The 57,671-nt window shown below is 40.7% G+C and carries 50 protein-coding genes, 2 pseudogenes and 1 riboswitch (2 of these 53 cut by a window edge); of the genes and pseudogenes, 25 read left to right on the top strand and 27 right to left on the bottom strand.

Features of this window, described 5'->3' with window-relative positions; genetic code table 11:
• A pseudogene (locus NSP_RS24890) lies at positions 1–710 on the top strand (IS630 family transposase); it begins 339 nt to the left of the window's first position.
• A 40-nt stretch (positions 711–750) separates the two neighbouring features.
• Here NSP_RS24890 and NSP_RS21410 read toward each other — a convergent pair.
• Positions 751–1,224, bottom strand: coding sequence for a helix-turn-helix domain-containing protein (locus NSP_RS21410; protein WP_017804407.1), 474 nt, complete (start codon positions 1,222–1,224; stop codon positions 751–753).
• Between the two features lie 237 nt (positions 1,225–1,461).
• On the opposite strand from NSP_RS21410, the gene NSP_RS21405 reads away from it, so the two are divergent.
• On the top strand, positions 1,462–2,844 hold the full coding sequence (locus tag NSP_RS21405; RefSeq protein ID WP_006196116.1) for an aldehyde dehydrogenase: 1,383 nt from the start codon (positions 1,462–1,464) through the stop codon (positions 2,842–2,844).
• On the opposite strand, the pseudogene NSP_RS21400 reads toward NSP_RS21405, so the two are convergent.
• The 4 genes and pseudogenes from NSP_RS21400 to NSP_RS21385 form a co-directional block, all read right to left on the bottom strand.
• Positions 2,841–3,176: pseudogene (locus NSP_RS21400) on the bottom strand (molybdopterin-dependent oxidoreductase); the annotation flags it as partial. The gene NSP_RS21405 and the pseudogene NSP_RS21400 sit on opposite strands and share 4 nt — an antisense overlap.
• A complete protein-coding gene (gene iscB, locus NSP_RS21395) occupies positions 3,157–4,434 on the bottom strand; it encodes an RNA-guided endonuclease IscB (RefSeq protein WP_006194909.1) in 1,278 nt (425 codons plus the stop codon). The pseudogene NSP_RS21400 and the gene iscB, both read right to left, overlap by 20 nt.
• A 479-nt stretch (positions 4,435–4,913) precedes the next feature.
• Positions 4,914–5,087 (bottom strand): 50S ribosomal protein L32, encoded by a 174-nt coding sequence (gene rpmF / locus NSP_RS21390; protein ID WP_006196113.1) that lies wholly within the window; start codon positions 5,085–5,087, stop codon positions 4,914–4,916.
• 155 nt (positions 5,088–5,242) lie between these two features.
• Entirely contained in the window at positions 5,243–5,713 is a 471-nt protein-coding gene (locus NSP_RS21385; protein WP_006196112.1) for a hypothetical protein, read from the bottom strand.
• Between the two features lie 199 nt (positions 5,714–5,912).
• On the opposite strand from NSP_RS21385, the gene NSP_RS21380 reads away from it, so the two are divergent.
• The gene (locus tag NSP_RS21380; RefSeq protein WP_017804406.1) at positions 5,913–7,889 is read left to right on the top strand and encodes a caspase family protein; all 1,977 of its coding nucleotides are present in this window, start codon (positions 5,913–5,915) and stop codon (positions 7,887–7,889) included.
• 153 nt (positions 7,890–8,042) lie between these two features.
• Here the strand turns inward: NSP_RS21380 and NSP_RS21375 are convergent, their stop codons facing one another.
• The 5 genes from NSP_RS21375 to NSP_RS21355 all read right to left on the bottom strand — a co-directional run bounded on the left by NSP_RS21375 (position 8,043) and on the right by NSP_RS21355 (position 14,064).
• Positions 8,043–8,420, bottom strand: a complete 378-nt coding sequence (locus NSP_RS21375; RefSeq protein ID WP_006196107.1) for a Mo-dependent nitrogenase C-terminal domain-containing protein — start codon at positions 8,418–8,420, stop codon at positions 8,043–8,045.
• 529 nt (positions 8,421–8,949) lie between these two features.
• Complete coding sequence (locus NSP_RS21370; protein ID WP_006196104.1) at positions 8,950–9,627, bottom strand: DsbA family oxidoreductase; 678 nt, start codon at positions 9,625–9,627, stop codon at positions 8,950–8,952.
• A 142-nt stretch (positions 9,628–9,769) separates the two neighbouring features.
• Positions 9,770–11,542, bottom strand: coding sequence for a ribonuclease J (locus NSP_RS21365; RefSeq protein ID WP_006196102.1), 1,773 nt, complete (start codon positions 11,540–11,542; stop codon positions 9,770–9,772).
• 307 nt (positions 11,543–11,849) lie between these two features.
• The gene (dapA, locus tag NSP_RS21360; RefSeq protein ID WP_006196101.1) at positions 11,850–12,734 is read right to left on the bottom strand and encodes a 4-hydroxy-tetrahydrodipicolinate synthase; all 885 of its coding nucleotides are present in this window, start codon (positions 12,732–12,734) and stop codon (positions 11,850–11,852) included.
• A gap of 280 nt (positions 12,735–13,014) precedes the next feature.
• Positions 13,015–14,064, bottom strand: a complete 1,050-nt coding sequence (locus NSP_RS21355) for an aspartate-semialdehyde dehydrogenase (protein WP_006196100.1) — start codon at positions 14,062–14,064, stop codon at positions 13,015–13,017.
• Between the two features lie 787 nt (positions 14,065–14,851).
• On the opposite strand from NSP_RS21355, the gene tig reads away from it, so the two are divergent.
• From tig to NSP_RS21335, 4 genes are all read left to right on the top strand, one after another.
• Entirely contained in the window at positions 14,852–16,273 is a 1,422-nt protein-coding gene (gene tig / locus NSP_RS21350; RefSeq protein WP_006196098.1) for a trigger factor, read from the top strand.
• 270 nt (positions 16,274–16,543) lie between these two features.
• Positions 16,544–17,242, top strand: coding sequence for an ATP-dependent Clp endopeptidase proteolytic subunit ClpP (gene clpP / locus NSP_RS21345; RefSeq protein WP_042202090.1), 699 nt, complete (start codon positions 16,544–16,546; stop codon positions 17,240–17,242).
• Between the two features lie 9 nt (positions 17,243–17,251).
• Entirely contained in the window at positions 17,252–18,586 is a 1,335-nt protein-coding gene (gene clpX, locus NSP_RS21340) for an ATP-dependent protease ATP-binding subunit ClpX (RefSeq protein ID WP_006196094.1), read from the top strand.
• A gap of 83 nt (positions 18,587–18,669) precedes the next feature.
• Positions 18,670–19,575, top strand: coding sequence for an alpha/beta fold hydrolase (locus tag NSP_RS21335; RefSeq protein WP_006196093.1), 906 nt, complete (start codon positions 18,670–18,672; stop codon positions 19,573–19,575).
• 76 nt (positions 19,576–19,651) lie between these two features.
• On the opposite strand, the gene NSP_RS21330 is transcribed toward NSP_RS21335, so the two are convergent.
• Entirely contained in the window at positions 19,652–20,638 is a 987-nt protein-coding gene (locus NSP_RS21330; RefSeq protein WP_006196091.1) for a GntR family transcriptional regulator, read from the bottom strand.
• Between the two features lie 614 nt (positions 20,639–21,252).
• Positions 21,253–21,885 (bottom strand): S8/S53 family peptidase, encoded by a 633-nt coding sequence (locus tag NSP_RS21325; RefSeq protein WP_006196090.1) that lies wholly within the window; start codon positions 21,883–21,885, stop codon positions 21,253–21,255.
• A 64-nt stretch (positions 21,886–21,949) separates the two neighbouring features.
• Here NSP_RS21325 and NSP_RS21320 point away from each other — a divergent pair, with 64 nt between their 5' ends.
• Together NSP_RS21320 and NSP_RS21315 are read left to right on the top strand one after the other, a co-directional pair.
• The gene (locus tag NSP_RS21320) at positions 21,950–22,366 is read left to right on the top strand and encodes a XisH family protein (RefSeq protein WP_006196088.1); all 417 of its coding nucleotides are present in this window, start codon (positions 21,950–21,952) and stop codon (positions 22,364–22,366) included.
• Entirely contained in the window at positions 22,354–22,689 is a 336-nt protein-coding gene (locus tag NSP_RS21315) for a XisI protein (protein WP_006196086.1), read from the top strand. Before NSP_RS21320 ends, NSP_RS21315 begins: the two co-directional genes overlap by 13 nt.
• Before the next feature lie 149 nt (positions 22,690–22,838).
• On the opposite strand, the gene NSP_RS21310 is transcribed toward NSP_RS21315, so the two are convergent.
• Positions 22,839–23,504 carry a Uma2 family endonuclease gene (locus NSP_RS21310; protein ID WP_006196085.1) on the bottom strand — a complete coding sequence of 222 codons (666 nt, stop codon included), beginning with the start codon at positions 23,502–23,504 and terminating at the stop codon, positions 22,839–22,841.
• A 232-nt stretch (positions 23,505–23,736) separates the two neighbouring features.
• Positions 23,737–24,009 carry a hypothetical protein gene (locus NSP_RS21305; protein ID WP_006196082.1) on the bottom strand — a complete coding sequence of 91 codons (273 nt, stop codon included), beginning with the start codon at positions 24,007–24,009 and terminating at the stop codon, positions 23,737–23,739.
• A gap of 257 nt (positions 24,010–24,266) precedes the next feature.
• Here NSP_RS21305 and NSP_RS21300 point away from each other — a divergent pair, with 257 nt between their 5' ends.
• The 4 genes from NSP_RS21300 to NSP_RS21285 all read left to right on the top strand — a co-directional run bounded on the left by NSP_RS21300 (position 24,267) and on the right by NSP_RS21285 (position 31,236).
• A complete protein-coding gene (locus NSP_RS21300; RefSeq protein WP_332306395.1) occupies positions 24,267–25,043 on the top strand; it encodes a S8 family serine peptidase in 777 nt (258 codons plus the stop codon).
• 930 nt (positions 25,044–25,973) lie between these two features.
• Positions 25,974–28,526, top strand: coding sequence for a GAF domain-containing protein (locus tag NSP_RS21295; RefSeq protein ID WP_006196080.1), 2,553 nt, complete (start codon positions 25,974–25,976; stop codon positions 28,524–28,526).
• Positions 28,523–28,969 carry a response regulator gene (locus NSP_RS21290; protein WP_006196079.1) on the top strand — a complete coding sequence of 149 codons (447 nt, stop codon included), beginning with the start codon at positions 28,523–28,525 and terminating at the stop codon, positions 28,967–28,969. The genes NSP_RS21295 and NSP_RS21290 overlap by 4 nt, the downstream gene beginning before the upstream one ends.
• Positions 28,970–28,977: 8 nt before the next feature.
• The gene (locus NSP_RS21285; protein ID WP_006196078.1) at positions 28,978–31,236 is read left to right on the top strand and encodes a hybrid sensor histidine kinase/response regulator; all 2,259 of its coding nucleotides are present in this window, start codon (positions 28,978–28,980) and stop codon (positions 31,234–31,236) included.
• A gap of 48 nt (positions 31,237–31,284) precedes the next feature.
• On the opposite strand, the gene NSP_RS21280 is transcribed toward NSP_RS21285, so the two are convergent.
• A complete protein-coding gene (locus tag NSP_RS21280) occupies positions 31,285–31,701 on the bottom strand; it encodes a Fur family transcriptional regulator (protein WP_006196077.1) in 417 nt (138 codons plus the stop codon).
• A gap of 192 nt (positions 31,702–31,893) precedes the next feature.
• Here NSP_RS21280 and NSP_RS21275 point away from each other — a divergent pair, with 192 nt between their 5' ends.
• Together NSP_RS21275 and gor are read left to right on the top strand one after the other, a co-directional pair.
• Complete coding sequence (locus NSP_RS21275) at positions 31,894–32,424, top strand: peroxiredoxin (protein ID WP_006196076.1); 531 nt, start codon at positions 31,894–31,896, stop codon at positions 32,422–32,424.
• A 288-nt stretch (positions 32,425–32,712) separates the two neighbouring features.
• A complete protein-coding gene (gene gor, locus NSP_RS21270) occupies positions 32,713–34,068 on the top strand; it encodes a glutathione-disulfide reductase (RefSeq protein ID WP_006196074.1) in 1,356 nt (451 codons plus the stop codon).
• A gap of 64 nt (positions 34,069–34,132) precedes the next feature.
• Here gor and NSP_RS21265 read toward each other — a convergent pair whose 3' ends face one another.
• The 4 genes from NSP_RS21265 to NSP_RS21250 form a co-directional block, all read right to left on the bottom strand.
• Entirely contained in the window at positions 34,133–34,348 is a 216-nt protein-coding gene (locus NSP_RS21265; protein ID WP_006196073.1) for a toxin-antitoxin system HicB family antitoxin, read from the bottom strand.
• A 102-nt stretch (positions 34,349–34,450) separates the two neighbouring features.
• Complete coding sequence (locus NSP_RS21260; protein WP_006196072.1) at positions 34,451–34,762, bottom strand: PIN domain-containing protein; 312 nt, start codon at positions 34,760–34,762, stop codon at positions 34,451–34,453.
• Complete coding sequence (locus NSP_RS21255) at positions 34,749–35,996, bottom strand: tellurite resistance TerB C-terminal domain-containing protein (RefSeq protein WP_006196071.1); 1,248 nt, start codon at positions 35,994–35,996, stop codon at positions 34,749–34,751. Before NSP_RS21255 ends, NSP_RS21260 begins: the two co-directional genes overlap by 14 nt.
• Before the next feature lie 210 nt (positions 35,997–36,206).
• A complete protein-coding gene (locus NSP_RS21250; RefSeq protein WP_006196070.1) occupies positions 36,207–37,574 on the bottom strand; it encodes an ATP-binding protein in 1,368 nt (455 codons plus the stop codon).
• 30 nt (positions 37,575–37,604) lie between these two features.
• On the opposite strand from NSP_RS21250, the gene NSP_RS21245 reads away from it, so the two are divergent.
• From NSP_RS21245 to NSP_RS21225, 4 genes are all read left to right on the top strand, one after another.
• Positions 37,605–37,982 (top strand): TMEM14 family protein, encoded by a 378-nt coding sequence (locus NSP_RS21245; protein ID WP_006196069.1) that lies wholly within the window; start codon positions 37,605–37,607, stop codon positions 37,980–37,982.
• A 717-nt stretch (positions 37,983–38,699) separates the two neighbouring features.
• Positions 38,700–39,962, top strand: coding sequence for an aminoglycoside phosphotransferase family protein (locus tag NSP_RS21235; RefSeq protein ID WP_006196067.1), 1,263 nt, complete (start codon positions 38,700–38,702; stop codon positions 39,960–39,962).
• 35 nt (positions 39,963–39,997) lie between these two features.
• A complete protein-coding gene (locus tag NSP_RS21230; RefSeq protein WP_006196066.1) occupies positions 39,998–41,086 on the top strand; it encodes a T3SS effector HopA1 family protein in 1,089 nt (362 codons plus the stop codon).
• Between the two features lie 81 nt (positions 41,087–41,167).
• Positions 41,168–41,641: an acyl-CoA thioesterase gene (locus NSP_RS21225; protein WP_006196065.1), complete on the top strand. Its 474-nt coding sequence runs from the start codon at positions 41,168–41,170 to the stop codon at positions 41,639–41,641.
• Here the strand turns inward: NSP_RS21225 and NSP_RS21220 are convergent.
• Genes NSP_RS21220 through menA form a run of 3 tightly spaced genes read right to left on the bottom strand, consistent with a single transcriptional unit; the run spans position 41,624 to position 44,892 of the window.
• Positions 41,624–43,015 carry a 2-succinylbenzoate--CoA ligase gene (locus tag NSP_RS21220; protein WP_006196064.1) on the bottom strand — a complete coding sequence of 464 codons (1,392 nt, stop codon included), beginning with the start codon at positions 43,013–43,015 and terminating at the stop codon, positions 41,624–41,626. The genes NSP_RS21225 and NSP_RS21220 overlap by 18 nt on opposite strands.
• A gap of 14 nt (positions 43,016–43,029) precedes the next feature.
• Positions 43,030–43,944: an o-succinylbenzoate synthase gene (locus NSP_RS21215; RefSeq protein ID WP_017804402.1), complete on the bottom strand. Its 915-nt coding sequence runs from the start codon at positions 43,942–43,944 to the stop codon at positions 43,030–43,032.
• Between the two features lie 42 nt (positions 43,945–43,986).
• The gene (gene menA / locus NSP_RS21210; protein ID WP_006196062.1) at positions 43,987–44,892 is read right to left on the bottom strand and encodes a 2-carboxy-1,4-naphthoquinone phytyltransferase; all 906 of its coding nucleotides are present in this window, start codon (positions 44,890–44,892) and stop codon (positions 43,987–43,989) included.
• 304 nt (positions 44,893–45,196) lie between these two features.
• Here menA and NSP_RS21205 point away from each other — a divergent pair, with 304 nt between their 5' ends.
• Positions 45,197–46,612 carry an isochorismate synthase gene (locus NSP_RS21205; RefSeq protein ID WP_017804401.1) on the top strand — a complete coding sequence of 472 codons (1,416 nt, stop codon included), beginning with the start codon at positions 45,197–45,199 and terminating at the stop codon, positions 46,610–46,612.
• A 42-nt stretch (positions 46,613–46,654) separates the two neighbouring features.
• Here NSP_RS21205 and NSP_RS26405 read toward each other — a convergent pair whose 3' ends face one another.
• The 3 genes from NSP_RS26405 to NSP_RS21190 form a co-directional block, all read right to left on the bottom strand.
• A complete protein-coding gene (locus NSP_RS26405) occupies positions 46,655–46,831 on the bottom strand; it encodes a hypothetical protein (protein WP_006196060.1) in 177 nt (58 codons plus the stop codon).
• A gap of 84 nt (positions 46,832–46,915) precedes the next feature.
• On the bottom strand, positions 46,916–49,867 hold the full coding sequence (gene pgmB / locus NSP_RS21195; protein WP_006196059.1) for a beta-phosphoglucomutase: 2,952 nt from the start codon (positions 49,865–49,867) through the stop codon (positions 46,916–46,918).
• A 42-nt stretch (positions 49,868–49,909) separates the two neighbouring features.
• On the bottom strand, positions 49,910–52,339 hold the full coding sequence (locus NSP_RS21190; RefSeq protein ID WP_006196058.1) for a sucrose synthase: 2,430 nt from the start codon (positions 52,337–52,339) through the stop codon (positions 49,910–49,912).
• A 353-nt stretch (positions 52,340–52,692) separates the two neighbouring features.
• Here NSP_RS21190 and NSP_RS21185 point away from each other — a divergent pair, with 353 nt between their 5' ends.
• Complete coding sequence (locus NSP_RS21185; protein ID WP_006196057.1) at positions 52,693–53,256, top strand: Uma2 family endonuclease; 564 nt, start codon at positions 52,693–52,695, stop codon at positions 53,254–53,256.
• 45 nt (positions 53,257–53,301) lie between these two features.
• Here NSP_RS21185 and NSP_RS21180 read toward each other — a convergent pair whose 3' ends face one another.
• Positions 53,302–54,513, bottom strand: a complete 1,212-nt coding sequence (locus NSP_RS21180; protein WP_017804400.1) for a bifunctional cobalt-precorrin-7 (C(5))-methyltransferase/cobalt-precorrin-6B (C(15))-methyltransferase — start codon at positions 54,511–54,513, stop codon at positions 53,302–53,304.
• Between the two features lie 220 nt (positions 54,514–54,733).
• Here NSP_RS21180 and NSP_RS24570 point away from each other — a divergent pair, with 220 nt between their 5' ends.
• Positions 54,734–54,943 carry a hypothetical protein gene (locus tag NSP_RS24570; protein WP_071839350.1) on the top strand — a complete coding sequence of 70 codons (210 nt, stop codon included), beginning with the start codon at positions 54,734–54,736 and terminating at the stop codon, positions 54,941–54,943.
• A gap of 6 nt (positions 54,944–54,949) precedes the next feature.
• Here NSP_RS24570 and NSP_RS26100 read toward each other — a convergent pair whose 3' ends face one another.
• Positions 54,950–55,093 (bottom strand): hypothetical protein, encoded by a 144-nt coding sequence (locus NSP_RS26100; RefSeq protein WP_157133680.1) that lies wholly within the window; start codon positions 55,091–55,093, stop codon positions 54,950–54,952.
• 9 nt (positions 55,094–55,102) lie between these two features.
• Positions 55,103–55,220: riboswitch (adenosylcobalamin-variant (AdoCbl-variant) riboswitch) on the top strand.
• A gap of 7 nt (positions 55,221–55,227) precedes the next feature.
• Here NSP_RS26100 and cobG point away from each other — a divergent pair.
• The 3 genes from cobG to NSP_RS21165 all read left to right on the top strand — a co-directional run.
• The gene (gene cobG, locus NSP_RS21175) at positions 55,228–56,775 is read left to right on the top strand and encodes a precorrin-3B synthase (RefSeq protein WP_017804398.1); all 1,548 of its coding nucleotides are present in this window, start codon (positions 55,228–55,230) and stop codon (positions 56,773–56,775) included.
• 202 nt (positions 56,776–56,977) lie between these two features.
• Positions 56,978–57,604: a precorrin-8X methylmutase gene (locus NSP_RS21170; RefSeq protein ID WP_006198388.1), complete on the top strand. Its 627-nt coding sequence runs from the start codon at positions 56,978–56,980 to the stop codon at positions 57,602–57,604.
• A gap of 2 nt (positions 57,605–57,606) precedes the next feature.
• Positions 57,607–57,671: the 5' portion of a precorrin-2 C(20)-methyltransferase gene (locus NSP_RS21165; RefSeq protein WP_006198387.1), read on the top strand. Its footprint extends 640 nt past the window's final position; 65 of the gene's 705 nt are visible here — the first part of the coding sequence; its start codon is at positions 57,607–57,609; the stop codon falls past the right edge of the window.

The raw sequence follows: 57,671 nt of genomic DNA, 5'->3' as shown, positions 1-57,671 counted from the left end.
CTGGATAAAGAGCGTGGGATAAAAGTAAGTACCAACACAATCAGACGGGGACTAAAAAAAAAGGGGTGATTTGGAAGCGGATAAGAATAAGTCATCAAGCAAAACAAGATCCAGTGACTCGTGCAAATAAACAAGCAGATATGGATATGTTAGAACTGGCTGCGGCTAGTGGAGAAATAGACCTAAAATATTTGGATGAATCAGGATTTTCAGCTTGGAGTGATTCAGGTTATACATACTATCAAAAAGGAGAACAAAAAAAGCTCGAACAAACAAAAAGACGTGGACGCAGAATCAGTATTATTGGGCTATTTCAGCCATTAATTAGCTTTATTTATGGTCTAGTAATTGGAGGAGTTAAGCGCAGTTCTTACATCAAAATGATGGAACAAGAGGCGCAAGAAGCATCTGAAAGTAAACGAATGAGAGTCATAGTTCAAGATAATGGACCAATACATTGTTGTAAAGAAGTTTAGGCATTATGGACAAAGTGGGAACAAATGGGTTTATATATGTTTTTCCTTCCTAAATATTGCTCGGAAATGAATCCAATTGAATTAGAATGGCAACATCTTAAACGAGATGAAATTGCTGGAAAAATGTTTGAGGATGAATTAGAACTAGCGTATGCAGTTATGGATGGTGTTGAAACCAGAGGTAAAAAAGGAAAACACCGGACAGAACGTACTAAATTTAACAAAGCCAATTAGGTTAACTTTTCTTTACATACCTTTAAATTTTTCTGTTAACCTACTTATTTGCACGAGTCACTGGATCTTGTTTTGCTTGATGACTTATTCTTATCCGCTTCCAAATCACCCCTTTTTTTTTTAGTCCCCGTCTGATTGTGTTGGTACTTACTTTTATCCCACGCTCTTTATCCAGTTTTTCTGCTAATTGCTTACTGTTATAAGTTTGTGCTTCTTCTTTCAAGCATTTTTCTAAATATTCAATGTCAGCTTCCACCAATTTTGGCTTTCTCCCTCGACCTGGTAACTCATGGAGTCCTTCTATTCCTTCTTTTTCCCACTTATTCAACACGACTCTTACTGTTTGCTCTCCCCAATCAAAGTGAGCCGCTATTTTTTCCACATACCAACCATCTGCATTTAATCTGATTACTTCAGCTCTATCTTTTACTTTCTGCGGTACTTTCGCTGTTCTCAGGTCAAACAACTCTCTATCTTGTTTTTTTGTCAGGAATATCCTTAACCTTGACCCCATATTTACATCACCCTAATATATGTTTTTCCGTATTTACTTATCTTTACACACCTTTAATTTTTTTTGTTTACCTACTTAGTAGTAAATCAACATTTAAATATTTTGTTATAGTAATATAGCAGAAGTCAAAAGTCAAAAGTGAAAGACTCGCTGTGACTGGGTTTTAGGCTTTTGCAATGTCCTAACAACCTTGGCGGTTGCTATACTAGGGATAAAAACAATTACAAATTAGAAACTATGATTACTAATGAAAGATCAGATGTAGCTGCAATTATCGCAAAGCAGCGTGAATTTTTTCAGACTGGAAAAACCAAAGATATTACATTTCGCCAAGAACAACTCAAAATTCTCAAACAAGCAATAGTTGAGAATACACAAGCAATCATTGAAGCACTAGAAGCAGATTTACAGAAACCAGTATTTGAGAGTTACGCTACAGAAGTTGGTGTAGTCAATGAAATCGATGACGCTATCAAAAACCTCAAGAATTGGAGTAAGCCCAAAAAAGCCGCAGTTCCCTGGAAGTTTTTTCCATACTCAGCCAAAATTTATCCAGAACCGCTAGGAGTTGTTTTAATTATCGGTCCTTGGAATTATCCTTTGCAGCTAATTATCTCACCTTTAGTCGGTGCGATCGCCGCAGGAAATTGTACAATTCTCAAACCTTCAGAAATTGCACCCCATACTTCCAGTTTAGTAGCGCAAATAATTGGCAAACATTTTAACCCAGATTATATTGCTGTAGTAGAAGGAGGTGTAGAAACCAGTCAACAACTCCTAGCAGAAAAATTTGACCATATCTTTTTTACTGGTGGTACAGCTATTGGTAAAATTGTCATGGAAGCAGCAGCAAAACATCTCACACCAGTTACTTTAGAATTAGGTGGTAAAAGCCCTTGTATTATCGATAGTGAAATTAACTTAGAATACACTGTTAAACGCATTGTTTGGGGCAAATTTATTAATGCTGGACAAACGTGTATTGCGCCTGATTATCTTTTAGTTGATCAAAAAATCAAAAAAGATTTGGTGGATGGGATGAAAAAATGCCTCAAAGAATTTTATGGCGATAATCCCGCAATCAGTCCAGATTATGCTAGGATTGTGAGTAAAAAACAATTTGACAGGTTAGCTAATTTAATTAAAGATGGCGAAATTATTATTGGCGGAGAAACCAACCCTGAAGAACGTTATATTGCGCCTACCTTACTTGATCATGTTTCTTTAACAGATTCCGTCATGGAAGAGGAAATCTTTGGTCCGATTTTACCGATAATTGAATATACAGATATTACAGAAGCGATCGCCTTAATTAACTCTAAACCAAAACCCTTAGCTTTATACATATTTACTCAAAATAAAAACCTGCAAAAACAAGTCTTACAGTCAACCTCATCCGGTGGAGTTTGTATCAACGACACAGTTATGCAAGTTGGTGTTTCATCTTTACCCTTTGGTGGTGTAGGTGATAGTGGAATTGGTAGCTATCACGGTAAAGCCAGTTTTGACACTTTTTCCCATTACAAAAGTGTGTTAAAAAATTACTTCTGGCTAGATTTAAACTGGCGTTATGCGCCCTACAAAGACAAATTATCAGCCTTAAAGAAAATTGTCGGCTAAAGCCCCAAACCACTGCTGTAACGCTCCTGGTTCCAAGGTTCACCACGGCGGTGGTAGCCATTACGCTCCCAAAAACCCAGTTCTTCCTCATTGAGAAACTCCAAACCATTAATCCATTTGGCACTTTTCCAGGCGTAGAGATGAGGTACAACTAGGCGCAATGGTCCACCGTGTTCTGTTGTTAACGGTTCACCAAATAGTTTAATAGCAAAAAAATTTTCTTCTCGTACAAAGTCTTCTATAGAAATATTAGTAGTATACCCACCATAGCAGTCTTTGCATTTAATCTCATAAAATTGTAGTTTTGCGTAGTCAAACGTAGCTATACCCGTCACTACAATGAACCTTAGTAATATCTTTCATTGTTGAAAATTCAACTCTAAAACCATTGATAACAATCTCACATCCGTTTTTTGTGGGAGTTTTAACACGACTTACATACTTTCCAGAAGTTATGTTTTTACGATCTTTGTGCAAAGTAGCCTTAACAAAATCTCCTGTAGAAACATGAGTGAATATTTTTTTAGGCTCAGTGCAAGGAAAACCAAATTTATTGATCCTACAGAATCTTCTGCAACTATGCCCCGTGCTTTTTACTGTTAAAATTTTTGTTGTCAGTATTTTGAGAGTTTCAACTTTTCCTACACAAGCAGCATCAATCCAATGAGTTTTAGGCAATCCTAAACGAGTTCTATTAAACTTAGTTAAACCTCCTGAACCTGTTGTTATAGGTAATCCAGTTTCTTTTAACTTATTAAATAAAGCCCATCTCGTTGAATTTACAGCAGACGCATCTTTTAGTGGACGCTTGGCTTGGGATAAAATTTGCTTCAACAACTCAGGCTTTTTTGCTAAAAACTTCTCAATATCTTGAGTACCTTTTTTGATATTGCATTTCTCACAAGCTAGACACAAATTAGAAATTCTATTAGTTCCTCCTTTGGCTTTTGGTTTAATATGCTCAACTTGTAAAGGGACATTTTCCGCAGTACAGTATGCACATTTTCTATTCCATTTATTCAAAAGATATTCACGGACTTCATACCCTTGTAACTCTCCCTGTTGATACTCAAAGCCTGATATCTCCGGGTTTTCTAGCTGCTGTAGGTCAAACCTAGCAAGCTCTTCAACTATGTCAGTTATTGGGGCAAAATTACATAATCTTTTAACCCAAGTGTTAATAGTTAAAACTCTATGGCTTAAAGAAGGTGCTAACCAACCTTGAGGTTTAGTGCGGTTAAGAAATCTAGCTTGACGATAACGAGTATGTCTAGAACGTCTTCCTCGCCTTACTCCTTTTCGAGTTTCTAGGCTTTCTTTAATAGCTAAACCTCTGTGTTGTAATTCCATACCCCAGATGACTTTATTATTTTGAACTAACGCAAAACCTGTAGTTTTACTCCCTGGATCTATTTTTAATTCAATCGGTTGAGTTGGAACTTCAGATTTAGGTTCTTTCAAAATTATGGTAAATGGAAATCTTCTAAATACAGCAGCTTTTTGTTGATTTAATAAAAAACGTGCATCTCCTGGATGAATTGGAGTAAGTGGTTTTTTGTTGGTATCAAGAACTAGAACAAAATTAGACATTTAAATTTCACCTTTTCAGGGTAATGTTTGCTTCAACCTTGTTATCTGAGCTTGTTATGCTAAATACACTATCCTTGCGGATTGTTTAATAAGTAGCAACATGGCAGGGGACTAGCGAATCCCAAGGTGTTATGACCTAGATAACGTTTACTCATGTTTTGAGTGGTTTGGTTCACATAAACTACAGATTACTCCGTTTATTTATGCTCTCTCTATTTGATCACGGGTGAAGGAGATTTTTTGACAGCGATTAAAATCGCCTACGCCTTACCCCCATACATGAATGTAGGGGCTTCCACGGCGCGAGGTGTCTGGTGAGTAATGGGTAACGGGTTTCCCCAATTACTCATTACCCATTTTCTATCAACCCGATGAGCTTTTGCGGACTATCGATGATTGATAATGCAATCAGAAAACCACAGAAAAAGCTCTCATACAGTCTTGATAAATCTGAAAACTGGCTTTTCCTGACTAGGGAATTATGATTCTGCTTCCTCTTCTTCAGTGGTGGGATAGACAAAGGTAGAACGTCCAGTCAAAATTGATTTGCCCAGAGAAAGAGCCTTTTGAGCTTCAACAGCAGCTTTATGTCTCCAGGTGGCTCGACGTTTATCTCGTTTGGACTTGGATGTTTTCTTCTTAGGGACAGCCATAGTAGCGGATATCGCAGTTCTTGACAACCTTCCTATTCTAAGCCATCAGTTCGACTTTATAGATTGTCCGTGGGGATTGAGAAATAAATTCCCTATTCCCTACTCCCCACTCCCTATTCGCTACTCCCTACTCCCTACTCCCCACTCCCTATTCCCTACTTGGCATTGGGAATTGCAGGTTTTGTGTCAAACAAGAGGAGCGATCGCGCTGTTTTGAAGTAAGTTGCCCAACGTTGGGGGTCGGGGCGTGTGCGCCATTGCTGGCGACTAACTTCTAAGGCCAAAATAGGTGCGATCGCACCATAACTTTCCACCGTGACGATTACTGAAACATCTGTAGTTAATATGTCTTTGTCAAAGCTCCGTTGAGCAGCTGCCCTGGAAACCGCTTCTGCTCGTTGGAGTATGGTTTCATAGCTTTCATCTGCCATGCGCTCAATCTTCAGGTCAACTCTAGCGGTATAAGCGCGAACTATTTGGGGGGCGATCGCTTCTGTTAATACCCACACAGAAATAGGCGAAAAAAGTAAAACAATTAACGGAAAGCTCCGGATCTTTTTGGCAATTTGGCCAATAAATGGAAAGGGAATGATCAATGATCGTTGATGAGCAATATTCCTGGTCATAACCTGATAACTCCTTATTGATGATTTGTAATTTGAATTTTACTCAGCATGATTATCTAAGTTTACTGTCATAAAAACTGCTTATAACTCAGTAACTCGATCATATTCTCCGAAGACTATAAGACATAGGTTAGCTTTGTTTTTTCAGCAAAGCCAACCGCAATTTTAGGCAATCAAACAACAACCTACAAAGAGCGGGATGGCAAATTACTGGGCGATCACAATCGGCATCAATCAATATCAGTTATTTCAACCCTTACGTTGCGCTCAAGCAGATGCCGAGGTACTAAATAATTTTTTGGTTCAAGAAGGAGGCTTGGCACAGCAACGGTGTCTGTTGATGACAGCTGCTTCCCCACCCATTGGGGATAGATCCACCTATCCCACTAAGCAAAATATTCTGGTGTTACTGGAGGATTTGACGGCAGCTTGTTGGCAACCACAAGACCATCTCTGGTTATTTTTTAGCGGTTATGGAGTCAGTTACAAAGGCCAAGATTACTTAATGCCAGTGGAAGGAAATCCAGAATTGGTAGAAGAAACTGGCATAGAAGTGCGATCGCTCATGCAAAGTCTGCAACTGACTGGAATTAATACACTGATGCTGCTTGATATCAACCGTGCTTTTGGCACTCAAGCAAATAGTCCCGTGGGGCTAGAAACCATAGAACTTGCTAAAGAACTACAAATTGCCACAATTCTTTCTTGCCAATCGGATCAATTCTCTCATGAAAGTAGCGAACTAGGTCACGGATTCTTCACAGCTGCACTATTAGAGGCTTTGCGTTCTGGTAATGCCAGTAGCTTGACTGATCTAGAAAGCTATTTAAGTGTTCTTACCCCAGAATTATGTCAACACTACTGGCGACCTACACAAAACCCTGCAACGATCTTTCCATCTCACCAACCACCAATATTACCGGAGTGTGAGGAGGAAAACCACAACCTAGTACTTTCCAGCACCATACAACCCAGTGGAGCCGAAGCAGTTATTTTTCCAGAGGAAAGCTTTGCTGTTGCACTTACAGCGTCTTCTCTGGGCGCAACAATCCCTAAAAATTTAGCCAAGACGCAAAACGCCAATATCTGGGAGTCAGCCCAAGGTGTGGAAACTACTCTAGGTGCTAAATCCCAATCGGTAAATTTTTCCAACTTCATCCCAGCCATTAGCCAGTTGGAAGAACAAAAACTTTCTAGCTTGGCTCAACAAGAGTACCTCAACCAACAAAACACGCTCAATAGGCACATGGCTACAGGGGGAAGGTTCATCCCCAATGCGCCTCAACCTTATGTTTCTCCCTTACCTGAGAATAAGGCAGATGCCCCATTATGGAAACAGTTTTTAGTTTGGGGTGGCGGCACTATGTTGGTAGTAGCTTTAATTTCTGTAGTTATTCTCCGCAATCAGGCGAGATTGTTGCAAATTAAAGAAATATCACCCATAGCACCCATTACTGCTACCCCTGAGCCAAATGTTGACGCTAATGCTGACTCGGAATCAAATACATCACCAATAACTCCTCCCACGAATAACCAATCTAGCGCCCAAATCGCCGCTAATTCTCAGTCTCAAAAGCGGAGTCAAGCAGTCTTAGACTTAGCGAAAATGTCTCTGAGGGAAACTCAAGCTAGTGATCTGAGTCAGGCGATCGCCACTGCTAGTAAAATTCAACCAGGTGAACCACTCTACGAACAAGCTCAGGATAATATTAAAATTTGGAGTCGCATGATTCTAGATTTAGCAGAAGGTCGTGCCAAGCAAAAACAATATACAAATGCCATTGCTGCGGCTCAATTAGTTTCCCCAAATCAAGCCCTTTATCCTCAAGCACAAGCAGCAATTAGCCAATGGCAGTTAGAAGCTCAACAATATGTGGGTAATCAAACTGTTTTAGATGCAGCTCAGTCCTTAATTAGACCCGGACAAGCATCAACATATAATCGTGCCATTGAAGTCGCTAGAAGAGTACCACCCGGTCAACCAGGATTTGATAGCGCCGAAAAATCTATTAATGAATGGAGTGCAAAAATTTTGGAACTGGCTAAAAGTCGAGCTGACCAAGGTAATATCGCCGCAGCAATTGAAACGGCTACTTTAGTCCCACAGGTGACAGATGTTTACGAAGACGCTCAAGAAGCCATCCAACAATGGCAAGCCAGAAACATGACAAATTAATTAGACCACAGTGTAGAGACCTTTCATGCAAGGTCTCTACAGGGTTTTAACTTCCGTTGTGTGTTTCATTTACCAGCAAAATTGCTGTAAAAAAAGCTAGGAGTTAATTATTAACTCCTAACTCTTCTGTGTGTTTTGACTCAACAGATTTTCTTAGCAGTATTGAGATATATCTTCACCACATTCGTCTGCAAGATAGCACAGCGCTCGGAAGCGTAAACCAACCACTTCTTCAAAAAAGGGATTGAGTTTACACATAGGCGGAATGTGAAACAGTTTTTTCCCGAATAATTTGACATCGCGCTCAAAGGGACATTGAGCCGGAATCAGTTTGCACAAGCGGTGAGCTAGTTTAGGATTATTAATTTGAATATTTTCTATCCTCTGCCGCAGGGGTTGCAGAAGATCACCGTTAGACTGAGGAGCCGAAGGGTGTAGCTGAGTTACAGGAGCTTGATTAGTCTCTGTTTGATTAATCGATACCCAGCTTGCCAAAAAAAACCTTTTCGTGGTATTATCAAATACCTTCATGATTAAGCCTCTGTATTAATGAGGGTATTCATCTTGCTGATGAATGTATACAACGTGGCAATTACCTTTACCGGAAAATCGTTTCCTGACTGAGTTACAATAGGTATAACAGTAGCCACTTATGCCAGAATCGAATTTATTACTACATCAAGTTAATCGCAATTTTCGCAGTATCGGTAGTGTAATAATCTAATCTTATTGATAAGTTCACATACTTTACATTTTAGTAAAGTCATCTGTCCTTGGACAGGTTCCAAGGTATTCGTTACACAATTTAATATAACAAAATTCTATATAAATTTTCAGTAGGTATAAATATCATAAATGCAAATATTCGTTGTAGTGGCTGAATATTGGAGGATTTCAGCGCCCTGTGTTCAGATATTGGGTTTCGCAATGGCTGGGAAAAGAATGTGATCATCCAGCAAGTTGCAATTTATTGAGTCTTGGAGCTAACTTACCTGGGTTTGGCTTTAGATTATGTCCCTGGGTTACGGATGAACCGAGCCACTATTGCGGCCCAAAATTCCTAACACCAAGATTGTTCTCCGTCAGGATTGTGTAGTAACTCACGAATATTGGCTTCCATAACTCGGTAGCCCACATTACCATTGAGTCTCTGCCGTCCTTCATTAAAAATTAGGGTAGGGCTGACCGTAACCATAAGCTCTTTGACCAATTCAAAATCCTTAGATAGTTGAGCATAAGCCTCACCACTATCAATCTCAGCTTGGATCGCAGCAATTGGGAGTTTTAACTCCTCCGCAATTTCAAATTGCACCTTACGCTCAGAAACGTTTGCCAGTTGGGTAAAAAACGCTGCTCGAAATGCCTTAGTTGCTTTTTCAAATACCTGTTGATCTGGCTCAACCAAACCCTTTGCTTCTAATAATTGAATCGCATGGAGAAACAAATGACAAGATGTAGATGAAGCTGGTGTCACCTTAGTCCAAATATCAGGATGAAGGCTGATATGGTCAAATTTTTTGGCAACCCCCTGAACATGATCACTGTATCCTTGCAATCCCCCCCGCTCTCGCCATCGATTCTCCAGCTTTTCACGAGCAGCACCAAAAACGGGGACAAAGTGGTGTTCTATAGCAATCTTGTCTTGAAAAGTTGTTTTCAATTCATCTAGCCGAATTTGAGCAATATAAGCCCAAATGCAGAGAATATCAGAAAAGTAAAAAATACGAATCGGTTCCATATAGCAAAACTCACAAATAAATCATTGATAAAAGCCAAAAAACCCGATTTATTCAAGAAACCAGGGTGATAAATTCTATTCTCAGTAGGGTGGATTAGGAAGGTAGTCCGTAACCCACCACAAATTTAACTCAGCAGCTTGATTAAGATGCTACCTGCGCTGTAGTGCGAGTCCGTCGTCTTCTACCATCGGAAACTTTCGCAGGTGGTTCTTCAGCAATTTGCATCAATAAAGTTACAGTGGGTTGACATTGCAATTCTCGACGAATGGAGCGTTGTAATTCGCGCTCTAACATCCCTTGCAGTCCACCCCAGTCTACTTCTGGTTTTTCGCCTTCACGAATCTGGGCAAATTCTGACCAACGCACAGTGAGCATTTCTTCAATGCGCTGTTGTACCCATTTTTGTACCAGCGATCGCTCTACACTAGTCACAACACCCCGTAGATGAGTTTCTGGTTTAGCAAGCAGTTTGCCATTCCAATCGATAGCGGCGGCGATGGTAACAATGCCTTCTTCTGACATTTTTTGTCGTTCTTGCAAGACTGTATCACTGACCATACCAGCGCTGGTGGTATCCACAAGTTCGATACCAGATGCGACTTTACCAGCAACACGGATAGAGTCTTCTGTTAATTCAACGATGTTGCCATTTTCGATAATTACCATATTTTCGGGAACAATGCCCATGCTCTGAGCCGTTTGGGAGTGCTTCACTAGCATTCGATGTTCACCGTGAAATGGCACAAAGAACTTGGGACGAGTTAAGGCTATCATCAATTTTTGTTCTTCTTGACAGCCGTGACCAGAGACGTGAATGCCTTTGTCCCTTCCATAGACCACTTTTGCCCCTTGAATCATCAATTTATCGATGGTGTTGACCACAGCGATAGTATTGCCAGGAATCGGGTTAGCAGAGAATAGTACCGTATCTCCTGGGCGAATTTTGATTTGGGAGTGTTCTTTGTTGGCAATGCGGGTCATGGCTGCCATTGTTTCACCCTGAGAGCCAGTAGTCAAAATCAAGACTTTCTCATCTGGCATATTCCGGACTGCGTGCAATGGATGGAAGATACTATCATCACACTTGATGTAACCCAGATTGCGGGCGTGGGCAATCAAATTCAACATTGAACGACCCACAACCGACACCACACGGTTATGCTTCTGCGCCAACTGCAAAATCATGTTGATGCGATGCACACTGGATGAAAAGGTGGTGACAAATAAGCGCCCGGTAGCTTGACCAAATTCTCGGTCTAGGTTGGGGTAAACTGAACGTTCCGAAGGGGTAAATCCTGGTACTTCGGCGTTAGTTGAATCACTCAATAAGCAAAGTACACCTCGTTCACCGTGTTCGGCTAATCTTTGTAAGTCAAAGTGTTCGCCATCTACAGGTGTATGGTCAATTTTAAAGTCTCCTGTATGGATGACTACACCTAGAGGCGTATGAATAGCCACTGTAAAACTATCGGCAATGGAGTGGGTATTGCGGATATATTCTACAAAGAAATGTTGACCAATCCGTACCACATCACGGGGTTTAACTGATCTTAACTCAGTGCGATCGCGTACTCCTGCTTCTTCCAATTTACCCTCTAGCATTGCCATTGCTAATCTAGGGCCATGAATGATCGGGATGTCAAATTGCTTGAGGTGAAAAGCGATACCTCCGATATGGTCTTCATGACCGTGGGTAACGATCATGCCTTTAATCTTATGGCGATTTTCCCGTAGATAGGTTGTATCTGGCAGGACAATATTTACCCCTAGCATTCCTTTTGTCGGAAAGGCTAATCCGGCATCGAGAAGAACAATTTCGTCTTCGTACTCAAAAACACAGGTATTTTTGCCAATTTCATGCAACCCGCCCAAGGGAATAATTTTGAGGGCAGATTTAGTTTCGTTATTTACCATGTTGTCCTTGGATGGTTGTTGGTTTTTCAGCTTTAATAAATTCACAATTATCAATCTGGTTATGTATGAAAGAAAATACTAGCTTTCTATGTAAAAAAAGCAGCTAAATGATGTTGGAGATGTTCAGTTATGCCTTGAATAAAACGATTTCACATATATAACTCTTCTGATATTCATCAAATACAGAATTATCTTATCTATGGTTCTTTAAATGCCATACTTTACTCAACTACAAAACCAGATATCGCCAACAGTCTCAGCATAAAAATGTCAAGTGATAACTGGTAGATATTCCAGAAATTGGCATCTAAATTAAATCGAGTTTATCTAACACCACCTTTAACTTATCAGTAACATCTGAGTCTACTTCGCATAGCGGTAGACGAGTTGAACCGACCTCCCAACCTTGAAGTTTCAGCGCTTGTTTAACTGGAATGGGATTTGTAGTTAAAAATAAAGCTTTAAACAACGGAAATAGTTGTAGATGAATTTCGGTAGCCGTAGCGATTTCTCCCGCATTAAAAGCTTGAATCATCTGCTGTAGTTGATTACCTACCAGATGAGAAGCGACACTCACAACTCCTGTTGCCCCAATTGCTAACAAGGGCAAGGTTAAGGAATCATCTCCAGAGTAAATCTGAAATTCTTTTGGTGTCAAGCGGCGAATTTCACTCGCCTGGTCTAAATTTCCAGTTGCTTCTTTGATGCCAACAATATTGTCAATTTCCGCTAGCCGGGCAACAGTTTCTGGACTGAGGTTTTGTCCGGTACGTCCAGGGACATTATATAACAGTAATGGTAGTTCTGGACAAGCTTGGCCGATCGCTTGAAAGTGCTGGTAAAGACCTGCTTGTGGCGGTTTGTTGTAATAGGGTACAACTTGTAATGAACCATGTACTCCTATTCTAGCAGCTTTTTGCGTAGCTGCGATCGCTTCTTTGGTAGAATTAGAACCACATCCTGCAATCACCTTGGCTTTACCGCCCACTGCCTGCAATACTTCCACAAACAACTGGTATTCCTCATCCCAACTTAAGGTAGGGGATTCACCTGTTGTGCCACATACTACTAATGTATCTGTTCCATTGTTAGCTAGATGTGCTGCTAGTTCTGCCGCTACATCATAGTTAACACTACCGTCTGCTTTAAACGGCGTAATCATAGCGGTTAAAACTCTGCCAAATTCTCCCACCCTGTTTTTACTCCTAATTTGCCTCTTGGTTTTTCACAGTTATCAGTTATCAGTTATCAGTTATCAGTTATCAGTTAACAGACATAATGGGGTTTAATTCCCTCGCTACATCGGTGTTAACTGTAAACTCATTACTGTTCACTGTTCACTGTTCACTGATTTCATCTCTCGGTGGTTTTCTATTTTAATAACCTATTGGACAATTTGTTTCAAGGGTATTTCACACATATCGATTTTTATATATCTTCTTAGTGTAAAATACCTGAAATCTAATTGGTTATTATTTCTCACTAGAAACGTATGTTTTTGCTGGTTGGAGGAGATTTTTCTCTACCAATAACTCGGCAATTTGGACTGCATTCAGTGCCGCACCTTTACGGATTTGGTCTCCAGAAAGCCAAAGTTCCAAGCCGCATGGGTGAGAAATATCTTGACGAATTCTACCTAATAAAACGTCATCTTGACCTGTGGCTTCCATCGGCATGGGAAAGTAATTCTTTTCCCAATCTTCGATTAATTTTACTCCAGGAGAGTGACTTAAAATTTCTCTAGCTGCATCTGCACTAAAGGGATTGGCAAATTCTAGATTAATGGCTTCGGAATGGGCGCGAAGTACGGGAACCCGTATACAGGTAGCTGTAATTCTAATTTGTTGGTCGTCAAAAATTTTCCGGGTTTCGTTGACCATTTTCATTTCTTCTTCACAGTAACCCAAATCGTTCAAGGGAGAGTTATGTGGGAATAAATTAAACGCCAAGGGGTAAGGTAAAACTTCAGCTACTGGTTGCTGTCCTTGTAAGATAGCACTGGCTTGGGTTTGCACTTCTGTCATTGCTTTTGCACCTGCGCCACTGGCTGATTGATAGGTGGAAACTACAATGCGTTTAATGGGGCTGATTTGATGCAGAGGCCAAATTGCCACGCTCATCAAGATTGTGGTGCAATTAGGGTTAGCGATAATACCTTGGTGGTTAGCAGCAGCTAAGGGATTTACCTCTGGTACGACTAAGGGAACTTCGGGATTCATCCGAAAGGCGCTGGAATTATCTATGACTACAGCACCTTTTTCTACTGCCACACTTGCCCAAGTCTTGGATGTGGAACCACCTGCACTCGCTAGAACTAGGTCTACATTTTCTAGGGTGCGATCGCTCACTAATTCTACTGGTATATCTTCCCCTTTAAACCGGAGCGATCGCCCCACACTCCGCTCCGATGCTAATAGCTTCAATTCCGCCACCGGGAAATTCCGGCTTGCTAGTAATTCCAGCAACTCTGTGCCAACAGCACCAGTGGCTCCCAAAATAGCTACACGATAGGATTTCGACAAACTGGCTTTCTCCTTTAAGAGGTAATGTGTATTTTTTTAAACTAACGCTGGACAATTTATACTTACTTGTCTCAATAGTGATCGCTGATTTTTAATAATTTTTTTTAATTCTATGGGAGTTTTCTGAATATAGTGCGTTTACTTTCCAGATGACATTAACATTAACTTAAACCATGTTGAAATTTACTAGGATTGCTGCTAAAATATCAAACCTATTTATAATAGTATATAATACTATTATACAACAACCTCATGTCCAGTAGAAAAAAAGGAGTATCTACACTTAAGCATGGTGTAATTCTGAAAGTTTTAAAATAAACAAATATCAATCTGGTAAAGTGGGTTGCCAATAACGGTGGATGTACTATGATCCAGAGGGACTGCAACCAGTACATTTACAAAGTGTAGCTTCGTTGTTCGGGTAACAGTCATTCTGAGTCCCACAAGGCAGACAGACCCCCAACAGCAAAACAATTTATAGCAGAAGATGCTCGTTGAGAACCAGGATATCACGGTGTTAGACCTTTGAATTTAGAAAGGAACAACTGCTTAAGTTATTGTAATAACTGCGAGTTTCCATAGGTAAACTTATTGCGGTAAATTGTCAAGTCCTTTGCCATTGGCGGTAAACTGGATATCTACTCAAGGCACTCATCCATATAATATGGGATTTTGACAGATCACCTCCCACTCCTAAACCAAGAGAAATCAACCCACAGAAGCGGTAAATCGCGTCTTGTGCGTACTTGGAGCCAAAAAAACCAGAAATAAATATTAGAGACGAAGCATGAAAGTTACCCAGGAAAAACTTCCCGCCAGCCAAATCGGGCTGGAAATCGAGATTACGCCAGAAATTACCCAGAAAACTTACGAACAGGTAATTAAAAACTTAGCTAGTACTACAACTATTCCTGGGTTTCGTAAAGGCAAGGTACCGCGGCCGATATTACTACAGCGCCTTGGTGTAGCTCGAATCAAAGCAGCAGCGCTGGAGGAAATAGTTCAAGATGGCGTAGAAAAAGCCCTCAAACAAGAAGAAATTCCCGCAATTGGACAACCACAACTGCGGACTTCCTTTGAGGAATTGATTAGTAATTATGAACCAGGAAAACCCCTGACTTTTTTAGCGGCTGTAGATGTACAACCAGAAGTAAATTTGGTACAGTACACAGGTTTATCAGCCAAAGCCGAGGAAATAAAACACGACACTAATCGAGTTGATGAAGTCCTAAAAAAGGAAAGGGAAGAATTAGCAACGCTGATTCCTGTAGAAGGACGTGCAGCCCAAATTGGTGATGTGGCTGTAGTTGATTTTAAAGGTGTACTGGCAAAAGGTGAAGGGGAAGACGAAACAGCCGAGCCAACACCAATTCCGGGAGCCGAAGCCACAGACTTTAAACTAGAATTGGAAGAAGACAAGTTTATTCCTGGCTTTGTATCGGGCATGGTGGGGATGAATCCTGAAGAAACTAGAGAAATTCCGGCTCAGTTTCCAGATCCTTATGCCAATGAAGAGTTAGCTGGAAAAGCTGCCGTTTTCACAGTTACACTCAAAGAACTCAAGGAAAAAGAACTGCCGGAATTGAACGATGATTTCGCCCAGGAAGTTAGCGACTTTGACACCTTGGAGGAACTGCGGGCTTCTTTAGCAGAAAGCCATCAGAAAGAGGCTGAGGAAAAAACCAAATCGAACCAGCAGGAAGCTTTGCTAGCAGAACTGCTGAAGTACATAGAAGTTGATTTACCAGAAACCTTGATCGACAGAGAAATAGACGCGATGCTGAACCAAACAGCGATGCGGCTTTCTCAGCAAGGTTTGGACGTGAGAAAGCTGTTTACTGAAGATATTATTCCTCAATTGCGGGAGCGATCGCGCGATGAGGCCATTGAACGCCTCAAACGCTCTTTGGGATTACTGGAAGTCAGTAAACGTGAGTCCATCGAGGTAACACCGGAAGAAGTTGCAGCCAGAGTTGCAGAATTGATGGAACAGTACGCAGACCAAGACATTGATGCTGATAGAATGCGCTCAGTTGTCGAAAACGAAATGTTAACTGAAAAAATCGTTGATTGGCTGCTAGAACATTCATCAGTCGAACTTGTCCCCGAAGGTTCTCTGAGTCCCGCAGAAGAAACAGCAGGCGAGTCAGAGACAACTGAACCTCAGAGCGAGGCAGAAAGTGCCGCCGCTAGTACAGAATCAATATAATGTGGCTGAGTGCTGAGTAAAAATTTTTCGACTCGGCACTTTCTTGTAGAGACGTGATTTATCGCGTTTCTACACCAAATTCAGGTGAAATATTTAAGAAATCTTGAATAAATAGGGCATCTGTGATCGTTTTAGCTTGATCTGCTTTACCCAGAGCTATAGAGATAAGGCATAATGGTTAACAAATAGCTCAAATAAAATTGCATCCGCGAAAAAAGCAGCAATAACTGCTAGCAAACCTGTCCTAACTTAATTCTCAATTGTTCTTATATGCTTCTATCGCAGTCGGGAAATGACCCCATCAATAGTTTAAGTAGAATCAAATTTAGTTCCCACATGAGCGCACCTACCAACATTGTACCGATGGTAGTTGAGCAGTCTGGCATGGGAGAAAGGGCTTTTGATATTTACTCACGCCTGCTGCGAGAGCGAATTATCTTCTTGGGTACTCCCATCGATGATACTGTTGCCAATTCAATTGTGGCTCAATTGCTGTTCCTAGACGCGGAAGACTCAGAAAAAGATATTCAAATATATATCAATTCTCCTGGCGGTTCCGTCTACGCAGGGATGGCAATTTATGATACAATGCAACAAATCCGTCCCGATGTTGTTACTATATGCTTTGGATTAGCCGCAAGCATGGGGGCATTTTTATTAGCAGCAGGTTCTGCTGGTAAACGAATGTCTCTCCCTGACTCTCGCATCATGATTCACCAACCACTGGGTGGCGCTCAAGGTCAAGCCATTGATATTGAGATTCAAGCCAGAGAAATTCTGTATGTGAAGGCTAAGTTGAATCAGTTACTAGGCCATCACACTGGTCAACCACTGGAAAGACTTGAGGCAGATACTGAACGTGACTTTTTCATGTCCGCAGAAGAGGCAAAAAATTACGGTTTGATTGATCAAGTCATTTCCAGACAAAATATTCCCACCGCCGGGGAAAACGTCACCATTCTGAAATAAGAGGCTGGTATGTCTAAGTACGACTCCCATTTAAAATGTTCCTTTTGTGGCAAGTCTCAAGAGCAGGTGCGTAAATTAATCGCAGGGCCGGGAGTCTACATCTGCGATGAATGCGTTGACTTGTGTAATGAAATCCTAGATGAAGAGCTACTGGACACGAATACGGCAGCGTCACAACCAGCACCAAGATCAGAACCACCGCAAAAACGGCGTGCGCGCTCTTCTAATCTCTCATTTAACCAAATTCCCAAGCCGAGAGAGATTAAAAATTATCTAGATGAACACGTTATTGGTCAAGACGAAGCCAAAAAAGTATTGTCAGTGGCGGTTTATAACCACTACAAACGACTAGCAGTCATTCAGTCGAAAGGCAAAAATGAGGCAGATGATGCTGTCGAACTGCAAAAGTCCAATATTTTGTTAATTGGCCCGACTGGTTGCGGTAAAACCCTCTTGGCGCAAACCTTGGCGACAATCTTGGATGTACCCTTTGCTGTGGCTGATGCCACTACACTCACAGAAGCAGGGTATGTCGGTGAAGATGTGGAAAATATCCTGCTGCGACTGTTACAAGTGGCAGATTTGGATGTCGAGGAAGCCCAGCGCGGAATTATCTACATTGACGAAATAGATAAAGTAGCTCGCAAGAGTGAAAACCCTTCGATTACACGCGATGTTTCCGGCGAAGGCGTGCAGCAAGCTTTGCTGAAAATGTTAGAAGGGACAATCGCTAATGTGCCACCTCAAGGAGGGCGTAAGCATCCTTACCAAGACTGTATCCAAATTGATACTAGTAATATTCTGTTTGTCTGTGGCGGTGCTTTCGTAGGTTTAGATAAGGTAGTAGATCAGAGATCAGGTAAAAAGTCAATGGGTTTTGTCCAGCCCGGAGACCTTCAGTCTAAAGAGAAGCGGACTGCTGATACTCTCCGTTATCTAGAACCGGATGACCTAGTGAAGTTTGGCATGATTCCCGAATTTATTGGACGTGTTCCAATGGTAGCCGTGGTTGATCCGTTGGATGAAGAAGCGCTAATGGCGATTTTGACCCAACCACGCAGTGCTTTGGTGAAACAGTACCAAAAGCTGCTAAATATGGATAATGTCCAATTAGATTTTAAACAGGATGCTTTGCGGGCGATCGCTCAAGAAGCCTACCGCCGGAAAACAGGCGCTAGAGCCTTGCGGGGTATCGTGGAAGAATTGATGCTTGATGTCATGTACGAATTACCATCCCGTAAGGATGTTAGTCGCTGCATGGTTACCAAGGAAATGGTAGAGAAGCGCTCAACAGCTGAATTGATTGTGCATCCGTCTTCTCTACCTAAGCCAGAATCAGCTTAGTAGTCATTAGTCATTGGTCATTGGTCATTGGTCATTGGCTTTTGGCTTTTGACTTTTGATTTTTCACTTTTGACTTTTGAAAGATGCCTTATATTTGTGTTCGTGGTGTTGAGCATTATTATGAATGGGTGAAAAAACCATCTGGTTCTTTGGTAAAGCCAGTAATGGTTTTTATTCATGGTTGGGCTGGTTCGGCTAGGTACTGGAAAAGTACGGCTGATGCTTTAGTAGACCAATTTGATTGTTTACTCTACGATTTGCGGGGTTTTGGGCGTTCTCGTGGAAAACCTACCATAGCCGAAACCAGTGAATCTGTTATGGAGTCCCAATCAACCCCAGAAACATCAGCAGCAATCAAAGAGTTAACCTATGAATTAGAAGAGTATGCTGAGGATTTAGCAGGTTTGCTAGATGAATTGCAACTCCAGCGCATTTATATTAACGCTCATTCAATGGGTGCATCTATTGCTACATTGTTTATCAACAGCTATCCCCAACGAGTAGAACGAGGAATTTTAACCTGTAGTGGTATTTTTGAGTACGATGAAAAAGCCTTTACTGCTTTTCATAAATTTGGGGGCTACGTAGTTAAATTTCGTCCCAAGTGGTTAGGTAAAATACCGTTAGCTGACAGAATATTTATGGCTAGATTCTTGCATAGCCCCATTCCCAATTCCGAGCGTCAGGCTTTTTTACAAGATTTTCTCGAAGCAGATTATGATGCAGCATTGGGGACAATTTATACCTCAGTCAGTAAAGCACAAGCGGAATTAATGCCCCAGGAGTTTGCCAAGGTGACAGTACCGATTTTGCTGGTGGCTGGTGAGTATGACCAGATTATTCCTGCCGAGATGGGTCGTCAAGCGGCAGCACAGAGCGATAAAATTGAGTTTGCCATGATTGCCAATACATCCCATTTCCCGATGTTGGAAGATGCGCCAACTTACTTAATGCGGGTGCAGGAGTTTTTGCAGGTCAAACAATTTTAGATTTTAGATTTTAGATTTTAGATTTCGGTCAAAGCACTCGAAGCACAAGCAGGTTAATTTTATTTATGCGAAATACTTAGCCCAAACCCAGTTCGCGTTTTAACAAATTAATCGAATTAGCCCCAATGTAATTTTCCACCTTAATCAGTTTAGGTGGACGAATAATGTCTTCAAGTGATGCTTGTACTGCTGCGTGTACAGTGGGAAAACTAGCTTGATCGCTGATAATTACTTCTGCCCGCTTGACGATCGCTCTGATTTTGTACGCATCTTTTGGTTGTGAAGTCATGATCAATAGCTCATCTCCTCGTAAACCGTGAAGAATCACTTCTGCGGCACGAGCAATTCCGGAACTGAGACTGACTATACCTACACAATTTTGCTTTGGCAGAGTTTTTAACAGGTCGAGTTCTTTGCTGTAGTCGTAGATATCTAGAGGAATCACACGTACAGCTTTGGGAGCGGCGATCGCTTCCACATCGCTAATGAAATAACGACTTGTTACCACCGTTGCTGAGTTAGTTTTATTTAGCACGGCTGTTAATTCTTCCATTGCTACCAACTGTACAGGTATGTTTAGAGACATTTCTAGCTCATACACCATCAATTCACCAGCACCCATGTCATGAGAGGGAACTGCAACCAGAACTTGGGCGCTACAACGTAAGCGCCAATCAATTTCACCTAAAAATAGCTCCCGCGCTTGATTGAGTGAATAGCCTTGAGAAAGCATCTCATCTAGTGCTTTTTGCACCAGTTTATATGCATCTTCGGTTTGTTTTTTGACGACAGGGGATTGCAGCCTGCTACCGCCTTCATGACCTTGGGTACGCACATAAATTCCCGAACCAGCTAGACTTTCGACAAACCCGTCTTCTTCCAACTGGCGGTAAACTTTGCTAATGGTGTTGCGGTGTAACCCAGTTTGCATGGCTAACGCCCGTGTGCTTGGCAGTTTGTATCCAGGCGGATATTGCCGGGAGGCGATCGCAAACCGAATTTGATTAAATAGCTGGTTGGAAGCGGGAATTTCACTGTCTGGCTGAATACGGAATTGAATCATTACCAAACCTGTTGATATTGTTAGGGGCAAGTAACTAGGTGCATTTATTACATATTAGATATATTATATACACATTTAATTTTTTAGATGAAAATTTTCCATCCGCTCAGTTTTGCTAATTGATAACTTTGATGGGAAATAGCTGGAGTTACTGGCATAGTTATATCAAATAATCACATACCAATTATCAGTAAACCCGTTGGTAAAATTTATAGCGGTATGCACTTGAATGAAGTACATGATAGCCCCCTCCTCGGTTGCCTAAGGTGTACACACATCCTGGCTCAAAGAGAGTTTCAAGTCCTAAAAACAAGATTTCCGCTTAAATCTTGTTCCCCTCCTCGCTTGCACCGGAGGGGTTAGGGGTGGGGTTCTTATATCTCACTTAACTCAATACCTTAGCCAAAATAAGAGCCTTGATAATTTTTGGCAAAAACGGCAAAAACAAGCATACATAAGCGTTTCGAGAAAAAGGTTGTTTAGAATCTAAAACCCTTATCCTACCGTCAATACATTAAAAAACCCTTGTGGGAAACCTTCAAGGAATTTTTAGGACTGATTGTTTTTGCCAAGCCTAGCAAGAAACGGGAGTTCATGGTTGAAGCATTATTATCTCACCCTCGTAATTTGGCTAAGGTATTGAACTGAGAACCGCTTTCTTGGCATTGTTTGACAGCACGGGCAAATAAATCTGGTGCTACTCCGGTTTGGGTGGGGTGACAAGCGGCGATATGGATGATGTTTGCCCCCCATTGCAAAGCAGTATTAATCGCGTGGGTGAGGTTAATAGGGGAAATAAAATCATCACCAGCAAAAGAAATGGGAATATTTAATGCTGTACATAAAGGGGCAATGCCTGGGGCTGGTGTGCCGTGTTGCCCTAAAATGGTGCTAGAAATATGAGTAGCATGACTTGATAAATCTATCCGTTGTCTAATAGCTGGAGGAAAGGGGGCAAAAAATGCTTCTTGTTCTTTTTTCGCTTCTTCTTTATCGTGGTCTGGGTCGTCTTTTTTATCTTTTTGTTGTTGGTTAAATTCTAAATATAAATTGAGATAATAAAAGTATTCTTCGTTCAGTTCAATATCTTCTGACCAGTAGGGTTGAAATTGGCTAAAATTCGCGCCTTGAAAACAACTGCGTTCTAAGTCTGCTGCACCATCAAGGATAGCAATTTTAATCCGGGGGTCGCCTTTTGTGCGTGTCCAAATTTGAGAAATTCCGGGGATGTCGGTAAGGTCTGGCATGGTTTTGATTGTGTGTAATTGATGTTATAATTATGGGTGAAAAGTCTAATCTTTTATAAAGTTAATGCCAGCTAAAGATATTTTTCATGATGCTGTTAGGATAGGGTTAGAAAAAGAAGGTTGGGTGATTACAGATGATCCTTTAAGAATAGAAGTTGGTGATGTGGAAATGTATATTGATCTCGGTGCGGAGCAAGTTTTAGCTGCTGAAAGAGAAGGAGAAAAAATAGCGGTGGAAATTAAGAGTTTTATTGGTACATCTAATATTTCTCAATTTCATCAAGCCATTGGACAATTTTTTAATTATCATTTGGCATTAGAAGAACAACAACCAGAACGAGTTTTATATTTAGCTGTTCCTTCAGGAATTTATTACTCTTTCTTTCAATTGCAGTTTATTAAAACAGTTGTTGAGCGTTCCCAACTTAAAATCATGATTTATGATCCAGTTCAGGAGGTAATTGTAGCATGGAAAAACTAGAACAATATCGCAATTATGTCAAACAAGTGATCACAGAATATGCTCAATTAGGTTCAGCTAAAGATGAAATTGAACAACAATTGATTTTTGATACTTTTGGTGATCATTATCAATTGATGTATGTGGGTTGGAAAAATAGAAAACGGCAGCATGGTTGTGTTTTGCATTTGGATATTAAAGATCAGAAAATTTGGATACAACATGATGGAACTGAGATTGGCATAGCAGATGAGTTAGTTAAGTTAGGAGTGCCAAAATCAGATATTGTTTTAGCATTTCATGAACCTTTGGTGAGACAATATACAGGTTTTGCTGTTGGTTGATTTTCACATAGATTTTACATCATTCTTGGAAATATTTACATTATGTCATACAGTGATTTTACCCTCAGAAAAGTGAAGCAAACCTTTGGTATAAACACCATAAAAATCCTGGATATCCTGATATGGCCACGCCACGCTACGCTATCGGACTAACTAGATAATCTACTAATAAAATCCTCATGTTCTGGACTTGCTAAACCCTGCTGGACAATGGTTAACACTTTTCCTAAATCTCCTCCTAATAATGCTGTTTTATCTAACCATAAACCGGGGAATATTTGGGAACAAATTATATTATCTGCATTGGGTTGAAGTTGAATATACTCCCCTTGTTGTAGCCTAAACCAATCAAATTGATGGTCATAAACTCGCCATATTAAATATTCTTGGACTTGATTACGACGATAAACTTTGAGTTTTTCATGTAAATCATAGGAAGCACTAGAAGCAGCAATTTCTACTATTAATTCTGGCGCACCTTCTACATAATCATCTTTATTTATTCTTGATTGTCCTCCTATTTCAATTCTTAATAAAGCATCCGGTTGTGGTTCGTTATCTGTATCAAGAAGGACGGTAGTATTATCCAGTGCTTCCAGTCCTGGGGTAGCTGCTTCATAAGTTCCTAACCAAGTCATAATGCGAGCATGGGGTTTACCATGTTGTTTTGCTCTAACGGGTGATGCCACGTAAACTACTCCTTCAATTAATTCGGCTTTTTTCAAATTCGGCATGGCATGATAACGCCGTTCAAATTCATGACGGGTTAATTTGTCGCCGTTTTCTAGGGGAGGAATAGTTAAGATGGGAGACATGGCGTTAGGAGATATCATAATTTCCTCAAATTTTGCAGAAAATGAAATTGTCACCAATCAGGATGTCCAGGATTTCAGGATTTTCAGGATGTTGTATGAGGAATTTTGGTTATGGTAATAAAGGAGTTTTTATTCCCCGTTTAACAGCTTCGGCTAAACCTTCAGATTTTCTTAATTGTCCGATTTGATAAAGGGACATTAAAATTAATAATTCATAACGTTCTCCTGCTGTTCAACCTGTATTTTTTCCTTTAGCTTGTAGTTCTCCCAAGCGTTGATTTTGCACTACATCCATTTTTAAATTAGCTAATTCTAGAAGTTCCTGATCGGAAATATCAGGAATGCTTGAATTAATGCTAATTTCTGAGAGATTATCTAAGGTAGGTAATACTATTTCTAGGGTGTCAAGCAAAACGTCTGATATCTCTCGCGCTGTTGCTTCTCCAAGACGCTGGACAGAAGCAGCTAAACTTTCGGGTAAGTTAATAGTTGTGGGAATTGTCATAAAAATAAAATTCTTTATTACAATTATAGTTTAGATAATGAAATTGTCAGAATCAGGATTTCCAGGATTTAAGGATTTACAGGATGTTATTTAAATTGTGTCGGTTGGGTTGAGGGATGTTACCCAACATTTTGGTGATTTTGTGTGTGATTTAATTTTGTTGGGTTGCCAATTGCTGAGAGATTAGTTGAAGGATTTATAATAGTAAAGTCTAACATTTTCGATTCTTGTTTTTTCTAACTCTTTTTGGACAGTAAATATGGAAGTTAACACAGGGTGATTCACAAATATGTGTAGCGGTACTGGATGGATTAGTTGATCAATCCGATTCCTGCTTTAATGCAGCCAATTTAACTAGGGTGCAAACTCTTGTACAGGGAGAAGCTACCAGTGAAAGTATGTCCAATCACGGTACTCATGTAGCCAGTATTATATTTGGTCAACCGGAATCACCCGTTGAAGGAATTGCCCCCCGGTGTCGGGGTTTAATCGTGCCTATTTTTAGTGATAATAATAGGAAATCTTCTCAATTAGATTTATCTCGCGCCATTGAACAAGCGGTTAATGCCGGGGCGCATATTATCAACATCAGCGCCGGACAACTCACCGATAATGGTGAAGCTGAAGGTTGGTTAGATAAGGCTGTGCAACTATGCAAAGACAACAATGTTTTAATTGTGTCTGCTGCGGGTAACGATGGTTGCCAATGTTTGCACGTCCCCGCATCCTTACCCACTGTATTAGCAGTAGGGGCGATGGATGACCAAGGTAAACCCATAGACTTTAGCAACTGGGGGGAAATTTACCAAAATCAAGGCATCCTAGCACCAGGGTCAAACATCTTAGGTGCAGAACCGGGAGGAGGGACACAAAAACTCAGTGGTACTAGCTTTGCTACCCCCATTGTTTCAGCAGTGGCTGCTTTACTGCTAAGTCTGCAAATTCAACGCGGTGAAAAACCCGACCCTGCTAAGGTCAGAACCGCTTTATTAGAAACTGCTCCGTCGTGGTCGTATTTGGTGTTAGTTATTTAAATCTCCAATTTCTTGCATAACCAAAGTTGCTATAGCGATTATCAGTTAAGTGAGATACAACAACCCCACCCCCAACCCCCTCCCCGCAAGCCTAAGGTGTACACACAAGTAATATCTACAAGGGTTTCAAGCCTTTTAAACCCTTTAAATTGTCATTACGAGTGGAGCGATAGCGGAACGAAGTAATCGCATTGTCCCCTGGTCGTTGGGATTGCTGAGTCGCAAGGCGACACGCTACGCGAACGTCGTTCCTCCTCTCTGCGAGACGCTACGCGTTAGCGGAGCTTTCGCCTTAGCGATACGCAATGACAGGTTTTTCGGCGCAATCCTAGAACATAACTAGACAACAAAACCAAGCGTTAGGTAGAATTTTCAGACTTGTGTGTACACGGTAGCCCCGCAAGCGAGGAGGGGGCTATGATGTACTTCATTGAAGTTGCATACCGCTATAGTTATAGTGAAGAGCGATCGCTCTGGTTTTCGCAGGGCTTTGACCCAGATTTATGACCAAGAAATCAAAAAAAGGGTAAAGCCCGCTTTCGTTTCACCGCAAAAATGCTCCCCATCGCCTGAGCAACCCTTCCAGGGGTCATTTTGTCTAATAACTTAGTATGTCAAACAATTTTAGATTTTAGATTTTAGATTTTAGATTGACCCCACAGATGAATCTAGGGGCTTGAGGATTTTAGATTTGGGATTTTCGATTGATTGATTCCACAGATAAATCTGGGGGCTTGTACCATTAAGGAACTATTGGTCAAAAAAAGTGCTACCCTCAACTAAATAGTATTGAATTATACATCAAATTTTGACTGATGTACCTTTAAACTTCCAATATATACAGAAATACCATCACTTTTAATCTTGTTACACTAGAAATATGCGGTGAAACTTGATTTTTTTAATTTTTTAATTTTTTTATAAAACCGGATGAATGCTAAATCGAATAATGATGAAGCGGTGAGGCTGGAAGTTCTCCGCCAGTATCAAATTTTGGATACGGAACCGGAAGAAGTTTATGATAATTTAGCTCAATTAGCTGCTTTTATCTGTGGTACACCCATAGCTTTAGTCAATTTTATCGATGAAAATCGTCAGTGGTTTAAAGCAAAACTCGGTTTGGATGTGCCGGAAATGCCCCGTAATGTCGGGTTATCTTACCTTTGCCAAGAAAAACGGGATGTTGTCATAGTACCCGATGCTTTAGCTGATGCGAAGTTAGCAACAAATCCGGTGGTGACTGATTATCCCTATGTGAGGTTTTATGCTGGTGTCCCTTTGATTACTCCGAAGGGTTATATGTTGGGAACTCTGTGTGTAATTGACAAAGTACCACGGCAACTGAGCCAACAACAAGTAGACGCGCTGGTGGCTTTGAGTCGCTTGGTAATTAACCAACTAGAACTCAGACGTAATGTATCGGAAGTCTCTCGCATTAGTGAGGAATTTATCACTCATGAGCAAGCTGCTAAAACCCAGATTACAAATATACTCGAAAGTATCACTGATGCTTTTTTTGCGTTAGATCAAGATTGGCGATTTACATATATTAATAGTCAACCAGAACGACTGTTGCAGAAAAGCAAAAATGATTTATTGGGTAAAAATATCTGGGAAGTTTTCCCAGCACTGGTAGAGACAAAATTTTATCATGAGTATCACAGAGCGATCGCTCAACAAGTTAGTGTGGAATTTGAAGAATTCTATCCACCCCTCAAAGGTTGGTTTAGCGTTCACGCCTATCCCTCGCGTGATGGTTTGTCTGTGTATTTCCAAGATATTACCGAAAAGCAGCAAACAGCCGTAGCCCTGCGACAAAGTGAAGAACGTTGGCAATTAGCCTTACAGGGTAATAATGATGGTATTTGGGATTGGAATGTCAAAACCAATGAGGTGTTTTTCTCCACTCGCTGGAAGGAAATGCTGGGATATGAAGACCAGGAAATTGCTAATCATTTGGATGAATGGGAAAAACTAGTCCATCCTGATGATTTAAATTATGTCCTGCAAGCCTTGGAAAATCACTTTACCAAGAAAACACCTTTCTATGTTACCGAACATCGACTTTTATGTAAAGATGGTAGTTATAAATGGATTCTAGATCGCGGACAGGCTCTTTGGGATAAAACTGGTGATGTGGTGCGGATGCTAGGTTCCCATACTGATATTGCTGAACGCAAACAAGCTGAAGAGGAATTAAAACGTCAGAATTTGCGCTCGCAACTTTTCGCAGAAATCACCCTCAAAATTCGCGAAAGTCTCGAAATAGAGGAAATTCTCCAAACTACGGTCAAAGAAGTCCAAAAACTTCTGGAAGCTGACCGAGTTGTGATGTTTCAAGTTTGGGCTGATGGTTCGGGAACGGTGGTACAAGAAGCTGTACTACCTGGTTGGCCTGTGGTTTTAGGACAAGACATTCTCGACCCCTGTTTTCAAGAACAAGGCTATGTGGAACAATATCGTCTAGGCAGAGTCGCTGCAATTGTAGACGTTGAACAAGCTGATATTAAAGACTGCTATGGGGAATTTCTGCAAAGTTTAGGTGTAAAAGCTAACCTTGTAGTCCCGATTATGGTCAGGGAAAATCTTTGGGGTTTGTTGATTGCTCATCAATGTGCTACACCTCGCCAGTGGAACAGCTTTGAGTTAGATTTGTTACAACAGATAGCTAACCAGATTGGAATTGCTTTGGCTCAAGCAAAGTTATTAGAACAAGAAACCCGCCATACTCAGGAATTGGCTCGCTCTAATGCTGAATTAGAACAGTTTGCTTATGTCGCATCCCATGATTTGCAGGAACCGTTGCGGATGGTGACAAGTTATTTACAACTGTTAGAACGCAAATATAAACATCAATTAGATGCTAATGCGGAACAGTTTATCACCTACGCTGTCGATGGGGCGCGGCGGATGCAGAGTCTGATTAATGATTTGTTGGATTATTCCCGTGTTACCAGCCGAGGACAGCCCATTGTCGAAGTTGATTTTAACATGATTTTTGAGCGGGCGATCGCCAATCTCAAATTTACCATAGAAGAGAGTAGCGCAATCATTACCCATGACCTGTTACCTATAGTCATGGCTGATCCTACTCAACTCACCCAAGTGTTACAAAACTTAATTGGTAACGCCATCAAATTCCGGGGAGAATCACCACTAAAAATTCACCTGGGAGCAGTGAAAGCAGAACAAACACAAGAACAACTCCCCATTCCCCATTCCCCACTCCCCACTCCCCCAAATGAATGGCTATTCTCCGTGAGTGATAATGGAATTGGTATAGAATCCCAATATGCTGAACGTATTTTTGTGATATTTCAACGCTTACACGGTAGAAGTAAATACCCAGGGACTGGAATTGGGTTGGCAATTTGTAAAAAGATTATAGAACGCCACGGCGGCAGGATCTGGGTTGAGTCGAAACCGGGTCAAGGCTCGACTTTTTACTTCACAATTCCAGAAAAGGTTGGTAAACAATCGTGAATAATACCACAGCGATTATGCCCATTGAGGTTTTGTTAGTAGAAGACAATCCCGGCGATGCTGAACTAACCAGAATCGCCCTCGAAGATAGCAAAATCTCAGTTAACCTGAATGTGGTGGAAGATGGCGTAGAAGCAATGGCATTCTTGCAAAAACAGGGAAACTATGCTAATGCACCTCATCCAGATATTGTCCTGCTTGATTTAAACTTACCCAAAAAAGACGGGCGGGAAGTCCTCGCAGAAATCAAAGCTGATAAAAAACTCAGGCGGATTCCTGTCGTTGTTTTGACAACTTCTCAATCTGAGGAAGATATTCTCAAAGCTTATAACCTCTCGGCTAATTGTTTTATCACTAAGCCGGTTGACTTTGATCAATTCGTTAAAATTGTACAATCTATAGAAAATTTCTGGTTTGCAATTGTCAAACTGCCACCGGAGTGAAATAATTAATGGCAGGAAATTCTATTAAAGTCTTGTTAGTCGAAGATAACCCTGGTGATGTTTTTTTACTACAAGAGTTATTACAGGAAGTAACTACAGCTAAAGTGGAGTTGCAACCAGCCGAGCAGCTCTGTGAAGCATTAGAATGTATAGCGAGAGATAGCTTTGATGTCATATTGTTAGACCTTTCGTTACCTGATAGCCAAGGACTAGACACCTTTATCAGTACGGCTCGTCAGACTAAAGCTACTCCAATTATTGTGTTAACGGGTTTAAATGATGAAACCCTCGCACTACGAGCGATGCAGTCAGGCGCACAAGATTATTTAGTCAAGGGTCAAGTGACTGGCGATTTGCTGGTACGTTCTATGCGTTATGCTATTGAGCGTCAACGTTCCGAAAATGCCCTGCGCCAAAGTGAAGAACGCTTTCGGGTGGCTTTAAAAAATTCCCCAATCTTTGTTTTCAACCAAGATATAAATTTATCTTACACCTGGGTTTATAATCCCATGTCTGGATGGACAAGTCAGGATATGTTGGGTAAACATGACTGTGATTTGATTCCAGACAAAGATGCTCAAGGTTTGACGGCGATTAAACATAGTGTACTGACTAACGGCATCGGGATACGAGAGGAAGTATCAATCACTACGCCCCTGGGGACTCGATATTACGACTTGACTGTGGAACCATTACGGAATGAATCGCAAGAAATTGTCGGTATAACTTGTGCTGGTATTGATATCAGCGAACGCAAGCTTTCAGAAGCCAAAATTCGTGAACAAGCGGCTTTACTAGATATCACCACTGATGCAATTTGTGTGTGTGATTTAGAAAATCAGATTCAGTTTTGGAACAAAGGTGCAGAAACTCTCTATGGTTGGCAAGTTCAAGAGGCTGTAGGCAGAAATTTTGGTGATATTTTGGATAATGAAGCCGCGCAAGAAAACCACGAGGCTTTATTGTCTGTCATGACTAAAGGTAAGTGGGAAGGCGAGTTAACTCAAATCACTAAAACTGGTAAAGAAATTCTGGTAGCGAGTCGTTGGAGTTTGGTACGCGACGCACAGGGAAGGCCTAAGTCAATTCTGATTGTAGATACAGATATTACAGAGAAGAAGCGTTTAGAATCACAATTATTTCGCACCCAACGTCTGGAAAGTATCGGTACACTGGCTAGTGGTATTGCTCACGATTTGAATAATATTTTAACACCAATTTTGGCAGGAGCGCAATTACTACCGCTTAAATTCCCCGATGCTGATGAACGGACTAAACGGTTGTTGGAAATTTTGGAAATCAACGCCAAAAGAGGAGCAGATTTAGTTAAGCAGGTGCTATCCTTTGCTAGAGGTGTAGAAGGAAAGCGGATTACTTTGCAGATTAGGCATTTGATTGTGGAAATTGCCAAAATTCTCAAAGAAACATTTCCCAAATCTATCGAAATTCATACCAATATCCCTAATGAGTTGTGGCTGGTTTCTGGAGATAGTACCCAACTCCATCAGGTAGTAATGAATTTGTGTGTCAATGCCCGCGATGCTATGCCTCATCGGGGTATTTTAAGTATATCTGCTGAGAATTTTGTGGTTGATGAAAATTATGCGCGGATGAATTTGGAAGCAGAAGCCGGATTATATGTGGTAATTACGGTTACTGATACTGGAGTTGGTATACCGCAAGAAACTTTAGATAGAATTTTTGAGCCATTTTTTACTACTAAACCAGTGGGACAAGGTACAGGTTTAGGACTTTCTACTGTGATTGGAATTGTTAAAAGCCACGGTGGTTTTATCAATGTCTATAGTGAGGTAGGTAATGGTACTAGCTTTAAGGTGTATTTACCAGCTGTGGGGGGAACGGAAACCCTCGCTGTTGAAGATGTAGCAATACCCACAGGACATGGGGAATTAATTCTGATTGTGGATGATGAACCTTCGATACAGGATGTCACCAGAAATTCGCTCGAAAGTCACCAATATCAGACGTTAATTGCTAGTGACGGCATTGAGGCGATCGCACTATATGCTAAATATGCAGACAAAATTAGTGCTGTCCTCATGGATATGATGTTACCTTCCTTAGATGGAGTCACAGCTATTCGGACTTTGCAAAAAATCAACCCCCAAGTGAAAATTATTGCTACCAGTGGTCTGATGTCCAAAACTAAATTAGGAGAAGTTATGGACACTGGTACACAGACATTTTTGCCAAAACCTTACACTGTCAATGAATTATTACTGTCTTTACAGCAAATACTTAAGTAGTTATTTCACTTTGACACAAGGGCGGGCAGGATGACCACCCCACAACATTCACGGACAACTATCGCACCAACCCCGAACAGTCACTTCATAACTTTCACCACGCATACCAGGGCGTAGACTTTTCATATCTATACACTGGAAAGTTTCCCACGCAATATCTTCAATTGCACCACATCGGCGACAACAAAAATGGTGATGAGGTTCCACATTGGCATCATAGCGACAAACCCCCTCTTCCAGTAAAACCTCCTGGACAAGTCCCACTTCTCTGAGAGCTTGTAGAGAACTGTAAATAGTCGCCTGAGACGACACTGGAAAATCCTTATTGAGATCCGCCAGGATGGTTTCAACTGTGGGGTGATCTGACCGAGATAACAAATTTGCATAAACTGCGAACCTCTGAGGAGTCACCCTCAAACCCTTAGATTTTAAGGTTTGAATAATTGTGTGTGCCTCTTGCTGCATATCTGCTGCTACATTTTACATTTTAACGATTCCCCTATTATAATCGCCTCCAGTCATAAATTAGTATTATATGTGAACAAAACCAATTATTAAGTATTTATAACTATTGAATTTTTCGCATATCAGAATTATTCTGATATAAGTGAGCAGAACGCAATCACAAATTAAAACTACACTGACCACAAGATTAATATGGCTGTTATCGAAAAAGTTCCCAACGTTGTATTCAAAACCCGTGTGCGCGACGAGTCCATTGGTGGTCCTAACCCCTTCCGTTGGGAAGACCGCACCACACAAGATGTTTTCGCTGGTAAGCGTATAGTAGTATTTTCACTACCAGGAGCTTTTACCCCCACTTGTTCTACCTCCCACCTTCCCCGCTACGAAGAACTCTACGACCAATTCAAAGCCTTGGGAGTTGATGATGTAGTTTGTGTATCTGTAAATGATGCCTTTGTGATGTTCCAATGGGGCAAGCAACAAGGCGCTACAAATGTTAAGCTGCTCCCTGATGGTAATGGTGAATTTACCCGCAAGATGGGGATGTTAGTTGATAAATCTAACCTGGGCTTTGGTCTGCGCTCTTGGCGTTACTCAATGGTCGTGAATGACGGCAAAATTGAAAAGATTTTCATTGAAGCTGGTTATGAAGATAACTGTCCTACCGATCCATTTGAAGTTTCGGATGCAGACACCATGCTAAATTACCTAAAACAAGCTTAAACTCCTGCTGCTGTGTAATATGTTAAGGGACTGAGCATTGGTCGTTGGATATTGGGACATTGAGGATAAAAAAATTATTTCCCAATCCCTAGAACAAGAGGGGGAGCATGGAAGCGGGGATAAAGAAGCAGGGGAGAAAGAAGCAGGGGAGCGGGGGTGAGTTGGGAATTACTTTACACTCCCGACTGCTTAACAACCTATTCTCTTCTCCCCTGCACCCTGCCCCCTGCCCCTCTGCCTCTTCCTCAGTCCCCATATTGAAAATTTAAAAATTGAGGGACACAACACATGAGTTACGATTTCGACTTATTTGTAATTGGTGCAGGATCTGGTGGTATTGCAACCGCTAGAAGGGCTGCGGAATATGGAGCTAAAGTAGGGGTGGCTGAGTTTGACAGACTAGGCGGAACCTGCGTAAATCGTGGCTGTGTCCCTAAAAAGTTAATGGTTTATGCTTCCCATTTTCCTGAGTTGTTGGCAGATTCCCAAGGATATGGCTGGAGTGCAGTCAAGAGTAGTCTAGATTGGGAAAAAATGATTACGGCGGTCAATAATGAAGTGACTCGCCTGAATGGCATTTATAAAGGGATGCTGGATAAATCCAAGGTTGAAATCTTGGAGGGATATGGTACATTTATTGATGCTCATACGGTTAAAGTAGGCGATCGCCAAGTCACCGCAGACAAGATTTTAATAGCTGTGGGTGGGTATCCCGTGAAGCCAAATATTCCCGGAATTGAATATGCGATTACCTCCGATGATATCTTCCACCTCAAAGAACAGCCCCAGCGCCTCGTAATTTTGGGGGGAGGTTATATTGGTTCAGAATTTGCCTGTATCCTGAATGGACTAGGAAGCGATGTCACCCAGATAATCCGCAATGACAAAATTTTGCGTGGTTTCGATGAAGACTTGCAAACTGAAATTCAGCAAGCAATGGGTAATCACGGCATCAAAATTCTCAATAATAGCGAAATAACTGGTATAGAGAAGACTGACTCAGGACTAAAGGTGACTGTTCGCAACAATGATGATGCTGAGGAGACAGTAATTGTTGATGCTGTTAGTTTAGCAGCTACAGGGCGCAAACCCAATACACAAAAATTGGGCTTGGAAAATACTAAAGTTCAGCTTGATAAGAATGGCGCAGTTATAGTTGATAAATACAGTCAAACCAGTGAAGAAAATATCTATGCACTGGGAGATTGTACAGATAATATTAATTTAACTCCGGTGGCGATTAATGAAGGTAGAGCCTTGGCTGATACTGTATTTGGTAACAAGTCTCGCACCATGAGTTACGAAAATATACCGACAGCTATCTTTACGACACCAGAAGCTGCAACTGTTGGTATGACTGAAGCAGAAGCCAGAGCCGAATATGGTGATGCGGTGAAAGTTTATCGCAGTCGTTTTCGACCGATGTATTATACCTTAGCTGGTAAAGATGAAAAAACCATGATGAAATTAGTGGTTGATCAAAATACCGATAAGGTAGTGGGGGCGCACATGGTAGGAACCAGCGCTGCTGAGATTATACAAGGAGTGGCGATCGCAGTTAAAATGGGTGCTACTAAAGCTAACTTTGATGCCACAGTAGGAATCCATCCTAGTTCTGCCGAAGAGTTTGTCACTATGCGATAAAGCTAATTAGCTGATAAACTTGGAAATGCCCTGGATTTACTAAAATCTGAGGGCATTTTTGGCGCTATAGTAGAGCGTCAAGTTTATCTAGTATTCTTAAGCCTTCTTCTGAGTTACCCATTGCGGCCATTGCTTTAAATCTTGTATTAGCATCAAATTCGGCTAGAGCGATAGTAGAAAGTTCTTCAATCAACTTATTGATACTGATACCTTTGACTTGAGCAAGTTCTTTTAATCTGTTGTGCTTGTCGTCTGGGAAACGAATAGTTAAAGTTGCCATTTTCGTTTAACTCCTAATAACTGCTTCGACGAGCTAGCCTAAGCGTACCAAAGATTCATAAGTTTTGTAAAGGCGATCGCACTCCTGAAATCAGAGAAATATTCAAATAAATGGATTCAGTGTAGATATACCACAACCCTCAAAATCCTTAATATTTCTAATAACAAGAGTCATGGAATGTATTTTAGCTGTTGCGGCAATAAGTATATCAGCTTGCGATCGCGGTTTACCTTGAGTCTTCAAAATACCTCTCAATTCACCCGCAGACTTGGCAATTTCTGAAGTAATAGGGAAAATTTTACAGTGCGTTGTTAGAAAGATTTCAAACCAATTCTGGATTCTAGAATTAGGCTTTGCTGTTAAACCATAATAAATTTCCTCAATTGTAATAACACTTAAATTAATAGATGTCACAAGCCAGCATTTTCCTCACGTTGACTATATGCTCTGGATACACTTGAGGATTTTCCAAATTAGTTTCAATGATTAATTCTCCAATAGTATCATTGGCGTGTTCATTGATAGAATCAATTAATAGATTGGGCATGGTAATATTGGCTTCGGCAATTTGTTTAATGATTACCTGGGGATTATCTTGTTCTACTATGGCTTTTAACACATGAATTTCCGCATTTGGGAGGACTCCTAAAAAGTTATTCCATTCTTCAGGTAAAATTTCATATTTATCTATTGAATCTAAGGAATCAATTAATTCAGCAAAGGGAAATACATCATTTGCATCTTGATTTAAATTTACCGGTGATGCTTCTGGATTTAATGTTTCTGTTTGTTGGAGTAATTCCCAAACTTGGCTTTGTAACAAGTCTCGTTCTGATTGCAATAAGGAAACTTGTGCTTCTATTTGCTGTAATTCTGAATGCTTTTCTGTGATTTTATTTTCTAGGTAATTGAGATTTTCGGCTAAATTTTCCCTTTCAGTTTTTGTAGATACTAAAAATTCTTTTTGCTGGTTAGTCTCGGCTTCTAGTTCTTGGGTTTCAATTCGCAGTTCATACATTTTTGACTCTAGTTGGGGTTTGAGTCTACCTAGCAGACTGACGTTACTCTCAAGTTCTTGTTTTTCTTGCTGGAGTTCGCCAATTTTATTTTGCAACTGCATAATTTCAGCACGAGATGTATTACAGTTCAACTCCAGGCGACGTTTTTCTGTTGTGAGTTGCGAAAAAGCATGATGCAGTTCTGCTTGATTTTGTTCGAGAGTTGCTATTTCAGCAGTTAGGTTAATGCTTTCGGTTTCTAACTGCTTTTTTTGTCCCGCAAATATTCCTAAATCTCGATGTAAACTATCTCTTTGATTACGACAATCTAATATTTGTTTTTCTAGTTTTTGGGACTCTGCATATAATAATTTACGATGCTCTTCTATTTGGTTAATTTCTTTGACTATCCGCAGTTTAAGTCCCTCCATTTCTTTAATGCGCTTGCGGTGGGAAGTTAAAATCAGCATTTCATATTTGCTGCGGCGCTTATCTGTAAATAACGCTGCTGCATAGGTAGCAAGGATAGTAATTACACCTGTAATCAAGGCTTGATTCAAATCCCAGTTGGGGACGAGACTAATGCCAAAACTCACACTAAAGGCAACTATGCCTAGTATATATCGATTGCTGATCATTGCTGATTGCATATTGGTTTTTTTTAGCGTCGTTGAGTTGTTAGAATAGGTCGTTGTTAATGCCATTACAAATCATTACTATTATTTTAAAATGTTTATTTTTAAGTATTTGTGCAATTGACAAGAGCATAAAACCTATCACAAACCAATTAATTTTATAACTATTATTGCTAGGCATAAGTCACAATTAAAAAAGGTTAGATAACAGGCTTGTCATGGATTTTAAATGTTTGTTTTATTGATATCTGGCTGTACTAGGTTGGGTTGAGATAATGCTAAATCTGCTTTGATAAAATCAATAAACTGCCGGGCTGTGCGTCCAGAACGACCATTGTGGCGCGTTGCCCATTGTAATGCTTGATATTCTAAATCTTCTGGGGTAATATTAATTTTGGCTTGGGCTGCTAGATGTTGGACAATTTTTACATAAGTTTTCTGATCGGCTGGTTCAAAGGTGAGAGTAAGACCAAAGCGATCGCTAAATGATAGCTTTTCCTGCATTGTATCCCAAGCATGGATTTCATTGTTATCTTTAGGCGTTGGTCGATCTGCAAAATACTCACGAATTAAATGACGGCGATTAGAAGTAGCATAAACAACAACATTTTGGGGACGTGCGGTTAAATTTCCTTCTAAAACTACCTTAAGTGCTTTAAAAGCATCATCATCTTCTTCAAAGGAAAGGTCATCAACAAAGATAATAAATTTTTGTGGTACTCCCCGCAACTGTTCGACAATTTTTGGTAAATCATGTAAATCAGATTTGGCGACTTCCAGCAAGCGGAGATTGTTCTGTCCATATTCATTTAACAAAGCTTTTACCAAAGAAGATTTTCCCGAACCCCGACTACCGTAAAGTAGTATGTGCAGCGCTACCTCTCCTGATAATAAAAATTCTGTATTTTTAATTAAAGTTGCTTGTTGAGACTCGTAACCCACGAGAGTATTCAGCTGAATGGGATCAGGATGCTTAATGCCAACAAATTTACTTTCTTGCCAGCGCAAAGCATGATATTCTGCAAATAAGCCTGTACCGAACTGGCGATAATAAGCTGCTAATTCTTGTACAGCATCAGCCCAATTATCTAACTTTTGTAGGAACACGATTAATTTTGTCTCTATGCTGACATTTTGTTCTCTGTACCAAACAATAGGTGAAATTGGCAAATGAGCTACAGTTTGTACCCACTCGCTCAAAGAAGCGCTGCTACATTCATAAAGATTCTGCAACACCTGTAAATCATGCTCAACTGCGGCTACTAAAGCACGGGGTAAATCTTCAAAATCTTGCTGTTGAGCCAGCCTACTAAAAGGATTATCAGAGGTGAGAATTTGAGTAATGATGTAGTCCTCCCAATTTTGATATCTAGTAGTTAAGGCATAAAAATAACTGCCATAGGCTTTCAGACAACTCCGTGCATCGGCATCAGTGTAGCGTATAGCTTGCAACAGGTCAAGGAATGCGATCCCCACTTCGCTTGACATCACAGATTGGTAGAGTAAAAGTGATGCTGCTTGACATTGGAGGAATTGAACGTGGCTATGGCTATAGGATGAACTAGTTACTTTTGGCATTCCTGGATTATCCATCAATTAACGGGGTAAGGTAGCTAAAGGACTATGGTATATTGTCAGCCGACTTTGGCAGCAAAATCCAAATCTACAGAGGTTTTAACCATGAATTTAAGTATAATTGCTGCACTTGCCTATGGCATTTTAGCGGTGATTGGTGGCATCATCGGCTACATTCAGGCTAATAGTCAAGTTTCGCTTTTCAGTGGTATGATTAGTGGTTTATTACTAATTTTGGCTGCTTATTTGCAAATCCAAGGTCTAGCCTGGGCTTCGATTTTAGCAGTTTTAGTTACCTTAATTTTGGTAATTTTCTTTGCATTGAGATTAGCTAAAACACGCAAGTTTATGCCTGCGGGATTGATGGTGATTTTGGGTATGTTGGCATTGACGTTAATGGTGAATCAATTGGTTATCGGTAGGTAATCATTATCCTCTTACAGTTTTTACGCAGATATTTATCCTCTGTTTCGTTATTTTTTACAATACATTTCTACTATATTAAATTAGTTTTGTCACAATATTAAGCATGAGAGCAGCCAGTTTTTCAGTATGGTCGCCTTCATTGCACTTTTTCGCCTCATTAGATTTGGGGTAATAAATGTGACATTAAACTGATTTTTCCTCTATTTATTATTATTTAAACAAAAAATAATGAGAAAATGCCGAAAACATCCGGTTTTTTTGAGTTGGTGATGATAAATAAAAATAAGGCTGTATATAATTTTCCAGGTGTTGAAGATTTCTATGATTCTACTCTAACTGTTGAGAATACTAATTAGTGAATGGTTAGACGCATTGAAAATGAGATTAATTTTTGCTCTGACTAGATTATTTGGCAGCATTATATCAGTAAAAGTAAAATACTCAATAAAAAATAAATGCTTAGATCGAATAATATCCATCTCCAGGTAGTTGTTTATTGGCTGTTTATCGGCAGATAAATTTATAGATTTTATAGGGTTTGGCAGCGTAATTTCCAGTAAAAATTTAAGTAATCTTGCCATTATGGCAGGTTTTAATCTGACAGATGAGATATTAATATATGGGAGCAATTGTTGCTGTCTACCGAAACTGCTAAAGCTAAATTCATTTCAATTAATGGTAATTTTATCAGCACTTTTACGAAGTAGGACATAATATATGTTATTATCAATGTCTTCTCAAAATGTTATCCAGTATCTGCAAGAAGCAGGTCTATGTTGCTCAGAAGATGGAGCATCAAACAAATATGAGTTGCTGAACAGTAGCCAGCATAATTTAAATTTACTTGTGACTTTAGCAGGTAATCAAAAACTGCTGGTTAAACAAAAACGTCATATTGAAGAACATGATGGAACTCCCCATGAGTTTTTTAATGAGTGGTTGTTTCATCAATTGCTGCAACAGTTTCCGGTTTTAGGAAATACTTCGGCGATGGCTTTGCCCGCCGCAGGCATCGCACCATTAATACTACATTTTGACGAGTCAAATTCGCTCATTGTTCGTAATTATTTCAGTGAATATTCCGAACTAGGTGGATTTTATCGCCAAAATGATATTTTTCCGCCAGAAATTGCTACGGCCATTGGTACGACATTAGCAGAACTACATCGTGCTACCTTTGAACAGCGAGAATATCGTAACTTTATGGCGACTGCGCCTGAAGGACAGTTTCGCTATAGCTTTTACAATCCGGCGCAAGGGGTAGATTCAATTAGCCCAGAAATATTTGGTACAGTTCCCACTGAGGCGTTAAAATTTTACCGTCTCTATCAAGGTTATGAGAGTTTAGAATCAGCGATCGCAGATTTGGCTTATGAATGGCAACCTTGCTGCTTAACTCACAACGACTTGAACTTAAATAATATCTTAATTCATTCTCGTTGGGATCAGCTAGACAATTGCCTAATTAAATTGATTGATTGGGAAGCTTGTGGTTGGGGAGATCCAGCTTTTGATTTGGGTACTCTCATCGCCAGCTATTTAGGAATTTGGCTTTCCAGTTTAGTGGTAGATCCTACCATTAAATTAGAAGAATCGCTACATTTAGCCATGACACCTTTAGAGGTGCTGCAACCTTCATTACTGGCATTAATTCGGGCTTATCTGAATGCTTTCCCCATGATTTTGGACTACCGGAGTGATTTTATTGTCCGAATCATCCAGTTTACAGGACTGGCGCTAATTAATCAAATTCAAGAAACCATTAAGGTTCGTAAATACTTTGGCAATCATGACATTTGTATGCTTCAGATTGCGAAAAATCTCCTCACCATCCCCGAACAATCTGTATTGAGTATTTTCGGGGTTTCTGAGGATAAAATTGTCAACCCTTTGGCAAACATTCATAAATTCCCCCAACCTAAAAAAGAGCAGCAATTGGTTCCTCTTTATTACGAAAAGACTCGCCTGCGGGGTTGTTAATTAAACTTTTTTTTGAATTTATCCTGAGTTAATTAATGCTAGATTATTCTATGAATCCATTGCTAACTTCTCTACTTGATATTGCTAGTAATATCGAGATTAAGCCCAATTTCTGTATTTACCATCCCAATTATCAACCGTTTGCTTTACCAGCGAAAGTCGCAGATAGATTTAAACAAAATCCGGCGGCTTTACAGCATAAATATCTGAATCTATTACTGCGAAATTTTCTGTACGGTATCTATTACAATGGTTCTCTACAAAGTACTTTAGCAGTTAATATCGAAACGGCTCATTGCTTACGATACCAAACTTTAGAAGCTAATTCGATTTTGGATGTTGATTGGGAATTTTACGAACAACTACAAACTAGCAATCACGGTAAAGGTTATTTTGACCCCAGTTGGCAGGTTTTGAGTCTGGAACCGGATGGTAGTATGGCTGTAACTAAAGGCGGTTTGACAGTATATATTGAGCCAGACTGTCATTTTAAACCGAGTAAAAAATCTGCTAAAGTGGGGGAATCAGTGGCGATTTGGATGCCTAAAAATCGAGTTCAAAAGGGCTGTTATTTAGCAGTTAGCAATGTTGGACAGGAAAAACAAGGTAATCCAGATGTGGATTTGGGTATAGGCAGAATCTATTTTAATTTTACCTCATCTGGTGCGATCGCCTGCATGGATGGACTGACGCAGCGACTCAACACCGCTAATATTCCTTTCACCTTTCAGGTTCTCCATAATCCGGCTGCATACGGACGCTATGATTCAGGTATACTTTATTTTGAACGCCAGGATTATCCCGCAATTCGCAAAGTTCTTCAGGTTGTTTATACAGAATATCAATCTCATTTTCAGCCGGAAATACCTTTGTTTACCAAATTTTTAGCCCCAGGATTGAGTTTAGCTGAAGAACCCACCCAAAAATTTGCCGCACAGGAAAGTTTTGGGATGAACCGTTGTCAAATTGTCGCTAATGCTTTGTTGGAAGCTTGGGAAAAGGGTAAAAATGCAATGGAGGAACGCATGAGGGTGATTGATCAACATTTTTCCCAACATTTGATTGATTTACAGCGTCCTTATCTCAACCCTAGTTCTGAGGATATATACCAACCTTTGAAGTAATTCGTAATTCGTAATTTATTTGATGTTAATCTGTGTTTTATTATTATCAAGTGGGCTTTGCTAATTACGAACTAATAAATAATGTCTTTTACTTATAACCGGACTATTCACCTTCAAGATACAGATGCTGCTGGAGTAGTTTATTTTGCTAATGTTTTGTCTATTTGTCATGAAGCTTATGAAGCATCTCTAGAAGCATCTAATATCCATCTCAAAGCGTTTTTTACTCATCCACCTGTGGCTTTTCCTGTTGTTCACGCTAATGTGGATTTTTTTCGCCCGATGTTCTGCGGGGATAAGTTGGAAGTGAATTTATTTCCTCACAAGTTAGGTGTGAATAAGTTTGAAGTTACTTATGAAATAATGGTTGAAAATGTGCTAGTTTCTAAGGCTGTTACTAGACACGTTTGTATTGATGCGGTTAGTAGAAGTAAGCAGGATTTATCGGCTGAGATGATTCAGTGGTTAGAAACGAACCGCCTTCGCGCAGCGTATGCCCCCAGGGCTTTAGACGCAGAGGGCGCGGAGAGAAGAAAATCAAGAGAGATTTTGTAAATATTCGGTGGCGATTTTTTGCAGGTGTTGACGGTTGATTTTTCCTTGGGGATTTCGGGGTAAGGTGGTTACGGAAATCCAGTGTTTGGGAATTTTGAATTTGCTGAGTTTTTGAGTGAGTTCTGTTTGCAGTTTTAGGGGGGAAATCTGGGGATGTTTGGGAATATAAATGGCTGTTACTGCTTCTCCCCAGTGTTTATCAGGTAAGCCGATTATACAAACATCAGTTACCATTTGAGTTGATTTGATTGCGGCTTCAATTTCGGCTGGGTAAATGTTTTCTCCACCTGTGATAATTTTGTCGCTGCTACGTCCGATAATATTTAAATAACCTTCTGAATCTAAATATCCTAAGTCGTCTACTTGTAAATAATGCTGATTTTCCCAGGTTTGCGGATAGTAGCCCAGGGCTAATGATTGCGCCTGAATGGTAATATTTCCGGTTTGATTGGGATTTAAAATTTTACCTTGTTGATTGCGAATCTTTACCTGTGCATGAGGGAGAATTTGACCACTGTTAATTTTACCATTTAAAAAGTCATCGGGTTTAAGAGTGGCAACTTGAGAGGCTGTTTCTGTCATTCCATAAGTTGGTGCTAAACGGATACGGTGAAATCTCGCTTTTTCTAACAGTTCTTCCCATGCTGGCGCACCTCCTAAAAGTACAGTTTGGAATTGGGATAGCCATTCTGTTAATTGAGGTTTTTCGAGTAAGCGTTGTAATTGTGTGGGTACTAAAGATATAAAGAAATCTTCTGGTTTAATCTGATATTCTGGACTTGATGCTAAAGTTTTAAATTGTGCGATAGCTACGCTAGCCGAAGGCATCGCTAATTTACCTCCAGTGGTAAAAGAACGCATAAATTGCATTAAACCACTAACATGATATAGCGGTAACACACAAAAAGAATTGACTTGGGTTAGCTGAAAATATTCGGTAAATCCTTGTACAGATGCTATCAGAGTCTCCCATGTATGAATAGCAAATTTAATCTTTCCCGATGAACCACCTGTGGGAATCATGATGTATGGGAAATGGTTAGAAATGTTATGAGGAGATATTTTTATTTCTAGTCCCCAAATTATATCAGGTTGTACTAATTCTAAAACTTGTTGCCATTCTTGTTTTCCCCAGTCGGGGTTACACAGGAAAACTGGAAAACCAGCAGCACAAGCAGCAATAAAACCTGCAAGAAATCGCATTGGTTCCCGTTCTGCTAAGATAATTTTTGGAGTATTTCCAGAAACCAATAATTGCTGTAGTTCTAAATATAATTCTGAGGCTATTTGCTGAAATTGATGATTATTGTCACCAATGATAAAATCACTTTCAACCACTTGTTTTAAATAAAATATAGGTGATTGTATAGACATTTAAATTAGGTTTTTTATCCTGGTTCTAAAAAATGATTTATCCCAAAACCAACAGCCCGATTTGTCAGAGATAATTCTGCTGCTAGTTGGAGTGCTGCTTGTCTACCAATTTCTGTTTCAAATACTGACGAAAACACGGCATCAATTTGATGTTTTTGGCAAAATTGCCGCAGACGAGAAGGTGAACCTGCTATCCCTGGTTTAATCACAAAAATTCCTCGCCAACCTTGTTGAAAACAGTTCTCAAGTTGTTGGAGTGTGGCGACAGATTCATCTAAGGCGATCGCAGTCTGAAAATTAGCGCTCAATTCCAACATCGCCGAAAATTGTGACACAGGCAAGGGTTGTTCAAGAAACTCAATATTTGCTGAAATATCGTCACAAATCCCCAGCCATACCTTAGCTTCCTCATAACTCAGTCCACCATTGGCATCTAAACGCAACTTAGCAGCAGGTGGTAAACTCCGAGTCAATAACTCAAAAATTTCCAACTCATTAGAAATTGCATCCACCCCTATCTTCCATTTAAACGTGCGATATCCCTGCTTCCACAGCCTTTCCCATTGACTTAAAGCCCCCTCCCCAGACTGTAGTAAACCACTATAAGTCAGAAATTGGGTATATTCCTTGTTTTCCCCATTCCCTATTCCTCCCAAAGCCGACTGAAAACCAAATTGACAAGCAGGTAAACTATCAGGGATAGAGAAAATCATCTCCTCTGTAACTTCTGGGGGTAATTGGCGACAAAAATCCAAAGCCTGTTCTAGAGTTTCCGAACCAAACCAACTAATAGGGGCAATTTCCCCATAACCACAGCCACCCAGACAAACAATTATCCCCTCACGAGTATGCCAAATCCCATGATTAGTCACCAATGGCCGTAAAAACCGCCGCCGATAACAACGAAAATCAAACCGATAACCTCTCACCTCTCCCTCTCCGCGCCTCTGCGCCTCTGCGTGAAACAAATCTTATCCATTCCCCAACATAAACCCCAAACCCAACAGCAAACAACAGCAAAAATGTAAATTAACCGCAATAAACTTGCAATTACTCACCTTTTCCGGGAGATGATGATTTTCTTGAACATGGCGACATAACTGAAAACCAAAAGGTAAACTCAGCCAACTCAGCAAAGTCCACACAGGGAACATACCCAATAAAACAAACAGCAAAATCAGAGGATAAATACCCCCGGTAAACCAAGAAAGGAGTTTTGCAGCTTTTGCCGTACCTAGACGCACAACAGGCGATCGCTTACCTGCGGCTATGTCATCCTTAACTTGGTGAAAGTGTGAGCAAAATAAAACTAAGCTCGTAGCGATGCCTACAATCACTGAGGCTGCTAAACTGTTTATTGACCAACTTGCCGTTTGACTATAATAAGCGGCGGCGATCGCCAAAGGGCCAAAAGCAAAAAAGCAAAGAATTTCGCCCAAACCCTGATATCCTAAGCGAAAGGGCGGCCCTTGGTATGTGTAGCCCAAAGCGCAGCACAGCAGAATTAAGCCGATAACAGTAAAATCTTTTTGCCAAATTGCGATCGCAATTATTCCCAACAACCCAGAAACTAAACACAAGTTTCCTAACCAAAATATTAATAGCTTATTACCAGTTAAGTTTACTAAAGAATGATGTTTATTTTCGTCAATACCTGTTTCTGAATCAAACACATCATTACTGATATTTTCCCAAGCTAATATTAAAATTGCCGCCGCTATAAAAGTAGAAAATACTACTAAATTCAAACTTTTGGTTTCCGCAAAAGCCACTGCTGTTCCTACCCAAATCGGCATGATAGCAACGCTGTACATCGGCGGTTTAATAGCCGCCATCCATAATTTAATTTGAGGATTTGCAATCTGTCTTGTAGTCATCAGTCGTGTTTAATGAGATTATAGTAACCTTACTTATACATAAACAGGATTTACGCCGGAGTCTGGAAAAACCAACCACAGAGGACACAGAGTACACCGAGTTATGAGAGTTTGAGAGTTTTTTTGCGTAAGTCTTCAGAAAATTTTACAATTTTGAGAGACACTTAAGCGTCTGGGAACACCATAAATAAGGCAAACTATACTCTGGTGAAATGGCAACTGAATATGTTACCTGTAGAAATACGACCACGTTTAATTACAATTTAGGAAGTTAACTTAAAAAAAGTTTACTATTGCTAGATCCATGACAGTTTTACCATGTCGCAGCAACTTCTTTGTCAAAAACAAAGACCTATACCATTTTCTGTTAAACGTTCAGGAAAATTGCCGAAATCATAATTGTCGGCAAATTGTGAGTATTTCGCTGGATATTGACTGGGTAGATCCCTTAGTTGTATTAGATAAACTTACGCAAGCAAATGACATAAATTTTTACTTTGAGAATCAAGCTCAAGGAGAAGCGATCGCCGCCATTGATAGTGTGACAAAATTAGAAATTGATGGCAAAGATCGTTTTCATCAAGCTGAATATTTTATCAAATCTTGTCTAAAAAATATTATAAATTTTGGTAACAATCAGCCGACTTTTGCGGAACCTCACTTTTTTTGTTATTTCAGCTTTTTTGATTATAATTCTCAAATAGATTATCCATTTCCATCGGCTACAGTTTTTCTCCCCCGTTGGCAAATCTCAGTTAAAAATAAACGCTGCATATTAGTTAATAATATAATTATCAAAGCCAGCACCAATGTAGAAAATATATTGCAGAATTTGCAGGATAAAATCGTTCAAATTCAGTCTTTAGAATATACTTCTGCAAATTTGGAGCAATTACCCACTAAATTTAGCAAACAATCTGTAACGAATGCTCAAGATTTTAAACGCGCCGTGGGTTCAGCCGTAGAAAAAATTCGGTCTAGCCATTTAAGTAAAATTGTCCTAGCAAATGCCTTAGATGTCAAATCCAACCATAATTTTAATTTATTCAAATCATTAAACAATCTTCGGCAAATACATCCTAATTGTTATATTTTTTCTACCAGCAATGGGAAAGGACAAAACTTTATTGGTGCGAGTCCAGAAAGATTAATTAGTATTAATAATCAAGAGTTAATTTCTGATGCTTTAGCAGGTTCTGCACCCAGAGGTAAAACGCCTGCTGAAGATGCTGCTAATGCCAATCGCTTATTAAATAGTATTAAAGAAAGACATGAACATTCTCTAGTAATTGATTTCATTACTCAACGCCTCACCCAGCTAGGTTTGTTACCCCAAGTATTAGCACCGCGCCTGAGACAATTATCTAATATCCAGCATTTATGGACACCAATTACAGCCACCGTTCCGGCTAACGTCCACCCGTTAAAAATAGTCTCCCAATTGCATCCTACCCCAGCCGTGGCGGGTGCAACGAGAGATTTTGCTTGTGCAGAAATTCGTCGTTATGAAAGTTTTGAGCGGGGTTTATATGCTGCGCCTCTGGGTTGGGTAGATGCTAGGGGTAACTGTGAGTTTATTGTGGGGATTCGTTCGGCTTTAATTGATGGCGATCGCGCGAGGTTGTATGCTGGTGCTGGGATTGTGGCTGGTTCTGATCCTGAGAAGGAGTTTGCTGAGGTACAGTTGAAACTTCAGGCTTTGCTGAAGGCTTTGGTTTAAACGCAGAGGTACGCTAAGTTAGCGCAAAGGTACGCGGAGGTTTTAGTCGTTTTTTTTGTCAGGGGGATCGCCTTCAAAGGGTTGAACTCCTGTGGCTGGATAGTTGTCATCTCTGGGGCTGAAAATTCTGCTGACTGCTTCTGAGATATAATTGATTACTTGCTGAGGAATATTTCTCATTGATTGCAGTATTTCCTGTTTTTTTCCTGATTTAGACATAAAATCGTCTCCCTTAATCTGTATTTATCTGTGTTCATCTGTGTAGCCTACGGCAAGCCGTTAACGCGTCTACATCTGTGTTCGTTAATTCTTCTGTGCCACAGCTTCCCTCAATTTGTCTTGCAACTCCGCCCACTTCACACCTGCTAAACTAGGCAAAACAACATGAGCCATACCGACGCGTTCTGAGGGACCCAGACCTACAGCCCACATCCCCGCCGCTAAAGCAGCTTCTACACCCGCCGCCGCATCTTCAAAAACCAGACATTGCTCTGGTGGAACTGCTAATTGCTGGGCTGCATGGAGAAACAGGTCGGGGGCTGGCTTCGGTTGTTGTACACTATAACCATCTGCGATCGCATCTACATGATTAGCAATTCCCAAACGTTCTACAACCACCTGGGCATTTTTACTGGCTGAACCAATGGCGATTTTTATACCCTGTTGTCGCAATTCATCCAACAAGGCGATCGCACCAGGTAACACATCTTTTGGTGTAATATTTACAATCAGATCCACATAGTAGCGATTTTTACGCTCCAACATTTCCTGAATCTGTGACTCTGAAAATTTCCGATTCTTAATCATCAGCATCAGAGAAGCCCCACGGGATATCCCTCGCAACGCTTCATTATCCTGCCGATTAAATTCTATACCCTCCTCATCTGCTAATTTCTGCCAAGCTTGATAGTGATATTCTGCTGTATCAGTTAACACCCCATCTAAATCAAATATCACCCCTTGAATCTTAGAAGTGTGGTCAGATGAAGGAGCAAATAAAATAAATCCTTTGTTACTTTCCTCCTGGGTAATTTGGGGACGTAAATCAAACTCGTGCCATTTACCGCGCCATTGCAGTTTAAACTTCAGACGTGTCCAACCTTGGGGTAAATGAGGGTTGGCCAGAGGGCGACTGTCCCTGAGTTTAATCCCACCAAAACCAAACACCACAGCTTGCCAAATTCCCCCCGCATTCGCCCCGTGAATCCCATCGGCAGCGTTACCTCGGACATCTTCGAGATCCACCATTGCTGCTTGCATAAACCGTTCGTAAGCCTCAGCCGACTTGCCTAAATCTGAGGCTAAAATCGCATGGATAGCAGGGCCAAGTGATGAACCATAAGTAATATCAGTGCGGGGTGCGTAGTAATCCCAATTTGCTTGTAATGATTTTTGATTGTAGGGAAAATCCCCTAATTCCCGCATCAAATACAACAGCATCAATACATCTGGCTGTTTGAGTACCTGCAACTTATTGGTTTTTTCAATACCCAAAATGCCTTGCATCGATTGAGTGCGTGGTTCATAGTCGTTCAAGTTAACATCTTCCAACTGGAAAAACCCCTCAAACTGCTCAATTAATCCCGTTTCAGCGTCGTAAGGAATCCAAATTTTAGCGATAATATCTGACCACTGAGTTTTAATCTCAGCCGTGAGTTGTAATTTCTGCTCTAATTCCTGAGCTTGTTCTGGGAAATTTTGATGCAGCCAATCATCGACTATCAAAGCTTTTTCTAAATGCCATTGTACTATCCGATTAGTAAAGGTATTATTGTGAACAAACTCGTGATATTCATCTGCTCCAATTACCCCCCGAATTTCATAGCGGTCTTGTTCAGAATTAAACTCAACTCTACTATTCCAAAAAATAGCTGTATCTAAAATAATTTCAGCACCACACTTTTGCATCCATTCATCATCGCCTGTTGCTTGCCAGTAATACCACACAGTATAAGAAATATCTGAACTAATGTGAATTTCATGGTCACGACACCAAATGCGGATATCTTCACCGTAAAAATCGCTAGGAAGTGACCAACGTGGTGTAACTTCATCCCCTGTAACCGCACTTTCCCAAGCATACATCGCCCCTTTATAACCATAATGGGATGCCTTGCGTCGCGCACCATTTAAAGTGTGGTAACGATAACTTAATAAATTCCGGGCTAAAACTGGTTGGGTGAAAGTAAAGAATGGCAGAATGAAAATTTCTGTATCCCAAAAAATATGACCACGATAGCCAAAACCCGACAAAGTTTTAGCGGGAATGCTGACTTTTTCATCATCTTTCGGGGCAGCAATTAGCAGTTGAAAAAGATTGTAACGCACAGCAAAAGCCGCTTTACTATCTCCCTCAATGAGGATATCGCTATAGTGCCAAACCTGATTCCATGCTTGGGCGTTGGCTTGCAGCAAAGTGATATAGTCTGGTAATTGCGCGAGTTTTTCTTGCGCTGCTGAGACTGGTTGGGAAACCTCCCGTGAGGTAAAAACTGTCACAGTCTTCTCTACTGTCACCGTCTGCTGTGATGTCGCCAGAAAAGTTGCAGTTATAGTAGGGTAGCCAGGAGCAGTATGCACTTCTAAAGCTGCTTCAGTTCCCGATATTGCCATCCTCGCTGCCATACCAATCTCAATCCGGGAACCGCGAGTTCGGCTGTGTAACCAAATTCCTGCTGCGGTTTTACCCTGGTCGATTGCTTCCCAGTGATTAAAACCCTGATTCTCTGGGTAGCCGTTAATACTAGCCTGAATTTCAATCATCCCATCAAAATCTACAGGCGTTACTTGGCAGCGTTGCCCTAATACGTGCTGGTCAGCTAAACTGGCAAAGCGTTCAAAGTGAATATCTATGGTTTTCCCACTGGGACTGCGCCAACGTAAGGAACGGCTGAAAATGCCTTGACGTAAATCAAGTTGTCGATCATATCTTAATATTTCACCCTGATCCAAACGGAAGCGTTCGCGTAGCGTCTCCGTAGGAGATTCGCCATTTATACTGATTACTAATGGCAGCCAGTCGGGACAATTGGCAAGTTCTGTATAAACTACAGGAACATCATCATAGACACCGTGGATAAAAGTAGCTGGTAATGCACGAATATAACCTTCCTCAAAACTGCCCCGTGTTCCCAAGTATCCGTTGCCGATTGTAAAGACAGTTTCTCTTGAATGCAACTCGTCAGGGTCAAATTGAGTTTCAATTAATATCCAATCTGTATAGATAAAACGGTTATTAGGACTTTTTTTATTCATCGTGCATCCCTTAGCTAAATTCAAAATTAGCCATCAAAAGTTTTAATGGTTCATGATAACAGAATATTGCTGATGTTTTTCTAAAATTTTTTCGGCTCTGGGTTTAAAAATTAGGTAAAATAATGTTTCTAAATAACGATGTTTGGCTGCATTATTTTCCGGAAGGGCAAAGTTCCAGAAGCTAAATATTTTAGCTAGTAATAGTATTTGACTCGTGTGTAAATGCCAATTGTATTTATTAATAACGCGCTGGCTCATCATCTGGGAAACTTCTGTCCAACGTTCAGGTTGAGTCTCACATTGATCAATGAAATTCAAAATTTGATGGGCTGTTGCTTTAAAGTCTGTAGGATTAATATGAAAAGTCTCTTCTTGATCTTGAATAATTTCTACAGCACCACCAAATTTAGTGACGAAAGTTGGTAAGCCGGAAACCATCGCTTCTAAAATGCTGCGACCAAAGGATTCAAATCGGGCAAAGTGGACATAAATGCCTTGAGCATCGGCAATTACTCGGTAGGCTTCTCCAAGGTCAGGGCTAGGAAGACGCATCCCTATACAGCGTATATTCCCGTGGAGTTCATACTGATTAATTATGTCGTGGAGTCTTTGGATTTCCTCAGCTTCTTTGGGGTTTGTGGCTTGATTTACATAAAGTTTAGTAGTGATAAAAATTAGGTTACAATGCTCTTGTAAGCCCCGATTTTTAGCAAAACATTCTGCCAAGCCTGTGAGATTTTTAACTGAGGTAATGGGCGCGACAGTGAGGATTGGGCGCTTATTAGGGTTATCTAATTTCCCAATTATTTGGGGATGTTCACGCTCAAAAAGTAAATCATGTACTTGGGAGGTAAGTTTGGGATTTCGCCTGTCTTTTTGACTAAAAGGGAAAAAGATATTTTCACTAACTCCCGGCGGAACCATGTTAAATTTAGGACTGAATAAATCAATCCCATTAATTACATGATATAGCTCAGGCATGGTAAAACATTTGTAAGATTCGTATTGACCGATTGTGTCTGGTGTGCCGACTATTTCTTGATAAGATGAGGTGATAATAAAGTCAGCAGCATTCATGCTAATTAAATCGGCGGTAAATTGTGCCGAGAAGTGATAATTATCTTCTAAATCTTGCCAATACAAGTTACTAAATAAGTGTTTAGGTTTTTCTAAAGAATGGGCTATATTGCATTGGGTAACTTTCAGACTGCGGGAAATCAGGGAGGCGACTAAATTACCATCGCTGTAGTTACCCACAATCAGATTTGGACGACCTTGAAATTGAGTTAAAAGTTCTTTTTCGGCATCTTGAGCAAATGTTTCTAAATAAGGCCAAATTTCATATTTAGAAATCCAATTATTGGTAATATCAGAATTAAATTCACCAAAGGGAATGCGTAATATCCAAGCATTTTCTGTATCATGGATTTTTTCTAACCGCAAATTACATTCTGTACCTTCGCAGTTAGGAATAAGTCTAGTGAGAATAATTACATGGGGTTGAATACCTATTAAGTCAAGACCAGCAAGTTTGATTTCTGCTTGGAGTTTATTTTCTAAGCTGCGGGCTTGTTCTAGAACATAAATCACTTGACCTAGTGTTTCATCTCTACCTAAAACATCTTGTTGACCAACCCAACCGTGAATGGAGACGAGAACGACGCGGAAAATTGCGGGAACACGGGCGACGAAGGCTTCTAAAATGGCGGGTTGGGGGTTATCAATGAGTTGTTCTAAAAGTTCTAGGGTTTCGGATATACGCCCAGATGTATTACCCCACCCTGGTTCAAAACCGAGTTCCTGGAGGTGAGGGCGAAAATTGGCGTAGGGTTCTTCCGGGGGTTGCTGATTGAGAAATTTTAGGGCTTGCTTTATTTGTTTAACTAGGTGAATACCGGAGGGAATGCGATCGCTAATTAGCAGAGGTTTTTGATCATAAGTCAATTGATATAATGCTTGAAATATCACCTCTAGCCAATAATGGGTGTCATTAGACAGTTGATCGCATAAGTAACGATTGAGAAAGGCTAGACCTTGACCAATGTTTCTGGGGTCAGTGATTCTGGTCGATTCTTCCGCAAAGGGTTGGAAATCAATTTCGAGGATGTGCGGTTGGTAGCGATTAACGAGGCGATCGCTTACATCTAACCACGCTTGGGGTGTCATCGGCTCAAATCCCGAAAAATCAGCTTGTAGTCGCCACATTTGTTGACTCCCAATCCTGGGTCGAACTACAAACCAAGTCCCTTGTTCATCTAAAATCATTTCATGGGTATTATGAATTAGTCTACCGATAGAAGAAGAATAATAAAAGTAAGTAGGCTTTTGGTATTGGTGACAGAATTCAGCAAAATTATGTAATATCTCGTTTCTCAAAAAGTAACGTTTATCAGTGTCGCTTAATTCCGAGATAAACTGACGCAGAGTGATTTTTTCGTCTTTGTTTAATACAGTTTCAAATAATTCATGCATGACAAATATCGCAATGATAGTAGGTTAAGACTTTATTTATGGTATTTTGGCTTATGGAAGAATAGAAAAACGAACCGCCTTCGCGCAGCTTATGCCCCCAGGGCTTTAGACGCATTCGCGTAGCGTCTCCCCTTGGGAGAAGAACGCCAAGGGAAGAGGGTTTAAAAGGTTTTTATATAGGTCTTCTATGTTTTTACCCACTCGTCTTTCTGAGATGCTAGGCGAACAGCAACTGTGATCTTTGAGGTACATTTCCGGTTTTTATATCTCTATGTTAGATAGTAGGAAAACTTTTTACTTCTGGCTTGGGGATGAAACCCCAGCAATAATGTCTATACCTTGAGGTCTTAAATATGGTTGCTAACCCGGAAATCTACGTCACTCCCGAAGAATACTTAGAGATGGAAGAACGGAGTGATATTAAACATGAGTATATTGATGGCTATATCTACGCAATGGCTGGGGCGCTAGATTCCCATGTTACTATTGCGCTCAACCTTGCTACTCTTCTACGTAATCATGTACGTGGTTCAGGTTGTCGCGTTTACATCGCCGACATGAAAGCCAGAATTGAATCACTGAATCGGTTCTACTATCCCGACGTGATAGTAACTTGCGACAAAAGAGATCAAGAAACGCCAGCTTATAAAAGATTTCCTAATTTAATTGTAGAAGTTTTATCTGACTCCACCGAAGCCTTTGACCGGGGGGATAAATTCGCTGACTATCAACTAGTAGAAACCCTAGAAGAATACGTCTTAATTAACACAAAACGCCAGCGATTCGAATGTTTTCGCCGGAATCATCAAGGACTGTGGGTTTTGCAATCTTACACAACAGAAAAAACCTCATTTCGATTAAATAGCATAGACTTCGAGACAACCATAAAAGAACTTTACGAAGACACAGAAATTTAAAAACCTCTGCGTACCTTTGCGCTTACCTCCGCGCCCCTTTGCGTTTCAATCCTTAATCCCTCTCCATTGAGTAACAGGCGACATAGCCCGCCAACCTAAAAACTTACCAATAGGTTCCGCTCTTTGAACAGCAATCCGAGTTAAACTACCACCAACCTGCTCATACCATTTAAATAAAATTTGCTCACCCTCTACAGTCACAACATTAGCTACCAACCGCCCACCCGGACGTAGTGCATTCCAACAGATATCAAAAAGCCCTGGTGCTGTGACTCCACCGCCGATAAATATAGCATCAGGAGTAGGTAAATCTTGCAAAATTAATGGTGCTTTACCGCTAATAACTTTCAGGTAAGGAGTTCCTAAAGCTGCGGCGTTATCGGTGATATAACCCAGTCTAGAAGAATTCTGTTCAATAGCGATCGCCTGACATCGAGAATCAGTCCGCATCCATTCAATCGAAATTGAACCACAACCCGCACCGACATCCCATAGTAGTTGTCCGGGAGTGGGAGCTAATTTTGCTAAAGTCACCGCCCTGACTTCACTCTTGGTTAATTGTCCATCATGGTGATAGGCGTGATCTGGCAATCCTGGTAATCTGGGTAAAGGTATAATTCCAGCATCAGCAATACAATTAACCGCGATCGCATTCAACGGTGCAATTTCTGTTTCATGCCAATCTGCGGCTATACCTTCGACAATTCTTTCATGAATACCACCCAGATGTTCTAAAACTGTAATTTTACTACCACCATAACCGCGTTTTGTCAAGATTTCGGCAACAATTGCGGGGGTGTCTTTTCCTTCACTCAAAATCAACAGTTTAGCATTGGGATAGATGTAACTTTGGAGTAAGGAAGCTGGACGACCGCACAAACTCAAGGTTTCTAGTTCCGTGAAAGACCATCCTAGTTTGGCACAGGCGAGGCTAAAGGTGGAAGGCGCAGGAATAATCGTAATTTCCTCTAGGGGAATTTGTCGGGTCAGGGTGACACCGATACCGTAACATAAAGGGTCGCCACTGGCTAATACACAGACTGATTCACCGCGACGACGGATAATGTCGGCTATGGAGGTGCTAATGGGTGATGTCCAGGCTATTTTCTGACGTGGGTCATCTGGTGGTAACATGGCTAAATGGCGATCGCCTCCAAAAATCACTTCAGCTTGATCAATCAGAGAATGAGCGATCGCACTTAAACCTTCTAACCCATCTTCACCAATACCCACAATCGATAGCCATTTCCGTGTCATAGAAGCTGTAATAATTTAACTAGATGTTGCGGCTTTGACTGCGATTAAGAGCAGTTATTCTAATCTATTAATTAGGTTTTAACTCAACACTTCCCAGTTTGATGTTTATAACTTTTACTCGTGTGTTATAATGAGTAAGCATTACAACTGTTGAACAGGTAAAATATAGAAATATATATTTACTTGGGTTAATGAAATTTCACAATTAGGTTGGTATTAATTGAAAATTAAAGCGTTGGATGTCAAAGCAGGCGATCGCATTATTGCCTACTGCAAGAATAAAATGCAAGTTTGCAAGGTGAAACGCATATTAGAACCAGGTTCTAGCAACATCACACTATCAGTATTTACATCTGAGCATTATCGGGGATGCTTAGTTTCCTGTGTAGTCCGGTTCCAGGGTGACACTTTAGTAGATTTAGTACAATAAAATTACTTAAATTTTGTTTTGCAGAATTAGCCCAAAAGATGTCACAGGGTTAATCTCTGGTTTGTGAATAAATTCTCCAGATATATCAAGTGGTATATTTAACTGAATATTAAAAATATGCAGCATCCAGCGAGATGAATACCTGATCATGTTAAATTACTAAAGCAAAGAGTTGGGAAACTCCGGTGAAATTCCGGGACTGTGCCGCAGCTGTAATGGTAAGACCAAAACAGAGCATTGAGTTTTTTACTTGCCAAGTCAGAATGCCAACCCTAACAGTGTCTATGGGTATACTAAGACACACTTACTATCTACTGCCTGCGTCGCACAGGGAAGGAGTTAATGTTTTGCTGTCCGGTTTTGCCTTATGTCCTGGTTTGTTTTATGATACACCTGCCCAAGATGGGATATTATCTCGCATCAGAATACCAGGTGGAATTCTGGATAGTCAACAGTGTCATGCAATCGCAGATATAGCAGAGAATTACGGGGGTGGTTATGTTGATATTACCAATCGCGCCAACCTCCAAATCAGGGAACTACGTTCGGGAATAAGTAGCGCAGTTCTCAAGCATTTACAAAATATCGGTATCGGTTCTCGCAATTTTGCTGTAGACCACATTCGGAATATTATGACCAGCCCCACTGCTGGTATTGATTACCAAGAATTAATTGATACCCGTCCCTTTGTGCAAGACTGGGAAAATTATATCGCCGCACATCCTCAGCTATCAGGACTATCAGCAAAATTTAGCGTTTGTTTTGATGGTGGTGGTAAAGTTTCGGTGTGCGATCGCCTCAACGATATCATGTTTGCTGCTGTCTTAATTGACGGTAAAGTTTATTTTCGGCTATGTCTGAGCGTCGGTGTCAAGGGAAAACCACCCGTTGATATGGGAATTGTCTTATTACCAGAGTTATGTTTGCCAGTTTTGGCAGTTTTAGCTGGTGTTTATCTCAATTATACTGACCCCGACAGTCGGCGCAAGCTGCGTTTGCGAGAGTTGTTAAATAATTTGGGTTGTGAAAATTATCTGCAAGAAGTTGAACAACGTCTAGGTTTTAGCCTCACCCCTCAGCCACAGTTTGACAAAACCAGTCTCGAAAAAAATTCAAAATCTAACTATCAACATATTGGCATTCATCCCCAGCGTCAGCCAGGCTTATTTTATATTGGCGTGGTTTTACCGTTAGGTAGGCTAGAGAGTCAGCAAATTCGGGGTTTAGCTGATTTAGCCCAAAACTTTGGTAGCGGGACTCTGAGGCTAACTCCTTGGCAAAATTTACTCCTGACTGATATTCGCGAGCGATCGCTTACCGATGTTCAGAGTGAAATCGCTACTCTAAAATTAGATATATCGCCAAGTAATATCAATACAGCATTAGTTGCCTGTTCTGGTAATAAAGGTTGTGTAGCATCTGCCACCGATACTAAAGGTGATGCTTTAGCATTAGCAAAATATCTCGAAACTCATGTTAGTCTGAATCACCCAGTTAATATTCACTTTAGCGGCTGCGAAAAATCCTGCGCCCAGCATAGTCCTAGTGATATTACCTTGCTCGGTGTCAGTCTAGAATCAGAACATGGAACTTTGGGAGCTTATCATATTTATGTTGGTGATAGCTGGCGTGGCGAAACCATAGGTGAAAGCAACCAAAAATTTGGTCGTCAACTCTATCAATATGTCACAGTGGCCGAACTACCTGTATTGTTAGGGCAGATGTTACAAGTTTATAAAATTCAATGCCAAAATCCTGATGAATCCTTTGGAGAATTTGTTAATAGATATGGAATTGCCCAATTAAAGCCGTTATTCTCCCCAGTGAGTTAGGGTTATTTCTTTTATGGGACTTACGCAAAAACCTCTCAAACCCTCAGTTCTCTGTGTACTCTGCGCCTGGTGTGGTATGCGCTACGCGCACGCTACGCGAACGTTTTTATCTGAATTATCCGTAAGTCCTATTTTAGCTTGCGTGGCGTAGCCATTACCATTCACCATTCACCATTCACCATTCACCATTCACTATTTTCCCATGTCTGACTACATCCGAGATGCTAACGAAATTTACAGTAAATCCTTTGCCATCATTAGATCAGAAGCCAAGCTGGATGTGCTGCCCCCAGATGTAGCAAAAGTGGCAGTACGCCTGATTCATGCCTGTGGAATGACTGATATCGTCAATGACTTGGGATATTCATCAACGGCAGTACAGACTGGACGCGCAGCACTAGCAGCAGGTGCGCCGATTTTGTGTGATTGCCGAATGGTTGCCGAAGGTATTACTAGAAAGAGACTACCTAGAAACAACCAAGTTATTTGCACTCTTTATGATGTGGAAGTACCAGCCTTAGCTAAACGTTTGGGTAATACGAGATCAGCTGCTGCGGTGGAGTTGTGGCGATTGCACTTAGAAGGGGCAGTGGTAGCAGTTGGTAATGCCCCGACAGCCCTATTTCGACTGTTAGAAATGCTGGAAGAAGGAGTGCTAAAACCTGCGCTTATTTTAGGTTTTCCCGTGGGATTTGTGGGTGCGGAAGAATCAAAAGCAGCACTGGCAGCAAATAGCAAACGTGTACCATTTTTAACTTTACATGGTCGGCGTGGTGGCAGTGCGATCGCCGCCGCCGCAGTTAACGCCCTAGCAACAGAGGAAGAATAATCATGGAAATCAAAGGCCGTCTCTATGGAATTGGCGTAGGGCCAGGTGATCCGGAATTATTGACATT

The organism is Nodularia spumigena CCY9414, assembly GCF_000340565.2.
GTDB classification, from domain to species: Bacteria; Cyanobacteriota; Cyanobacteriia; order Cyanobacteriales; family Nostocaceae; genus Nodularia; species Nodularia spumigena.
This window is presented reverse-complemented; position numbering and strand designations above follow the sequence as displayed.

What these genes read in the sequence shown, in the direction of transcription:
- NSP_RS26100 (WP_157133680.1), bottom strand. Translation starts at nt 55,093, where the DNA reads ATGATCAGGTATTCATCTCGCTGGATGCTGCATATTTTTAATATTCAG.
- NSP_RS21305 (WP_006196082.1), bottom strand. Translation starts at nt 24,009, where the DNA reads ATGACAATTCCCACAACTATTAACTTACCCGAAAGTTTAGCTGCTTCT.
- NSP_RS21235 (WP_006196067.1), top strand. Translation starts at nt 38,700, where the DNA reads ATGTTATTATCAATGTCTTCTCAAAATGTTATCCAGTATCTGCAAGAA.
- NSP_RS21185 (WP_006196057.1), top strand. Translation starts at nt 52,693, where the DNA reads ATGGTTGCTAACCCGGAAATCTACGTCACTCCCGAAGAATACTTAGAG.
- NSP_RS21410 (WP_017804407.1), bottom strand. Translation starts at nt 1,224, where the DNA reads ATGGGGTCAAGGTTAAGGATATTCCTGACAAAAAAACAAGATAGAGAG.
- NSP_RS21375 (WP_006196107.1), bottom strand. Translation starts at nt 8,420, where the DNA reads ATGAAGGTATTTGATAATACCACGAAAAGGTTTTTTTTGGCAAGCTGG.
- NSP_RS21330 (WP_006196091.1), bottom strand. Translation starts at nt 20,638, where the DNA reads ATGATTCAATTCCGTATTCAGCCAGACAGTGAAATTCCCGCTTCCAAC.
- NSP_RS21405 (WP_006196116.1), top strand. Translation starts at nt 1,462, where the DNA reads ATGATTACTAATGAAAGATCAGATGTAGCTGCAATTATCGCAAAGCAG.
- NSP_RS21280 (WP_006196077.1), bottom strand. Translation starts at nt 31,701, where the DNA reads ATGCAGCAAGAGGCACACACAATTATTCAAACCTTAAAATCTAAGGGT.
- NSP_RS21310 (WP_006196085.1), bottom strand. Translation starts at nt 23,504, where the DNA reads ATGTCTCCCATCTTAACTATTCCTCCCCTAGAAAACGGCGACAAATTA.
- NSP_RS21220 (WP_006196064.1), bottom strand. Translation starts at nt 43,015, where the DNA reads ATGTCTATACAATCACCTATATTTTATTTAAAACAAGTGGTTGAAAGT.
- pgmB (WP_006196059.1), bottom strand. Translation starts at nt 49,867, where the DNA reads ATGAATAAAAAAAGTCCTAATAACCGTTTTATCTATACAGATTGGATA.
- cobG (WP_017804398.1), top strand. Translation starts at nt 55,228, where the DNA reads ATGGGTATACTAAGACACACTTACTATCTACTGCCTGCGTCGCACAGG.
- NSP_RS21245 (WP_006196069.1), top strand. Translation starts at nt 37,605, where the DNA reads ATGGTATATTGTCAGCCGACTTTGGCAGCAAAATCCAAATCTACAGAG.
- NSP_RS21325 (WP_006196090.1), bottom strand. Translation starts at nt 21,885, where the DNA reads ATGCCAGACCTTACCGACATCCCCGGAATTTCTCAAATTTGGACACGC.
- NSP_RS21365 (WP_006196102.1), bottom strand. Translation starts at nt 11,542, where the DNA reads ATGGTAAATAACGAAACTAAATCTGCCCTCAAAATTATTCCCTTGGGC.
- clpP (WP_042202090.1), top strand. Translation starts at nt 16,544, where the DNA reads ATGCTTCTATCGCAGTCGGGAAATGACCCCATCAATAGTTTAAGTAGA.
- NSP_RS21255 (WP_006196071.1), bottom strand. Translation starts at nt 35,996, where the DNA reads ATGCAATCAGCAATGATCAGCAATCGATATATACTAGGCATAGTTGCC.
- NSP_RS21275 (WP_006196076.1), top strand. Translation starts at nt 31,894, where the DNA reads ATGGCTGTTATCGAAAAAGTTCCCAACGTTGTATTCAAAACCCGTGTG.
- NSP_RS21285 (WP_006196078.1), top strand. Translation starts at nt 28,978, where the DNA reads ATGGCAGGAAATTCTATTAAAGTCTTGTTAGTCGAAGATAACCCTGGT.
- NSP_RS21170 (WP_006198388.1), top strand. Translation starts at nt 56,978, where the DNA reads ATGTCTGACTACATCCGAGATGCTAACGAAATTTACAGTAAATCCTTT.
- NSP_RS26405 (WP_006196060.1), bottom strand. Translation starts at nt 46,831, where the DNA reads ATGTCTAAATCAGGAAAAAAACAGGAAATACTGCAATCAATGAGAAAT.
- menA (WP_006196062.1), bottom strand. Translation starts at nt 44,892, where the DNA reads ATGACTACAAGACAGATTGCAAATCCTCAAATTAAATTATGGATGGCG.
- NSP_RS21225 (WP_006196065.1), top strand. Translation starts at nt 41,168, where the DNA reads ATGTCTTTTACTTATAACCGGACTATTCACCTTCAAGATACAGATGCT.
- rpmF (WP_006196113.1), bottom strand. Translation starts at nt 5,087, where the DNA reads ATGGCTGTCCCTAAGAAGAAAACATCCAAGTCCAAACGAGATAAACGT.
- NSP_RS21315 (WP_006196086.1), top strand. Translation starts at nt 22,354, where the DNA reads ATGGAAAAACTAGAACAATATCGCAATTATGTCAAACAAGTGATCACA.
- NSP_RS21295 (WP_006196080.1), top strand. Translation starts at nt 25,974, where the DNA reads ATGAATGCTAAATCGAATAATGATGAAGCGGTGAGGCTGGAAGTTCTC.
- iscB (WP_006194909.1), bottom strand. Translation starts at nt 4,434, where the DNA reads ATGTCTAATTTTGTTCTAGTTCTTGATACCAACAAAAAACCACTTACT.
- NSP_RS21265 (WP_006196073.1), bottom strand. Translation starts at nt 34,348, where the DNA reads ATGGCAACTTTAACTATTCGTTTCCCAGACGACAAGCACAACAGATTA.
- NSP_RS21250 (WP_006196070.1), bottom strand. Translation starts at nt 37,574, where the DNA reads ATGGATAATCCAGGAATGCCAAAAGTAACTAGTTCATCCTATAGCCAT.
- NSP_RS21180 (WP_017804400.1), bottom strand. Translation starts at nt 54,513, where the DNA reads ATGACACGGAAATGGCTATCGATTGTGGGTATTGGTGAAGATGGGTTA.
- NSP_RS21335 (WP_006196093.1), top strand. Translation starts at nt 18,670, where the DNA reads ATGCCTTATATTTGTGTTCGTGGTGTTGAGCATTATTATGAATGGGTG.
- NSP_RS21370 (WP_006196104.1), bottom strand. Translation starts at nt 9,627, where the DNA reads ATGGAACCGATTCGTATTTTTTACTTTTCTGATATTCTCTGCATTTGG.
- NSP_RS21380 (WP_017804406.1), top strand. Translation starts at nt 5,913, where the DNA reads ATGGCAAATTACTGGGCGATCACAATCGGCATCAATCAATATCAGTTA.
- gor (WP_006196074.1), top strand. Translation starts at nt 32,713, where the DNA reads ATGAGTTACGATTTCGACTTATTTGTAATTGGTGCAGGATCTGGTGGT.
- NSP_RS21230 (WP_006196066.1), top strand. Translation starts at nt 39,998, where the DNA reads ATGCTAGATTATTCTATGAATCCATTGCTAACTTCTCTACTTGATATT.
- NSP_RS21205 (WP_017804401.1), top strand. Translation starts at nt 45,197, where the DNA reads ATGACAGTTTTACCATGTCGCAGCAACTTCTTTGTCAAAAACAAAGAC.
- NSP_RS21190 (WP_006196058.1), bottom strand. Translation starts at nt 52,339, where the DNA reads ATGCATGAATTATTTGAAACTGTATTAAACAAAGACGAAAAAATCACT.
- tig (WP_006196098.1), top strand. Translation starts at nt 14,852, where the DNA reads ATGAAAGTTACCCAGGAAAAACTTCCCGCCAGCCAAATCGGGCTGGAA.
- NSP_RS21385 (WP_006196112.1), bottom strand. Translation starts at nt 5,713, where the DNA reads ATGACCAGGAATATTGCTCATCAACGATCATTGATCATTCCCTTTCCA.
- NSP_RS21320 (WP_006196088.1), top strand. Translation starts at nt 21,950, where the DNA reads ATGCCAGCTAAAGATATTTTTCATGATGCTGTTAGGATAGGGTTAGAA.
- clpX (WP_006196094.1), top strand. Translation starts at nt 17,252, where the DNA reads ATGTCTAAGTACGACTCCCATTTAAAATGTTCCTTTTGTGGCAAGTCT.